This is a genomic window from Phaeovibrio sulfidiphilus (assembly GCF_014861485.1).
Taxonomy (GTDB): Bacteria; Pseudomonadota; Alphaproteobacteria; order Rhodospirillales; family Rhodospirillaceae; genus Phaeovibrio; species Phaeovibrio sulfidiphilus.
The window spans coordinates 229,829-287,499 of the sequence record NZ_JACZHT010000003.1 but is presented as its reverse complement, the minus strand read 5'-3'; the positions used below and the strand labels follow the sequence as shown (position 1 = coordinate 287,499).

General features: G+C 68.5%; 43 protein-coding genes and 1 pseudogene (1 of these 44 cut by a window edge). 27 read left to right on the top strand and 17 right to left on the bottom strand.

Translation table 11 applies throughout. The annotated features are described in order from the left end of the window. Positions 1 to 224 precede the first annotated feature (224 nt). Positions 225 to 542, top strand: a complete 318-nt coding sequence (gene sugE, locus IHV25_RS05990; RefSeq protein WP_192534194.1) for a quaternary ammonium compound efflux SMR transporter SugE — start codon at positions 225 to 227, stop codon at positions 540 to 542. A 302-nt stretch (positions 543 to 844) separates the two neighbouring features. Here sugE and IHV25_RS05985 read toward each other — a convergent pair whose 3' ends face one another. From IHV25_RS05985 to IHV25_RS05960, 6 genes are all read right to left on the bottom strand, one after another. Beyond that, entirely contained in the window at positions 845 to 1,306 is a 462-nt protein-coding gene (locus IHV25_RS05985; protein WP_192534193.1) for a 23S rRNA (pseudouridine(1915)-N(3))-methyltransferase RlmH, read from the bottom strand. After that, positions 1,303 to 1,764, bottom strand: a complete 462-nt coding sequence (rsfS, locus tag IHV25_RS05980) for a ribosome silencing factor (RefSeq protein WP_338048593.1) — start codon at positions 1,762 to 1,764, stop codon at positions 1,303 to 1,305. Before rsfS ends, IHV25_RS05985 begins: the two co-directional genes overlap by 4 nt. Positions 1,765 to 1,808: 44 nt before the next feature. Further along, positions 1,809 to 2,516, bottom strand: coding sequence for a nicotinate-nucleotide adenylyltransferase (locus IHV25_RS05975; RefSeq protein WP_338048592.1), 708 nt, complete (start codon positions 2,514 to 2,516; stop codon positions 1,809 to 1,811). Continuing rightward, positions 2,513 to 3,802 carry a glutamate-5-semialdehyde dehydrogenase gene (locus IHV25_RS05970; protein ID WP_420825416.1) on the bottom strand — a complete coding sequence of 430 codons (1,290 nt, stop codon included), beginning with the start codon at positions 3,800 to 3,802 and terminating at the stop codon, positions 2,513 to 2,515. Before IHV25_RS05970 ends, IHV25_RS05975 begins: the two co-directional genes overlap by 4 nt. A 127-nt stretch (positions 3,803 to 3,929) precedes the next feature. After that, on the bottom strand, positions 3,930 to 4,463 hold the full coding sequence (locus IHV25_RS05965; RefSeq protein WP_192534192.1) for a hypothetical protein: 534 nt from the start codon (positions 4,461 to 4,463) through the stop codon (positions 3,930 to 3,932). Positions 4,464 to 4,872: 409 nt separating this feature from the next. Then, positions 4,873 to 8,574: an AsmA family protein gene (locus IHV25_RS05960; RefSeq protein WP_192534191.1), complete on the bottom strand. Its 3,702-nt coding sequence runs from the start codon at positions 8,572 to 8,574 to the stop codon at positions 4,873 to 4,875. 420 nt (positions 8,575 to 8,994) lie between these two features. Here IHV25_RS05960 and IHV25_RS05955 point away from each other — a divergent pair, with 420 nt between their 5' ends. From IHV25_RS05955 to IHV25_RS05925, 7 genes and pseudogenes are all read left to right on the top strand, one after another. Next, positions 8,995 to 10,422: an MATE family efflux transporter gene (locus tag IHV25_RS05955; RefSeq protein WP_192534190.1), complete on the top strand. Its 1,428-nt coding sequence runs from the start codon at positions 8,995 to 8,997 to the stop codon at positions 10,420 to 10,422. A 32-nt stretch (positions 10,423 to 10,454) separates the two neighbouring features. Continuing rightward, positions 10,455 to 10,892: a hypothetical protein gene (locus IHV25_RS05950; RefSeq protein WP_192534189.1), complete on the top strand. Its 438-nt coding sequence runs from the start codon at positions 10,455 to 10,457 to the stop codon at positions 10,890 to 10,892. 143 nt (positions 10,893 to 11,035) lie between these two features. Next, positions 11,036 to 12,682, top strand: a complete 1,647-nt coding sequence (locus IHV25_RS05945; protein WP_192534188.1) for a carbon starvation CstA family protein — start codon at positions 11,036 to 11,038, stop codon at positions 12,680 to 12,682. Between the two features lie 123 nt (positions 12,683 to 12,805). Then, a complete protein-coding gene (sfsA, locus tag IHV25_RS05940; RefSeq protein ID WP_192534187.1) occupies positions 12,806 to 13,525 on the top strand; it encodes a DNA/RNA nuclease SfsA in 720 nt (239 codons plus the stop codon). Positions 13,526 to 14,130: 605 nt separating this feature from the next. After that, complete coding sequence (locus tag IHV25_RS05935; RefSeq protein WP_192534186.1) at positions 14,131 to 15,306, top strand: Re/Si-specific NAD(P)(+) transhydrogenase subunit alpha; 1,176 nt, start codon at positions 14,131 to 14,133, stop codon at positions 15,304 to 15,306. A gap of 46 nt (positions 15,307 to 15,352) precedes the next feature. Next, positions 15,353 to 15,667: pseudogene (locus tag IHV25_RS05930) on the top strand (proton-translocating transhydrogenase family protein); the annotation flags it as partial. A gap of 10 nt (positions 15,668 to 15,677) precedes the next feature. After that, positions 15,678 to 17,069: an NAD(P)(+) transhydrogenase (Re/Si-specific) subunit beta gene (locus IHV25_RS05925; RefSeq protein WP_192534184.1), complete on the top strand. Its 1,392-nt coding sequence runs from the start codon at positions 15,678 to 15,680 to the stop codon at positions 17,067 to 17,069. A gap of 561 nt (positions 17,070 to 17,630) precedes the next feature. On the opposite strand, the gene IHV25_RS05920 is transcribed toward IHV25_RS05925, so the two are convergent. Genes IHV25_RS05920 through IHV25_RS05905 form a run of 4 tightly spaced genes read right to left on the bottom strand, consistent with a single transcriptional unit; the run spans position 17,631 to position 19,805 of the window. Beyond that, positions 17,631 to 18,095: a DUF2155 domain-containing protein gene (locus tag IHV25_RS05920; protein WP_192534183.1), complete on the bottom strand. Its 465-nt coding sequence runs from the start codon at positions 18,093 to 18,095 to the stop codon at positions 17,631 to 17,633. An 11-nt stretch (positions 18,096 to 18,106) separates the two neighbouring features. Next, the gene (mlaD, locus tag IHV25_RS05915; RefSeq protein ID WP_192534182.1) at positions 18,107 to 18,556 is read right to left on the bottom strand and encodes an outer membrane lipid asymmetry maintenance protein MlaD; all 450 of its coding nucleotides are present in this window, start codon (positions 18,554 to 18,556) and stop codon (positions 18,107 to 18,109) included. 6 nt (positions 18,557 to 18,562) lie between these two features. Then, positions 18,563 to 19,441 (bottom strand): MlaD family protein, encoded by an 879-nt coding sequence (locus IHV25_RS05910; RefSeq protein ID WP_192534181.1) that lies wholly within the window; start codon positions 19,439 to 19,441, stop codon positions 18,563 to 18,565. 7 nt (positions 19,442 to 19,448) lie between these two features. Next, the gene (locus IHV25_RS05905; protein ID WP_192534180.1) at positions 19,449 to 19,805 is read right to left on the bottom strand and encodes an NADH-ubiquinone oxidoreductase subunit NDUFA12 family protein; all 357 of its coding nucleotides are present in this window, start codon (positions 19,803 to 19,805) and stop codon (positions 19,449 to 19,451) included. Positions 19,806 to 20,144: 339 nt separating this feature from the next. Here IHV25_RS05905 and dacB point away from each other — a divergent pair, with 339 nt between their 5' ends. Beyond that, complete coding sequence (gene dacB, locus IHV25_RS05900; protein WP_192534179.1) at positions 20,145 to 21,776, top strand: D-alanyl-D-alanine carboxypeptidase/D-alanyl-D-alanine endopeptidase; 1,632 nt, start codon at positions 20,145 to 20,147, stop codon at positions 21,774 to 21,776. 347 nt (positions 21,777 to 22,123) lie between these two features. On the opposite strand, the gene IHV25_RS10315 is transcribed toward dacB, so the two are convergent. After that, positions 22,124 to 24,388: an NADP-dependent malic enzyme gene (locus IHV25_RS10315; protein WP_197974965.1), complete on the bottom strand. Its 2,265-nt coding sequence runs from the start codon at positions 24,386 to 24,388 to the stop codon at positions 22,124 to 22,126. Positions 24,389 to 24,847: 459 nt separating this feature from the next. On the opposite strand from IHV25_RS10315, the gene IHV25_RS05890 reads away from it, so the two are divergent. The 7 genes from IHV25_RS05890 to IHV25_RS05860 all read left to right on the top strand — a co-directional run bounded on the left by IHV25_RS05890 (position 24,848) and on the right by IHV25_RS05860 (position 33,750). Continuing rightward, positions 24,848 to 26,335 (top strand): flagellar hook-basal body complex protein, encoded by a 1,488-nt coding sequence (locus tag IHV25_RS05890; protein WP_192534178.1) that lies wholly within the window; start codon positions 24,848 to 24,850, stop codon positions 26,333 to 26,335. Positions 26,336 to 26,898: 563 nt separating this feature from the next. Further along, positions 26,899 to 27,642 carry a phosphate signaling complex protein PhoU gene (phoU, locus tag IHV25_RS05885; protein ID WP_192534177.1) on the top strand — a complete coding sequence of 248 codons (744 nt, stop codon included), beginning with the start codon at positions 26,899 to 26,901 and terminating at the stop codon, positions 27,640 to 27,642. A 382-nt stretch (positions 27,643 to 28,024) separates the two neighbouring features. Beyond that, complete coding sequence (locus IHV25_RS05880) at positions 28,025 to 29,770, top strand: RodZ domain-containing protein (RefSeq protein ID WP_192534176.1); 1,746 nt, start codon at positions 28,025 to 28,027, stop codon at positions 29,768 to 29,770. A gap of 60 nt (positions 29,771 to 29,830) precedes the next feature. After that, positions 29,831 to 30,967 carry a flavodoxin-dependent (E)-4-hydroxy-3-methylbut-2-enyl-diphosphate synthase gene (ispG, locus tag IHV25_RS05875; RefSeq protein WP_192534175.1) on the top strand — a complete coding sequence of 379 codons (1,137 nt, stop codon included), beginning with the start codon at positions 29,831 to 29,833 and terminating at the stop codon, positions 30,965 to 30,967. Continuing rightward, a complete protein-coding gene (pyrF, locus tag IHV25_RS05870; RefSeq protein WP_192534174.1) occupies positions 30,964 to 31,692 on the top strand; it encodes an orotidine-5'-phosphate decarboxylase in 729 nt (242 codons plus the stop codon). The genes ispG and pyrF overlap by 4 nt, the downstream gene beginning before the upstream one ends. Before the next feature lie 103 nt (positions 31,693 to 31,795). Next, positions 31,796 to 32,452 (top strand): phosphoribosylanthranilate isomerase, encoded by a 657-nt coding sequence (locus IHV25_RS05865; protein WP_192534173.1) that lies wholly within the window; start codon positions 31,796 to 31,798, stop codon positions 32,450 to 32,452. Further along, entirely contained in the window at positions 32,449 to 33,750 is a 1,302-nt protein-coding gene (locus IHV25_RS05860; protein WP_192534172.1) for a DUF3422 family protein, read from the top strand. Before IHV25_RS05865 ends, IHV25_RS05860 begins: the two co-directional genes overlap by 4 nt. 129 nt (positions 33,751 to 33,879) lie before the next feature. Here the strand turns inward: IHV25_RS05860 and IHV25_RS05855 are convergent, their stop codons facing one another. After that, the gene (locus tag IHV25_RS05855) at positions 33,880 to 34,545 is read right to left on the bottom strand and encodes an MlaC/ttg2D family ABC transporter substrate-binding protein (protein ID WP_192534171.1); all 666 of its coding nucleotides are present in this window, start codon (positions 34,543 to 34,545) and stop codon (positions 33,880 to 33,882) included. A 492-nt stretch (positions 34,546 to 35,037) separates the two neighbouring features. Here IHV25_RS05855 and IHV25_RS05850 point away from each other — a divergent pair, with 492 nt between their 5' ends. The 4 genes from IHV25_RS05850 (at position 35,038) to IHV25_RS05835 (ending at position 43,518) form a co-directional block, all read left to right on the top strand. Then, positions 35,038 to 35,988, top strand: a complete 951-nt coding sequence (locus IHV25_RS05850) for an ArsR/SmtB family transcription factor (protein ID WP_192534170.1) — start codon at positions 35,038 to 35,040, stop codon at positions 35,986 to 35,988. A gap of 94 nt (positions 35,989 to 36,082) precedes the next feature. Further along, positions 36,083 to 36,982: a methylenetetrahydrofolate reductase [NAD(P)H] gene (gene metF / locus IHV25_RS05845; protein ID WP_192534169.1), complete on the top strand. Its 900-nt coding sequence runs from the start codon at positions 36,083 to 36,085 to the stop codon at positions 36,980 to 36,982. Between the two features lie 45 nt (positions 36,983 to 37,027). After that, positions 37,028 to 40,561, top strand: coding sequence for a methionine synthase (gene metH / locus IHV25_RS05840; RefSeq protein WP_192534168.1), 3,534 nt, complete (start codon positions 37,028 to 37,030; stop codon positions 40,559 to 40,561). Between the two features lie 755 nt (positions 40,562 to 41,316). After that, the gene (locus IHV25_RS05835; RefSeq protein WP_192534167.1) at positions 41,317 to 43,518 is read left to right on the top strand and encodes a tetratricopeptide repeat protein; all 2,202 of its coding nucleotides are present in this window, start codon (positions 41,317 to 41,319) and stop codon (positions 43,516 to 43,518) included. 83 nt (positions 43,519 to 43,601) lie between these two features. Here the strand turns inward: IHV25_RS05835 and IHV25_RS05830 are convergent, their stop codons facing one another. The 5 genes from IHV25_RS05830 to IHV25_RS05810 all read right to left on the bottom strand — a co-directional run bounded on the left by IHV25_RS05830 (position 43,602) and on the right by IHV25_RS05810 (position 49,984). Then, positions 43,602 to 44,531 carry a DUF1848 domain-containing protein gene (locus IHV25_RS05830; protein WP_338048596.1) on the bottom strand — a complete coding sequence of 310 codons (930 nt, stop codon included), beginning with the start codon at positions 44,529 to 44,531 and terminating at the stop codon, positions 43,602 to 43,604. A gap of 176 nt (positions 44,532 to 44,707) precedes the next feature. After that, positions 44,708 to 46,132 carry a signal recognition particle-docking protein FtsY gene (gene ftsY / locus IHV25_RS10700; protein WP_192534166.1) on the bottom strand — a complete coding sequence of 475 codons (1,425 nt, stop codon included), beginning with the start codon at positions 46,130 to 46,132 and terminating at the stop codon, positions 44,708 to 44,710. Further along, entirely contained in the window at positions 46,129 to 47,433 is a 1,305-nt protein-coding gene (gene mtaB, locus IHV25_RS05820; protein ID WP_192534165.1) for a tRNA (N(6)-L-threonylcarbamoyladenosine(37)-C(2))-methylthiotransferase MtaB, read from the bottom strand. The genes ftsY and mtaB overlap by 4 nt, the downstream gene beginning before the upstream one ends. Beyond that, a complete protein-coding gene (dapF, locus tag IHV25_RS05815; RefSeq protein WP_192534164.1) occupies positions 47,430 to 48,302 on the bottom strand; it encodes a diaminopimelate epimerase in 873 nt (290 codons plus the stop codon). The genes mtaB and dapF overlap by 4 nt, the downstream gene beginning before the upstream one ends. A 203-nt stretch (positions 48,303 to 48,505) precedes the next feature. Next, complete coding sequence (locus tag IHV25_RS05810; RefSeq protein WP_192534163.1) at positions 48,506 to 49,984, bottom strand: NAD(P)/FAD-dependent oxidoreductase; 1,479 nt, start codon at positions 49,982 to 49,984, stop codon at positions 48,506 to 48,508. 909 nt (positions 49,985 to 50,893) lie between these two features. On the opposite strand from IHV25_RS05810, the gene IHV25_RS05805 reads away from it, so the two are divergent. The 7 genes from IHV25_RS05805 to rpsD form a co-directional block, all read left to right on the top strand. Continuing rightward, entirely contained in the window at positions 50,894 to 52,711 is a 1,818-nt protein-coding gene (locus tag IHV25_RS05805) for a M3 family oligoendopeptidase (RefSeq protein ID WP_192534162.1), read from the top strand. Positions 52,712 to 52,798: 87 nt separating this feature from the next. Next, positions 52,799 to 54,193 carry an ABC1 kinase family protein gene (locus IHV25_RS05800; RefSeq protein WP_192534161.1) on the top strand — a complete coding sequence of 465 codons (1,395 nt, stop codon included), beginning with the start codon at positions 52,799 to 52,801 and terminating at the stop codon, positions 54,191 to 54,193. Continuing rightward, positions 54,190 to 55,104: a TIGR01459 family HAD-type hydrolase gene (locus IHV25_RS05795; protein ID WP_192534160.1), complete on the top strand. Its 915-nt coding sequence runs from the start codon at positions 54,190 to 54,192 to the stop codon at positions 55,102 to 55,104. The genes IHV25_RS05800 and IHV25_RS05795 overlap by 4 nt, the downstream gene beginning before the upstream one ends. Before the next feature lie 71 nt (positions 55,105 to 55,175). Then, positions 55,176 to 55,697, top strand: a complete 522-nt coding sequence (def, locus tag IHV25_RS05790) for a peptide deformylase (protein WP_192534159.1) — start codon at positions 55,176 to 55,178, stop codon at positions 55,695 to 55,697. Between the two features lie 15 nt (positions 55,698 to 55,712). Beyond that, positions 55,713 to 56,645, top strand: coding sequence for a methionyl-tRNA formyltransferase (gene fmt / locus IHV25_RS05785; protein ID WP_338048591.1), 933 nt, complete (start codon positions 55,713 to 55,715; stop codon positions 56,643 to 56,645). A 9-nt stretch (positions 56,646 to 56,654) separates the two neighbouring features. Then, positions 56,655 to 57,422: a tRNA pseudouridine(38-40) synthase TruA gene (truA, locus tag IHV25_RS05780; protein ID WP_192534158.1), complete on the top strand. Its 768-nt coding sequence runs from the start codon at positions 56,655 to 56,657 to the stop codon at positions 57,420 to 57,422. Positions 57,423 to 57,661: 239 nt separating this feature from the next. Then, positions 57,662 to 57,671, top strand: partial view of a 30S ribosomal protein S4 gene (rpsD, locus tag IHV25_RS05775; RefSeq protein ID WP_192534157.1) — the beginning only. Its footprint extends 605 nt past the window's final position; the window shows 10 of its 615 coding nt (coding positions 1-10); it begins with the start codon at positions 57,662 to 57,664; the stop codon falls past the right edge of the window.

Genomic DNA, 57,671 nt, shown 5'->3' with positions numbered 1-57,671 from the left:
GGGGTAGCGCTTTACAGGACGCTGGGACGGGCGTTCGGATTTTGCCCTTGAAACCGGGGGCCGGCGGTGCTCCAATGGGGCCGTCATACAACTGCATGACAGGGACTGCATCCTAGGGGGATGTGCCTGTCCTCATGCCGGAGCTTTTGCGCTCCGGCTTTTTTTTTGACTCGCGGGAACCGCGGGACTTTTTGGCTCGCGGGCACAGCGCGAAAGGAGCGGCAATGGCGTGGGGACTTCTTCTTGTGGCAGGCATTCTGGAAATCGGCTGGGCGGTGGGGCTTCGCTACACCGAGGGCTTCACCCGGACGGGCCCTTCTGTCGTGACTCTGGTCCTGCTTGTGGGGAGCTTCGTTTTGCTGAGCCTGGCCATGAAGAGCCTGCCCGTGGGCACGGCCTACGCGGTCTGGACGGGGATTGGCGCCGTGGGCACGGTAATCCTGGGGATCATCCTGTTCGGTGAGCCCGCCACCCTGATGCGCCTGGGCTGCATCGGCCTGATCGTCGCCGGGATCCTGGGCCTGAAGTTCTCAACAGCCTGAGGCGGCGGGTCCGCGGTCGGGGAGGGGGCAGGTCTTCGTCTGTCGGGCGGTCGTGTCCCCGGCCTGCCGCGCTTCGGGATGCGCACGTGTCGCGGCCCCAAAGCCGGCCCCGCCCCGGATCCCGACAGGGGCGTTCGCAGCCCCGAAGACCCGAGCCGTCCCGGTTCGGGCAGGGGGTGGGTGTGGACCCGGCCCGCCCCGTTTCCCGGGCTCCCGTTCCTCGCGGCCCCCGGTTCCCGTGCCGCCGGTTTCAGGGCCCTGCACGGAGGCGCACCGCGCGCCCGGTTCGGGTTCGGCCCGGTCTATTCCCGGTGATAGGGGTGGCCCGAGTGGATGCAGGCCACCCGGTAGAGCTGCTCGGCCACCAGGGCGCGGACCAGCATGTGGGGCCAGGTCATGCGCCCCATGGAGATGGTCATGTCGGCGCGCTGGAGGACGGCCTCGCCGTGTCCGTCCGCACCGCCGATGGCGAACGCCACCACCGGAAGGGCTTCCTCGGACCAGCGCTTCAGGCACCGGGCCAGGGACAGGGTGTCGATGTCCTGACCCCGTTCGTCCAGGACCACAAGCCGGGCGTTGCGCGGCAGCCGGTCAAGAAGAAGCTCCGCCTCGCGGAGCTTCCGGGTCTCGACGGGCAGGGGGCGCTTTTCCTCGACCTCAACAAGGTGGAGGCGACCCCTCAGCCGCATCTGGTAGTGATCGAACAGCGCCTGCTCCGGGCCGGGCCGGGCCTTTCCCACAGCAAGGATTGTCCAGGCGGTCATCCGACGTCTGCCGTGTTTCCGGGCTCGCGGACCGGATCGAAGTCCGCCCGGGCGGAGGCCTCGGGGGCGTCCCCGGCGCCGGTTCCGGTCTCACCGTCCCGATGGGCGGCAAGGTGGGCGATGGCCGGTCCCCACATCTTTTCCAGATTGTAGTAGGTCCGCACCTCGGGGCGGAACAGGTGGACAATGATGTCCCCCGTATCCAGAAGCACCCAGTCGCAGGAGGGGAAGCCCTCGATGGTCGGGCGCACGCCCACATCCCGCAGGCGGCTTTCCAGGTGGTCGGCAAGGGCGCCCACATGGCGCGCCGAGCGGCCGCTGGCCACGATCATCTGGCGGGCGATATCCGTTTTTCCCTCGAGGGGCAGGATCACAATCTCTTCAGCCTTGTTGTCGTCCAGGGTCTCGAGGACGAGGGCAGTCAGCTCTTCGGGCGCGGGGACCGCGCGCTTGTGCACGTGGGAAATGGTCTGTTCCTCCGGAAAGGGGGTGATGTCTGGCCCTAGGATGCGTCCATTCGGTCTGCCGCGCAAGCGGGAAGCGACGTCTGGGCATCGTGGCCCAGTTCCTGGACCCAGCCCTGGCCCAGGGTGGCCCTGAGCGCGGTCGCCGACGCCGAGTGGGTCCGGACCGACAGGAACACCCAGGCGGGCGGGGCCATTCCGGCCAGGGTTCCGGCCTTGCGCATGGGCACGCGCTCGGCCCGGTAGCGCACGGCCATGCGCCCCGACAGCGCCCGGTGTGAGTAGGGCGAGCGGTCCACCACCGCGATGGGCATGGTGCCGACGATCTGCTCCCAGCGTTCCCAGCGGGGCAGCTGGACGAGGTTGTCCGCGCCCATGATCCAGACGAACCGGGCATTCGGGAAGCGGGTGCGCAGCACCTTCAGGGTGTCGGCGGTCCGGACGGTTCCCCAGTCGGTTTCCAGGCACAGGGGCACCATCTGGGGACAGCCGCGCACCACCTTGCACGCCGCGCGGTAGCGCACGGCCTGGGGAGCCATCCCGGCGCGTGACTTGAGCGGGTTGCCCGGGCTGACCAGCCACCAGACGAAATCCAGGTTCAGGCGCTCGATGGCGACCTGGCTGATGTGGAGATGCCCTTCGTGGGCGGGATTGAAGGAGCCCCCCAGGATCCCGATGCGGGCCCTGCGGCTGTCCCCCCAGGCGGAGGGGACAGCACGGGCCACAGGGCGCCGGATACGGGTCACGGGCGGACCTGACCGTTGCCCCGGACCTTGTATTTGAAGATGGTCAGCTGCTCGACCCCGACGGGGCCGCGGGCGTGCAGCCGCCCGGTGGAGATGCCGATCTCGGCCCCCATGCCGAACTCGCCGCCGTCCGCGAACTGGGTCGAGGCGTTGTGCATGACGATGGCGCTGTCCACCTCGTTCAGGAAGCGCTCGGCCGCCTCGGCGGACTCGGTGATGATGGCCTCGGTGTGGCTGCTGGAGTGCCGGGCGATGTGCCCGATGGCCTCATCCAGGCCCTCCACCACCCGGACGGCCACGATGGCGTCCAGGTACTCGGTGCTCCAGTCCTCCTCTGTGGCCGGGACCACATCGGGGTCGATCACCTCCACCAGCTCGTCGCCGCGCACCTCGCACCCGGCGGCCCGCAGGTCGTGGATGATGGAGGGCAGAAGGCGCTCGGCAACGCTGCGGTCGATCAGGATGGTCTCGGTCGCCCCGCAGACCCCGGTGCGGCGCATCTTGGCGTTCAGGATGACGGAGCGCGCCTTGTCCGGGTCCGCATCGGCGTGCACATAGGTGTGGCAGACCCCCTCAAGGTGCTTGAAGAGGGGAATGCGGCTGTCTGCGGTGATGCGCTCGATGAGGCTGCGCCCGCCGCGCGGCACGATCACGTCGATGTCCTCGGACATGGACAGCATGATGCCCACCGCCTCCCGGTCCGTTGTGGGGACCATCTGGATGGCGTCCGCGGGCAGTCCGGCGGTCTGGAGGCCCTCCATCAGCCGGGCGCAGATGGCCCGGGAGCTGTAGAAGCTCTCGGAGCCGCCGCGCAGGATCACGGCGTTGCCCGCTTTCAGGCACAGGGCGCCGGCGTCGGCGGTCACGTTGGGGCGGCTCTCGTAGATCACGCCCACCACGCCCAGGGGGGTGCTAACCCGCTCCAGCTTCAGGCCGTTGGGGCGGTCCCATGCGGCCATGACGCGGCCCACGGGATCGGGCAGGGCGGCGATCTCCTCAAGGCCTTTCGCCATGGCCTCGATGCGCGCGGGGGTCAGCTCCAGGCGGTCCAGCATGGCGGCGGACAGGCCCTTCTCCCGCCCGGCCTCCATATCCCGGGCGTTCTCCTGCAACAGAAACGCCATGTCGCGACGAAGGGCGCTGGCGGCCTCCTGCAGGGCCCGGTCCTTTGGGGCCCGTCCCGTGGTGGCCAGCACGCGGGCGGCCTGGCGGGCCCGCTTTCCGATGGATGCCATCAGGCCGGGAAGGTCAGCGAGTGTTTTTTCGCAAAAGAGAGCGTCGCTCACGGGATCATCCTCACGAAGGAACAACAAACCGGAAAGGCCCCATGATACGGCTGGAATGAAGCCGTGACTAGGCCGTCAAGGACCGGCGGGGGAAGTTCCTGTCGTGCGGGGCTTTGGCGGGGGCGTCTCAGGGGGCTTCGTGGTAGTCGGGGTTCCATTCCCAGGGCCAGGGGTGCTCCAGAAGCTCGCGGAGCACCGCGGCCTGGGGCGAATCCGCCGTGACGGTCGTGCCCACCCAGGGCCACTCCATCCACGAGACCGGGCGTTTGCGCGACCAGGGCATGGAGCGCACGTCCAGGGGCACCGTGCGCTCCCCCGACTGGGCATGGTGAACCCGAAGGACCGTGTCCGAGAGCCGGACCAGCTCCAGCGCGGGGAACCGGTCCCAGGAAAGGCGCAGGGTCAGGCTCTGGAAATCCACAACGCCCAGGAACGGCCTCGTGACCGCGTCCGGTCCGCTGGCCCGGGCGGTGAAGGCCCCGAAGCGCCCGTCGGTGCTCTGGAGAAATGACGTGTCCGCCACCGGGCCCAGAAAGACGGCCCGGGAGCCCGGGTGGTTCACAAAGGCGCAGCACAGGGTGCCGGTTGCGGGGTCTTCCAGAAACAGGGGCGCCGGGAACATGTCCGTAGTCTCTGCTGTGGTGGGGTGGTCCGAAGTCATCAGGGAACTCCCGAGATCCTGAGCAGCCCGGACGGTATGGGCCCGGGGCAGGGGGGCAAGAAGGGCGGCGCGGGGCCGGAGGTGGTCCTGCCGCTGTGGTGTCTCGCGCAGGCCGCGCGGGGCGTCGTGTCTGCCCCGCTGCTGCTGGAGCGGGGGCAGGGGCGGTTGTGTGCGGAGCCTCTCCGGCAAGGGAGGGGCCGCGCGGGTCCGGAGGCCGGTCCGCCGATCCGGAATGGCGGGGCCGGTGTGGGGCGGTCATGGCCCCGTGTTGTGGTGTCCGGATCGCCCTCCCGCCGACCGTATCGCGGGAGGGTCTCCGGCAGGCGCCGCAGGTGCCGTCGGCCCGGTCCGGGCACCCGGGCGGATGGGCTCCCGGGCGTCGGGCGAGGTCGGGCGCTCCGGGCCGCGCCTAGCGCCCCAGGCCGCGCAGAAGCCCGCGGGCCGCGTCCTCGAGGGCCGGCCGTCCCGAGGGGCGGTCCTCCGCCCCCTGTCCGTCCCGCGGCGCAGTGGAGGCCCCCGTGTCTCCGGTTCCGTCCCCGGCGTCGCCCGTGTCCCCGTTCCCGGGGGTGGCCGGTGCGTTGTCGGGCTGCCGGCGTTCCTTGCCGCCCAGAAGCTCGTTCACGAGGCCTCCGGCGCCGGGCAGAACCTTGTCCACCTTTCGCTCGAGACGCTCGCCCACCTTGTCGCTGATCCCGGCCTTCAGCCCGTCCTCCAGCGAGCCGCCTCCCAGGCCCAGGGAGCCCAGGGAGATGTTCGGGCTGTCGAGGGAGCCGCTCACCCCCACCGTCACGCTTTCGGGGATCTTGACCGGCAGCTTGCGCGCCAGGGCTCCCAGAAAGGTGGGGCTCAGCGTGAAGTCACCCGAGGTGCTGATGGCCCAGCGGGGCAGGTCGATGGAGCCCCCCATCGCCCCCGAGTACAGGGGCGAGGTCAGGGAGACCGGAGGCTCCAGGGACACCACGCCGTTGGCGATGGAGAACACACTGGACACCGTCACCGGATTGGCCCCGGCGCCCGCGCCGCCACCCAGCCCGTTCAGGGCGCTGATGACCTCCAGCACCGAGCGCAGCACGCCGCCCTTGCCCCCCTTGCGCAGGGTCAGGTCCAGCTTGCCAAGGTCCAGCGTGCCCGCACCGTTCAGGGACTCCACAAGAGCCCGGGTGGACTCGCCGGCGGCCTTCAGGTCCAGGCGGGCGGCCATGATGCCGCCGCCCTCGGCCGTGCTCTCCAGGAACTGGGAGACCACCACGTTGGCCACGGAGGCGTTCAGGGTGGCGCTTGTCCCGGGGCGTGTCAGCACCGACAGGGCGCCGTCGATGGTGCCGCCGTGGAAGCCGCCGCGCAGGGAGGGAATGGAGAGGGCCGCATTCCGAAGGACGACCCGGGTATCAAGGTCGTTCAGGGTCATGTCCGCCACGGTCACGGAGCGGGCTTTCACCCCGATGTCCGCATCCAGTGCGCCCAGGGCCGCCTCCAGCCCCAGGGGGGCGCTGGACCAGTGCTCCGCGCCCTTGCCCCCCTTGGAGCCGGGGCCCGGGTTCGCCCCGTGCTTGCCTCCCGACGACGCGGAGGAGGCGCCGGATTTGCCGCCCGCGGGCAGCAGGGCGTCCAGGTTCAGGGAGTCGATGGCCAGGGATCCGGTGATGTCCGGACGTTCGGCAGCCAGGTTGACCACAAGGGCCGCACCCAGCGCGTTCGGCCCGAGCGTCACGTTCAGGTCCGGCAGCTCGATCCGGGCCGGGGCGCCCTTGGCCGTCATGTGGACCCGGACCTTCGAGGTGGCCTTCAGGGCCCCCGTCGGTCCGGCGGGCGTGTAGGTGCTGCCGGCCAGGCGGGCGAGGCGGGTCAGATCCTGGGCCTCCAGGCGGATGTCGAGATCATGGGTGGCCGTCTGGGACTTGTCCCCCGTGTCGAGGACGCCCGAGGCCCCCAGGCGGACCCCGCCGATGGACACCTGCGCGCCGATTCCCAGGCGGGCCAGGGTGCCTTTCAGGGTGGCTCCCACGGACACGGGGCCCTCGGGCAGGCCCTCCGGGGTCTGGAGGCTGCTGTCAAAGCGCCGGGCGATGGCGAACAGGGCGTCCGCTCCGGGGGCGGTGACCGTCAGGGCGGTGTCCTCGAAGACCGGCTCGCCGCCGAAGCCGCGAAGGCCGCCCGAAAGGCTCAGGGACGTGCCGCCGATGCCCCGGCTGTAGCCCGAGGGCTTGGCCAGGGTCAGGACGCCGTCGGACAGGGTGCCCTTCAGGGCAACGCCGGAGAAGGTGCTCTCGAGGGCCTTCAGGGTGCCCACGGACACGTCCACGTTGGCGTCCAGGCCGTTCAGCATCCCCAGACCGGCCAGAAGCGGTGCGGCCGGTGCGGACCCGGCCGTGCGGGACGCGCTGTCCTTTGGGGTGCCTGTGGCGCTAGTGGTGCTTGTGGCGCCCGTGCCCTTGGCCATCCCGGGGAGCCAGGCATCCATGTTCACCGTGTCGGCGGCGAGGCGCAGCCCCAGGGCCGGACGGGGACCGGGCCGGAAGTCAGCGGCGCCGGTTACCGTGATCTCGTCCAGGGCCAGCCGGGTGTCGCGGATCCGGATGTCGGCGGGTGTGCCGCTGACCACGGTCTGGAGGCTGAGTGTGCGCAGGCGGTCCGCCGGGATCGACGACAGGTCCACCCCCAGCCAGCCCAGAAGCGCGCGCGGGTCGCCCGAGGCGGCCCCGATCCCCAGGGCCAGCGTCGCGCCGTCCTTCGTGTTGGTGACGTTGCCCTTCGCCCGCACGCCGGTGGAGCCCGGCAGGTCCGCAGACAGGGTGCTGATGTCCAGGGTTCCAGCGGATGTGAGCCGGGCATTGATTTGGACGTTCCGGATCGGCTGGGCCCGGTAGAGGGCCTCGGCGGCGGCAAGGCTCACCGTGGCCTCAAACCCGGTGGGCAGGGCAAGGGGGCTGGCCTTCTGGGCCGGTGCCTCCGGTCCCTCCGGTCCCGGGGCGGAGCTGGCCGCGTCCGGGGTGCCGGGCCGCGCGGGAGCGCCCTTCGCGGGCGCCGTGGCCGGGAAGGCAAGAAGGGAGTCCAGGTCCACATGGGCGGCCTCGAGGGACAGGGTCAGGGCCGGGGTCTTGCCGGTGCGCAGGTTGGCCGTGCCGTCGAAACGGGTCTCTCCCAGGGTCAGTTGCAGGTCATTCAGGGCAAGGCTCCCGGGGTCCGCCTGCACGGTGGCCGAGGCCCTGAACGGGCCGTCTGTTGCCTCCGGGAGGGCGGGGGCCGGAACCTTGAGGGCCTGGAACACCTCGCGCAGGGTCTGCCCCGCATGGCGCGCCGAGATGGTCACGGAGCCGGAGACCGGCGTTTTGGGGCGGGTTCCGGTCATGGTGCCGTCCAGGACCACGAGATCCTTTTCGGACCCGAGCCCGAGGCGCGCCTTGAAGGCGCCGTTGTTGTCGCCCAGGAGCCGCTCGACCGAGGCATCCACGCTCAACGGCAGGCCGTTCCAGGTGAACGTGCCCCTCACCGAGCTGGGGGCGGAGACCAGCCAGATCGAGGCCTCCACGTTCACGTCCGAGAGCGTGTGGGATGTACCGTCTGTGCGGTCCACGTAGCGGACGGTGCCGTCTTTCAGGCGCAGGGAGGCAATGCCCAGATCCGGGACGCTGGAGGCGCTTTGCGGTTTTTCCGCTCCGGCGCTGGCCGTGTCCGCGGGCGGTTCTGTCCCCGCCGCGGGGGCGCTCGCGTTTTTCGTGGCTTCCCAGCCCATCCGGCCGTCTGCCCGTTTCTCCACCAGGATCGTGGGCCGGACCAGGTCAATGCGGGAGATGTCGACGGCGCCGCGAAGAAGGGGCAGCCAGGACAGGCGCACGGACAGGGCGTCCGCCGACGCCAGAAGAGGCTCGTCCGATCCGGGCGGGTTGGAAACCGAGATGTCCCGAAGCGTGACCGACAGGCTTGGCACAATGGAGACCGACAGGTCTCCGCCCATGACCAGGTCCAGGCCGCTGCTGTCGTGGAAGGCGTCCGCGATCTGGCTCTTGTAGCGGTTCCAGTCCACAAAGAGGGGGATCACCAGGGCCAGAACCAGGACCAGGGCCAGGAGGGCACCGGTGCCAATTCCCAGCCGAACGAGCCATGTGCGCATGAGCATGCCCTTCCTGAAGAATGCTGTTTGTCCTGGAGTGACTTTAACGTATGCTCCGGGGTCTGCGAAAGGATGTTTGTAAAAAACTCCTGATTGCGGCGGGTTTGCGGCCCCTTGTGCGGGGCCCGGTGTGCGGGATGTGGTCTTTCGGCTGGCTACCCGGGCGGGGCCGCCACTGCGGGACCGGGATGGCCGCCACTGCGGGGCCGGCTTGCGGGGCATGTCGGGCGTTGGATGCCCTGCGTTGGATGCCGGGCGTGGGGGTGGCGGATGCCTGCCCTGCACGCGCTTTGGTGCCTGGCCCTGCATGCAAGACCGGGTCTATGGCCTGCGGTCTGTCTGCCCCGCTCGCCCGTGTCCGCCCCCGTCCGCTCCTGTCGGTGCCGTGGTTTTTTCTGGTCCGTGAGGTGTCCGCTCTCCATGCAAGATCTGACTGTGGGACGCCCGATCCGCCTGATTGTGCGGTTTGCCCTTCCGCTGTTTGCGGGGAACCTCTTCCAGCAGCTGAACCTGATGACGGACACCTTGCTTGTGGGGCGTCTGATCGGGGTGGACGCGCTGGCCGGTGTGGGCGCGACCGGATCGCTGATGTTTCTGATCATCGGTTTTGTCCAGGCCATGACCGTGGGCTTTTCCATCGTGACGGCCCAGCGTTTTGGTGCCCGGGATCCCCAGGGCGTCCGGCGCAGTTTCCTGGTCAGTCTTGTGCTGGCCGCCAGCGTGAGCGTGGTTATCACCGCCGCCATGTACGGCCTTCTGGATCCGATCCTGCACGCCATGAACACCCCGGCCGAGATCCTGGACCACGCCCGGGCCTTTGCGGGGACGCTGTTCCTGGGCGTCGGGGCGGTGGTGTTCTACAACCTTCTGGCCAACACCATTCTGGCCTTTGGCGACGCCCGGCCGCCCCTGATGTTCCAGATCCTGGGCAGTGTCCTGAACATCGGGCTGGTGCTCGTGTTCATTCCCGGGCTGGGCCTGGGGGTGGAGGGCGCGGCCCTGGCCACCATCACCTCCCAGATGTTCGCCGGGTTCCTGTGTGCCCTTTACATCGTTTTCCGGCTGCCTGCGGTCCATCCGGACCGGCCCACCGCCCGGAGCCTCCGGCTCCCGGACTTCTGGCGGTCCTTCCGGCTGGGGCTGCCCATGGGGTTTCAGATGTCCATCATCGCGGTCGGGGCCATTGTTCTCCAGACTGCGCTGAACGCGCTTGGGCCGGTCTCGATTGCGGCCTATACCGCGTCCTTGCGGCTGGACGTCTTCTCCATCATGATTTTCCAGTCCCTGGGGCTCGCGGTCTCCACCTTCACGGCCCAGAACTGGGGCGCGCGCAACATCGCCCGGATCCGCCGGGGCGTGCGGGAGACGGCGCGGCTCTCCGTGTCCATCGGCCTGGTGACGGGCGCCGTGCTGGTGTTTGCCGGCCACTACATGGTCATGCTCTTCGTCGGCCCCGACCAGACAGAGGTTCTGAGGCTTGCCCGGATCTACCTGACCATCAACGGCTCGACCTATGTGTTCGTGGCGCTCCTGTTCGTCTACCGGGGCACGCTCCAGGGGCTCGGGCAGACCGCGGCCCCCACGCTGGCCGGCCTGATGGAACTGGTCATGCGCGCCGTAGCCGGGCCCGCGCTGATCGCCCCCCTGGGGTTTGCGGGGGCCTGCCTGTCCAACCCCCTGTCCTGGGTCGGGGCCCTGCTGCCGGTTCTGGTGGTGTACATGCTGTCCATCCGCCGGCTGGCGCGGGCGTTCCCCCCTCCGGCCGGGGAGGGCCAGTCCGGCCCGCCCGCCGCGGGGCAACCTCAGGATGGGCCGGAAATGTCGGGGCAACCTACACGCAGTGCTTGACATTTATTCGTCGATCCCCTCCTTTTTGGTGCATGAGTGAGGATGAGATCGAGCGCATCGGGGACCGGCTTTCCCGGCACACCGGCTTCTGGGAGCACTGGGGGTTTTCCCCCTGGGCCGAGGGGCCGTTCCGGGGCGTGGCCCGCCACCAGCGGTTTGTGAAGTCGGGAGTCCTTGGACCGGTGGCCGAGTACGGCGCGCGGGACGTGATCGTGTGGTCCTGCGGCACCGGGGCCGAGCGCGAGGCCCTGTGGCGGTCGGTGCGGCCGGTTCCGGACGTGATCACCCAGCGTTTTCTTTTTCTCCTCCCCGAGCCGTGGACCGGGCGGCGGATCCGCTCTTTTCTGCTTGGTTTCCGCGGATATGTGGAGTTTTATGCGGTTTCCCCCGGAGGCGCTCCGGCGCACCGGCGGGTCCGTGACCTGAGCGGACTGGTGGACCTGGCTTTGGGGCTGGACGCTCCCGCGTAGGCGGGCGGCGGCGGGCCTCCGGTCGTTCCACCCCGTGCAGGGCCTTGCGCGCCCCAAAGGCGCGTTCTCGAACAATCGGATAAACGGTCCCGGACCGCTGCCCCGCGGGGCACGCCCAACCGGGCCTGGCAGGAGGGTCTTCCGTGCTGGCTGTTCTGTTCATCGGAGCCGTCGTTTTCTTTCTGGCGAGCTACCGTTATTACGGGCGTTTCCTGGCCCGTACCCTCGGGATTGACGACCGGCGCAAGACGCCGTCCGAGACCCAGTACGACGGCGTCGACTACGTTCCGACGCATCCCGCCATTCTTCTGGGACACCACTTCTCGTCCATTGCCGGAGCGGGCCCCATCATCGGCCCCATCACCGCGGCCGCGTGGTTCGGCTGGGCACCGGCGTACCTGTGGTGTCTCGTGGGCTCGGCCTTCATGGGCGGCCCCCATGACACGGGCTCGCTTGTGGCCTCGATCCGCCACCAGGGGCACTCCATCGGCACCGTGGTGCGCAAGTGGATCGGGGAGCGGGGGCAGATCCTGTTCCAGACCTTCTCGATCCTGACCCTGATCCTGATCGTGGCCGTGTTCCTGCAACTGGCCGCGGACACCATGGCCAAGAGCTCCCTGGTGGCCTTCTCCGCAACCGTGTTCATGGTGGCGGCGCTGGTGTTCGGGCTTGCGGTCTACAGGCTGGGGCTTTCGTTTGTGGTCTCCACGGTGGTTCTGGTGCCGGTGGTGTTTGGCTCCTGCTACCTGGGCTACGCCTACCCCGCCATCACCGAGCCCTTCACCTTCAGCCTGGACACCTGGAAGCTGATCCTGATCGGCTACATCCTGGCGGCGTCCCTTCTGCCGGTGTGGCTGCTTCTGCAGCCGCGGGACTACCTGTCCTCGTTCTTCCTGTACTTTGCGGTCGGTATCGGAACGGTGGGCATGCTGGCGGGGTCGTTCATGGGGGTCGAGACCACGCTGCCGGCGTTCATGGATCCGGTGAGCGAGGCGCCCGACGGCTCCAAACGCTATCTCTGGCCTATGCTGTTCGTGGTGGTGGCCTGCGGGGCGATCTCGGGCTTTCACTCCATGGTGGGCTCGGGCACCAGCTCCAAGCAGTTGCGCCGGGAGTCGGACGCCCTTGTGATCGGCTACGGCTCCATGCTGCTCGAGGGCATGGTGGCGGTCATCGCCATCGGAACCGTGATGATCGCGGGCGATGTCCTGTCCAGGGGGCCCATTGCGACGTTCTCCGAGGGCTTCGGGCGCTTCGCCGGCCTGATGGGCATGAGCCCGGTTCTGGGGGCGGCCATGGGGGCTCTGGCCATCAACGTGTTCATCCTGACCACGCTCGACACGGCCACCCGCCTGACCCGCTACCAGATCCAGGAGTTCTCCGGTCACCGGATCTCGAAGTACTCCGCCACCCTGATCGCCGTGGGCGCGGCCATGCTGCTTCTCATGTCGAAGAGCGGTGACACCCCGGTCTGGGAGATCATCTGGCCCGTGTTCGGTGCGGCCAACCAGCTTGTGGCGGCCCTTGCCCTTCTGGGCGTGGGGGTCTGGGCGAAAAAGGCCCTGAAGGTGGACAACACCTTCCTGATGGTGCCCATGGGCTTCATGCTGGTCACCACCGTGACGGCCCTTGGCTTCCTGATCCGCCAGGAGCTGGTGAGCGACACGCCCAACTGGGCCCTGTTCGGGGTCTCGCTGACCCTGGTCATTCTCGCGGTTCTGATGGTCTACGAATCCCTGCGGGCGCTGGGCACCGGTGCCGCCGCCGCCGGGGAGGCCCCGCCGCGCTGATCCGTGCCGGACCGCTCCCTCGCTCAATGTGTGGGAGCGGGAGCGGTCCGGATCTGTTGCATGTCGCCCTTCCGGGTCCGGGCCGCTGAACGCGCCGGGGCGGAGGGGCAGGAAAGGTGTTTGATGGATTTTCCCGTTCCCCTGACCCGCGGCCGCCTGGTGCGCCGCTACAAGCGTTTCATGGCCGATGTGATCCTTGACGACGGCGAGACCGTCGTGACCGCCCACTGCGCCAACTCCGGCTCCATGAAAACACTTCTTGTGCCGGATGCCCCGGTCTGGCTGTCCGCCGCCGATGACCCGAAACGCAAGCTGAAGTGGACCTGGGAGATCATCCAGATCGGCTCGGCCTTCGTGGGCGTGAACACGGGCACCCCGAACAAGGTGGTCCGCGAGGCCATCCAGGCCGGGGTCATCCCCGAGCTTCGGGGCTATTCCCGGATCCGCTCCGAGGTTCCCTACGCGGGGCGCTCGCGCATCGACATCCTTCTGGAGGATGACGACCGGCCGCCGTGCTACGTGGAGATCAAGAACGTCACCATGAAGGAGGGGGACGCGCCCTCGGGCGCCGTGGCGTTTCCCGATGCGGTGACGGCCCGGGGAGCCAAGCATCTCGAGGATCTGGCGGCTATGGTCGCCCAGGGCTGCCGCTCGGTGATCTTGTATTTCGTCCAGAGAACCGACGGCGACCGGGTTTGCCTGGACGGCCAGATTGACCCGGCCTACGTGACCGCCTTCCGGGAGGCCTCGGCCGCCGGTGTCGAGGTGGTGTGCGTGGGCTGCGACGTGGATCCGGCCCGGGGCGTGAGCGTGAACCGCATGCTGCCCTTCGAGGCGCCCTGAGCGCACGCCGGGCCCGTCGGCCTGGAAAGAGGCCGGGTGTGCGGGTGCCCCCTGGGTGCCCTGCCGGCTGCCACCCGACGGGTGCCACCGGCGACCTGCTGGAAAGCTCCGGAGGCGTCCCGCGTGCGCAGTGGTGCGTGACACCCGCTTCGTGGCCCGTGCCACCCGCTCCCGCCGGATGTGCCGGGAGGAAGGCGCGCGGGGCACCCGGTCCGGGCCGTGCGCGAGGGCCGACTCTGCCTCCCGCTTTGGGGGAGTGCCGGGGGCGCGGCCGGATGCCCGTTCCCCGTTTCCCTCCGGCAGAGCTCCCCTGTCCGCTGCCATGGGTTCCGGGGGGCAGACGCTTCTGTCTTTTTTCCGGGTTTTCTGTCAAAATCCTGACAATCGGCGTTTGATGCCTTGCGTAACAGTCCACAAAAAGGCAATTTGCCGTTCCAAACCTCGAACCGGTCCGGTGGGGGCCGTGCTGTGCTGCCCGAGAACCCGGACGCACGGCACGAGACCTGTGTCGCCGGTCCGAACCCGCTTTCAGACGTATTCGCATACCCCGAGTGCCCGGGGCGGATATGGTCTCAACCCCCCAAGGAAACAAAGAAGGGTGACGTATGAAGATCGCCATTCCTAAAGAAAGACGCGCCCTTGAGTATCGCGTCGCCGCCTCGCCCGAGGTGGTCAAGAAACTCAAGGGGCTGGGCTTCGACGTGATCGTTGAGAAGGACGCCGGTCTTGCCTCCTCGATCACCGACAAGGAATTCGTCGAGGCGGGGGCCACCATCGCTCCCACCGCGAAGGACGCGCTTGCCCAGGCGGATATCGTCTGGAAAGTCCGCGCGCCCATGACCGCCAAGGAAGGAACGGACGAGGTCGCTCTTCTGAAGGAAGGCACCCTTCTGATGGCCAGCCTTGGTGCCATGACCAACCCGGAGCTGCTGGAGGCCCTGGCAAAGCGCAAGGTTGACGCCTTCGCCATGGAGCTGATGCCCCGCATCTCGCGCGCCCAGTCCATGGACGTGCTGTCCTCCCAGTCCAACCTTGCGGGATACCGGGCCGTCATCGACGGAGCGGCGGTGTTCAACCGTGCGTTCCCCATGATGATGACCGCCGCCGGAACGGTGCCTCCGGCGCGCATTCTGGTGTTCGGCGCGGGGGTGGCCGGTCTCCAGGCCATCGCAACGGCCAAGCGCCTGGGCGGTGTGGTCATGGCGACGGACGTCCGTCCCGCCACCAAGGAGCAGGTCGAGAGCCTGGGCGGCAAGTTCATCACCGTCGATGACGAGGCGATGAAGAACGCCGAGACCTCCGGCGGCTACGCCAAGGAAATGGGCGAGGAGTTCCGCAAGAAGCAGGCCGCGGCCGTTCTGAAGGAGCTTGTGCGCACCGACATCGCCATCACCACGGCCCTGATCCCGGGGCGTCCCGCTCCGGTCCTGATCACCCAGGAGATGGTCGAGCAGATGAAGCCCGGTTCCGTCATCGTTGACCTGGCGGTCGAGGCGGGCGGCAACTGCCCGCTGTCCAAGCCCGACCAGATCGTCGAGCACAAGGGCGTGAAGATCGTGGGCTACACCAACATGGCCGCCCGGGTCGCGGCGGACGCAAGCCCGCTGTTCGCCAAGAACCTCTTCAACTTCGTTGCCCCCCACGTGGACAAGGAAACGAAGGCTCTGAAGCTGAACTTTGAAGACGAGACTGTGGCGCAGACCTGTGTCACGAAGGGCGGCAAGGTGGTCCTGAAGACCGCGGCCGCGCCTGCCTCTGCCCCGGAAAAGAAGGGAGCCTGAACCCATGGCTGATACCATTACCGCCACGGAAACCCTTATGGCTGCCGCGACCGTCGCGCAGTCCGGGGGCAGCGACTTCTGGTGGCTCATGACCGTTTTCGTGCTGGCCTGCTTTGTGGGCTTCTACGTCGTGTGGTCGGTCACTCCCGCGCTGCACTCGCCGCTGATGGGCGTCACCAACGCCATTTCGTCCGTGATCATCGTCGGCGCGCTTCTTGCGGCCGGGTCGGCGTCGTTCTCGGCGGGCGGCTGGGCGATGGTCCTGGGCCTGCTGGGCGTGTTTCTCGCCAGCATCAATATCTTCGGCGGGTTCATCGTGACCCAGCGCATGCTGTCCATGTTCAAGAAAAAGACAAAGTGAGGGGCCGCTCATGATCACCGGTTTCACCATGGCGGCCTACATTGTCGCCGCCACCCTCTTCATCCTTGCGCTCCGGGGGCTGTCGCACCCGGAAACCGCGCGCCGGGGCAATATGTTCGGCATGCTGGGTATGGCGATTGCGATCGTCACGACCCTGGCCTCGCCGGTCGTTGAGTCCTTCATCTGGATCTTTATCGCCGTTGCCGCCGGTGGCTACATCGGTGCAATGATCGCCCGGAAGGTCGTCATGACCGCGCTGCCCCAGCTTGTGGCCGCGTTCCACTCGCTGGTCGGTATGGCGGCGGTCCTGGTCGCCACCACGGCGCTTCTGAACCCCGAGGCCCAGGGCATCGGGTCCGTCGGAAGCATCAAGATGTCCTCGCTGATCGAGATGTCCCTCGGTCTGGCCATCGGTGCCATCACCTTCTCCGGGTCGGTTATCGCCTTCGGAAAGCTGCAGGGCCTGATTTCGGGCAAGCCCCTGGTGTTCGCCGGGCAGCACCGCCTGAACGCCTGGCTGGGCATTGCCATGCTGGCGCTGATCATCCTGTTTGCCGCCAGCGAGAGCCACACCCTGTTCTACATCCTGATGGTGGTGGCGTTTGCCCTTGGCTTCCTGCTGATCCTGCCCATTGGTGGCGCGGACATGCCGGTGGTCATCTCCATGCTCAACTCGTACTCGGGCTGGGCGGCGGCCGGTATCGGCTTCACCCTGGGCAACCCGCTGCTGGTGGTCGCGGGTGCGCTGGTGGGCTCGTCGGGTGCGATCCTGTCCTACATCATGTGCAAGGGCATGAACCGCTCGATCTTCAACGTGATCCTGGGTGGCTTCGGCGGCGAGACCGCCGGTCCTGCCGGTGGCGCGGGCGGCGACCGCTCGGTCAAGTCCGGCTCGGCCGAGGACGCGGCCTTCATCATGAAGAACGCCTCCAAGGTCATCATCGTCCCCGGTTACGGCATGGCCGTGGCCCAGGCCCAGCACGCCCTTCGCGAGATGGCCGACGTGCTGAAGGCCGAGGGTGTGGACGTGTCCTACGCCATCCACCCGGTGGCGGGGCGCATGCCCGGGCACATGAACGTGCTTCTCGCCGAGGCCAACGTGCCCTACGACGAGGTGTTCGAGCTCGAGGAGATCAACAACGAGTTCGCCCAGGCGGACGTGGCCTATGTGATCGGCGCGAACGACGTCACCAACCCGGCGGCGAAGACCGATCCCTCCAGCCCGATCTATGGCATGCCCATCCTGGACGTGGAGAAGGCCAAGACGGTTCTGTTCGTCAAACGCTCCATGGCTTCCGGTTACGCGGGCGTGGACAACGAGCTGTTCTTCCGTGACAACACCATGATGCTCTTTGGTGACGCGAAGAAGATGACCGAGGAAATCGTTCAGGCCATGAACTGATTGCCCTCAGGCAGACGCGTATGAAGCGGCCGGCCCGGTGTCCCCGGGCCGGCTTTTTTTGTGGGCTGGCGCCGGGGGGTGTTCAGGGGGGTGTTCAGGGGGGTGTTCAGGGGGGTGTTCAGGGCAGGTGTGGGGACTGGCGTGGACGGGGAGGGGCTGCGCGGTCTGTGGAGGGGCTGCGCGGTCCGTGCGTGGGCTTTGGCGGGGCGGGCACGCGAGTGCGAACGGGGGCACTGCCAGCGGCAGGGGAGCACGGTTCCTGGTGGCACTGGAAGCGGCCACGAGAGGGGAGGGGTTTGCGTCCATAGCCGCCCCAAGGCGCGGGGAGGGGCATGCTCCCGCGCGGGCAGGGGTGTTCCGCCCCGGGGTGAGGTGCAGGTGATGTGGGGTGGCTGTAGCCCCGCGCGGGCAGGGGTGTTCCGGCCCGGGGTGAGGTACAGATGACGGGGAGGCGGCTGCAGCCCCAATCGGGCAGGGGGTGTTCAAGCCCGGGGTGAGATAACAGGTGTCAGGAAAGACCGGTGCGGTCCGGCGCGCGGGGCGCGCCGGTGCCTGCCGGGATCAGTCGAGGGGGACCGAGTCCGCGCCCTCGGGCGCGTCTGCCGGGGCGGAGCCTCCGGCCGGAGCGGCCGCGGACGGCGCCGGCTTGCCGGGCTTGTCGGTGCACTCCAGCACCCACACGTCAAACACGCCGTGGTCCATGGCCGAGAGGGAGGGGCTCGAGGCCAGCATCCAGCCCTGGAAGATCAGGTTCGGCGCCCCGGGGCCACGCTCCACAATCTGCATGTAGGAGGCGTTTTCCGGTTCGTCCGGAGCGGTGCGGCGCAGGCAGGATTTCACCGAGATGGTCAGGACGCCCAGGTCCGTGGTTTCCCCGACCGGCACATCCAGCTCGCCCACGCGGGCGGTGGTCTTGTCCAGCCATCCCAGGCGGGCAATCTTTGTGGCCACGGTGTCGGCCGCGGCCGGGCCGCCCAGAAGAACGCACCCTGCGAGAAGTCCGGAACAAAACGCAATCAGTTTCACGGTCCGGGCCCTCAGGGCTGGGTGGCGAGGAAGATGATCTCGCCCACCATGTCCTCAATGGAGGTGAAGTTCCGGGTGTTGTGCAGCGTGGCCCCGCTTTCCAGGGTCGTGCTGGAGTGTCCCGGCTCAAGGCGCACATACTGGCCCCCCAGGAACCCGTCATTGACGATGGAGGCCTGGGTGTCGTCGGGAATGTGGACATCCGGCGCGATGGACAGGGTGGTCTGGACCTCGTAGCTGGACTCGTCGAGGGCCAGGCCCGAGACCGTGCCGATCTTCACGCCGTTGAGGCGCACGTCGGCGCCCACCTCAAGGCCGCCGACCTTCTGGAAGACGGCGGTCAGCGGGTAGGCCTTCCCGGTGGGGCGGAAGTCCGCCGAGGTGTAGGCAAAGCCGAGAAAAAGGGCAGCCGTGACGAGAACCACCGCGCCCATAAGCGTTTCGACAGGGTTGCGTTTCATGAGCGGTCAGTTTCCTGGGGTCTGGTCCGGGGCGGAGCCCGGGGTCCTGGCGGGGGAGCTGTTCGGTGCGGCCCTGTCCTGTGCCTCCGGTCCCGCGGGCGGGACGCTGGAGGGGGCCGCGTCGGGTGTGCGGATCGGGTCAGGGGAGGGGCTCGCGGACGGGTTCGTGGGCGGGGGTGACACGGTGGTGGACGCGCTGCCTGCCGGGCCCCCGGATGCGGGGGCAGAGGGGGGCGCTGTCGGGGCCGCCGTGCCCACGGGCTCCGCCGTGGGGGCCGCTGGTGTCGCACCCGTGGCCGGGTGGACCCCCGGAGCCGTGCCGGGCACCAGAGCGGGTGCCGCTGCCGCAGGGGCCTTCGCGGGGAGCGCCGCCGCCGGAGCGTGCTTTCCGATCTGGTCCATGGCCGGGAGGGTCGGATCCAGGCCGCGCCGTGTTTTCGCCAGCGCGACGATCTGTTCCAGAAGATCCTCAAGGAGCAGGGAGTCCTGGGTCATGTCCAGGCTCTCCCCCGAGGGGATGGTCCCGTACATGCCGCCACCTGTGGACAGTTCGATGTACTTTCCGCCGAACAGTCCGGTGGTCAGAATGGCCGCCGCCGTATCGTCGGGCAGTTCGTGCTTCAGGTCGAGTTGCATGGTGACCACGGCCCGGTAGTGGTCGTCCAGCCTGTAGCCGACGACCTCGCCGACCCGGACTCCCGCCAGCCGGACCTCGGAGCGCAGTCCGATGCCGTCGGCCTTGTTGAAAACCGCCGACACCTCGTAGACGCCGCTGGGGCCCTTCGACGAGATGCGCGTTCCCACCATGGCTCCGACCATGCCCACAACAAGGGCAAGGACCAGCGCGCCGATCAGGGTTTTCTGGGAATCCTTGGCCGGGGTCATTGCGGTCCTAGGGCGTCCAGGGCGTGTAGTCGCCGGTTGCGGCCGGGCGCTGGCCCAGGGCACGGGGATCCCCGTCGGGGAACCATGCGCTTGCGGTCCCGGTTTCGTTGGCGGCGGGCGCCGTCTTCAGCCAGGGGCGGTTCAGCGGGGCCAGGGGCTCGTCCACCAGATACTGGAGCCAGGGGTACCACTCGGGCGCGATGGTCAGAGGATTTTCCTCGCCCTTGTAGATCACCCAGCGGCGACGGTGGTAGAGCGGCCGCGTTTTCTTGCTGCGCGCCTGATAGTAACGGTTGCCGTTTGCATCCTCACCGACGAACTCACCTTTCAGCTTTGTGAAAAGCCAGGTTCCGAAATTGGCCATGATGCATGGTTCTCCCTCATGCGTGGTCCTCAGCGGCGTGAGTTTATTCCGATCCCTTTGCAGGGGTCCAGACATTAATTGTTGTCGCCGGTTTTCGCTGGAAAGTACGGGTGGCGCCTGCGTTTTTTCGGCCCCGGGCGGGGCGCGGGCGTACCGCTTTTGCGCGGTGTCTGATACACTTCCCGGCTTTCGTGCCGGCGTGTGCGCACGACCGGAGCGGGGCGACAACAGCGACACCAGGAAGGGGGCGCCGGTGCAAGGTCAGGGCCAGGGTCAGGGAGACAGGGGCATGAGGGTATGAGGGGCACGCGGGCAGGACATTCGGTTTTCCGGTCGCTGGTGGCCGTTCTGTGTCTGGGTCTTCTGGTCTGCGGGGGCCCGGACAGTCCCTGGGCGGGACCTGCGCCCGCCGCCGCCCACGGGGGGCAGGGGGCCCGGACCGCGACCCCTCCGCCCGAGGACATGGGCGCGGGGCGTCCGGCGGCCCGTGCCCGCGCCACCGATCCCAGACCGCTTCGGGCCAAGCCGGCGGCGCCCGCCCTGGATCCCCAGGCGCTCGGGGCCCGCTACCGGTTCTCGCCCTCGGACTTCGGCTTCGTCCTTTATGATCCGGCCACCGGGGAGTGGCTCGAGGCGTGGCAGGACACCGGCGCCTTCATCCCGGCCTCGGTGGCCAAGGTTCCGGCGACGGTGGCGGCGCTTCAGGTTCTGGGGCCGGCGTACCGATTCGAGACCACCTTCCGGTCCGAGGGGACCGTGTCCGGGGGCGTGCTGCACGGTGACCTGTATCTGGTGGGGGGCGGGGACTCCACCATGGACGAGGAGCGCATGGCCCTGCTGGTGGACCGGCTGGCGGCCGCCGGCATTTCCGCTGTCGAGGGGCGCTTTCTTTATGACGACACGGCCCTGACCCCGGCCCCCGAGATCGAGCCCACCCAGCCCGGGTACCTGGGCTACAACGTGGGTGTTGGCGCGCTCGCCATGAACTTCAACCGGGTCGAGCTCTTCTGGAACCCGGCGGACGGCCCGGCCATCCGCAGCGCGCTCCGGCGGGACTACCCGGCGGCCCATGCGGTGCGCATCGCCCATGAGAGCGAGCCGGTGGACCCGCAAAACCGCTACTCCCCCCGGTTCGAGAGCGTCCTTCTGCTTCCGTCGCGTCGCGAGACCGGTATGGAGGTGGCCCCGGAATCCTGGGTTCTGCCGTCCCGCTGGAAGGGGACCGGCTCGATCTGGCTTCCCGTCAAGGTTCCCGGCGCCTATGCGGCCATGGTGTGCCGCGACATTGCCAAACGCCGGGGCCTGGCCCTGCCGTCGCCCCGGTTTTCTCCGGTGCCCGAGACGGCGCGGGTTCTGGCAGCGGTGTCCGGGGGCACCCTCGAGCAGGTCGCGCGCGGGGTTCTGGAAAGTTCCAACAACCTGACGGCGGAGATGCTGGGCCTTGCAGCGGCAGCGGCGCTTACGGGGGCGCCGGCGGACATCGGATCCAGCGCCTTCGTGGTGCAGAGCCTTCTGACCTCCGCCATTCCCGACCAGGACTGGACCGGCTTCCATCTGGCCAACTCCTCGGGGCTCAGCACCGCCAGCCGGGTGAGCCCGCGCCAGATTGTCGGGATCCTGAACTACGCCCTGTCCGAGGACGGGCTGCCCGGCGTGGACTACGCGGCGCTGCTGCCCAAACTGTCCTGGACCCTGGAGAACGGGAAGTCCGGTGGCGCGGCTCGGGTGGTGACGGTCCGGGCCAAGACCGGGACCATCTATTACGGCCGGGGCCTTGCGGGCCTTGTGGAAACCCACTCGGGGCGGCGGCTTCTGTTCGGGATTTTCGTGACCGACGCAGCCGCGCGCGAGGCGTTCGACAGCACCAACGCCCACGAGGACGGGGCCCAGGTCTCGAAGGCGCGGGGCTGGCTGGGGCGGGCCCGGGCCATGGAGCGCGATCTTCTGTGGAACTGGACCAGCCGCTACTAGCGGGGCGCTGCCCGCATAGCTGATGGTCGGGCCAGTGCCCGGTCGGTGGGTGCTTTGTCGGTGGGCGCTGTGTCCGGATCCGGACGGGCGAGCCTGATGCCTGCCCGGTCGGGGAGGCTGCGGGCCAATGCGCCCGGGGCGGGTGCGGGCCCGCTCAAACAAGCCCGCCGTCACGAAAAGTCGCGATCAAGCCCGCTCAGTCGTGGTCCCCATCCCGCGCTGTCGTGTGCGGCGCTGTCGTGTGCGGTCGGGGTGCCCGCTACCGGGCGGGGGCAGCGCCGGGGCCGGGGCCGGAGCCGGGATGCCCGCGTGGCGGGGCCCCGGTCCGGCCGGTCCGGCGTGTGTGATCAGGACACCTCGCTGGCCGCGACGGTGGCCATGTGCAGGATGTCCGAGACGGTGGCGCCCATGGGCACGATCTGGCACGGCTTTGAAAGGCCGATCAGAAGCGGTCCGATCATGGTGGCGCCCCCCATCTTGCTCATGAGGCTGGCGCTGATGCTGGCGGACTGCAGTCCGGGCATGATCAGCACGTTGGCCGGAGCCGACAGGCGGCAGAACGGATAGTGGGCCAGCAGGTCCGCATCCAGAGCCACATGGGCGGCAATCTCGCCGTCGAACTCGAAGTTGGGGTTGCGCCGCTCCAGGATCTGGACGGCCTGGCGGGACCGGTCCGGCGTCAGGCCGCGGGGCGCCCCGAACGTGGAGTACGACAGCATGGCAACCCGGGGCTCGTGCCCCATGCGGCGGGCGAGGGCGGCCGTCTGGATGGCAATATCCGCCAGCTGCTCGGACGTGGGGGCCTCCAGGACGTTGGTGTCCGCAAGGAACACCGTCCGCCGCCGCGAGATCATCAGGGTGACCGAGAAGACCAGCTCGTTGGGCGTGGGCTCGATCACGCTCTGGATGTCCTCCAGGCAGGCATGGAAGTGCCGGGTCGTTCCGGCCACCAGGGCGTCCGCGTCCTCGAGGGCCACCATGCAGGCGGCGAACACAACCCGGTCCCGGTTCACCAGGCGGGTCACGTCGCGTTGCAGGAAGCCCCGGCGCTGGAGCCGCCGGTAGAGGAACTCCGCGTAGTGGCGGGTGTGCGGGGACAGAAACGCGTTCTGGATTTCGATTCCATCGACCTTGCCCCGGATGCCCAGCTCCCGCATCTTCTCGCGGATCAGCTCCTCGCGGCCCACCAGGATGGGGGTGCCGTAGCCCGCGTTGCGGAAGGCGAGCGCGGCGCGGATGACCTTCTCCTCCTCGCCCTCGGCGAAGACAACCCGCCGCGGGTTGGCGGCGACCTTGGCCGCGAAGGCCTGCATGGACACGGCGGACGGGTCCAGCCGGGCCGACAGCTCGCGCTTGTAGGTCTGGAGATCGAAGATGGGCTTGCGCGCCACGCCCGAGTCCATGGCGGCCTTGGCCACCGCCGGGGGAATGGCGGCGATCAGGCGCGGATCGAAGGGCACGGGAATGATGTACTCGGGCCCGAAGCGCAGGGTGCGTCCGGCGTAGGCGGCGGCGACCTCGTCGGGCACGTCCTCCTTCGCGAGGGAGGCAATGGCCCGGGCGGCGGCAATCTTCATCTCGTCGTTGATGGTGCGGGCCCGCACATCGAGCGCGCCGCGGAAGATGTAGGGGAAGCCCAGCACGTTGTTGATCTGGTTCGGATAGTCCGAGCGCCCCGTGGCCATGATGGCGTCATCGCGCACGGCGCGGACCTCCTCCGGGGTGATCTCGGGATCCGGGTTGGCCATGGCGAAGACAATCGGGTTCCTGGCCATGGTGGCGATCATGTCCGGCGTGACCGCGCCTTTTGCCGACAGGCCGTAGAAGGCGTCCGCACCCTCCAGGGCCTGGGCCAGGGTGCGCAGCGGCGTGTCGACCGCGTGGGCGCTCTTCCACTGGTTCAGGTCCTTGCGCCCCGTGTGGATCACACCCTTGGTGTCACACATGATGACGTTTTCCGGGGGCACGCCCGCGGCCTTCACCAGCTCCACGCAGGCGATGGCCGCCGCTCCGGCGCCGTTGACCACAAGGCGGACGTCGCGGATGTCCCGGCCCGTGAGCTCAAGGGCGTTGAGCATGCCGGCGGTGGCGATAATGGCGGTGCCGTGCTGGTCGTCGTGGAAGACGGGAATGTCCATGATCTCGCGCAGGCGGCTTTCGATCACGAAGCACTCGGGGGCCTTGATGTCCTCGAGGTTGATTCCCCCGAACGAGGGGCCCAGGTAGCGCACGCAGTTCACGAAGGCGTCCACGTCGGTGGTGTCGACCTCGAGGTCGATGGCGTCCACGTCGGCGAAGGTCTTGAACAGGACGGCCTTGCCCTCCATGACCGGCTTTCCGGCGAGGGCGCCCAGGTCTCCGAGACCCAGGACGGCGGTTCCGTTGGAGATGACCGCAACGATATTGCCCTTGGCGGTGTAGTCATAGGCCGCGTCCGGGTTCCGCTGGATCTCGAGGCACGGAAAGGCAACTCCCGGAGAGTAGGCCAGGGACAGGTCCCGCTGGGTGGCAAGGGGCTTGGTTGCGTGGATTTCGACCTTGCCGGGACGGCCCTTGGAGTGAAACAGGAGCGCCTCGCGCTCCAGGCTGTTGTTCTCTTTTTTATTCGACATCGGATAAAGTGCCCAAACAGTGTGCAGGGGGACGCGGCTGTCCTTCCGGCAAGGCCGTGCTGATTCTGCGGGAGAGCCCATACAATCTTTGATTCCCGGTCCGAAAGCAAGCGGTGAACCGGGGTCGGCGGGGGTGCGGGTCCGGGGTGCGGGGCGTTTCAGGCGCCCGGAAGCACCCGAGGGGAACCCGGCAGGAGTTGCCGTCCCCACGCGTTTTCTTCCGCTCCGATCCCGGTGTTCTGCGGACGGAGCCCGGCCCCGGGGGGCGCTTTTCGGGAGAAACCGCCCTGCGCCCGGGTGCCCATGCATGTGGCCCGCTTCTTGCATAAACTTTCAGACCTGTGCTTTTTTGGCACATGAAATTTGCGTAAGGGCACGCCCGGTCAGGTGTGCCGGTCAGATCCTGCCCTCCCGGCGTGCGGGATGCGGGGCGGGGCGGTCCAGTGGGGAGCGGTGACGATGAGCATTCAGGGCGCCATGAACAACAGCTCGCTTGCAATGCAGGCGCAGTCCATTGCCATGGAACAGATTTCGACGAACGTCGCCAACGTTCGGACCGTGGGCTACAAGCACGAGGTCGTGAACTTCCGGACCCTGGTCTCGGGCACGTCGTCCAGCCTCTTCCGCTCGTTCTCGGCGGCGCCTGCCAGCTACCGGGTCATGGAGCAGCAGGGCTCGATCCAGGTCACCAGCATTCGCACCGACGTGGCCATCAACGGCCCCGGCATGTTCATGGTGAGCCGGACCCCCGCCGGTGATTCCGACACCTACTACACCCGGGACGGGGCCTTCCAGAAGCGCCTGGTGATGGAGGACGGCAAGGAGGTCGCCTATCTGACCACCGGGGCCGGCTACTTTGTCCAGGGCTGGCGCGCGGACCCCACCCGCACACCGCCCTTCAACACCGCCGACGCGCCGGAGGCCATCCGCTTCGACCCGAACTCCTGGCTGGAGGGGAAGGCAAGCTCCCACCTGAAGCTGACGGGCAACGTCAACGCCGAGACCAGGAACAACTTTGTGGCGGCCAATTTTTCCTACATCGGCACGCCGGTGAAAAACGACGACGGAACCGAGACCTGGCCGGTCCGGGGCGTGCGCCTGATGTTCCGCAAGTCGATCCCGGACCCCGAGGCCACCAAGGCGGCCCGGGACGAGGCGGTCAAGGCCGCCCAGGAGGCCAAGGGCAGCCCCCTGACGGATGACGAGATCAAGGCCGTCACGGAGAAGATCAACCTCGAGAAGTCCGCCGGGCAGAACAAGTGGTTCATCTCCCTCGAGGACTCCTCCGGAAAGGCGGTCGGCACGTTCGAGGGCATGGGCGAGAACCCGATCGTCGAGTTCAACAGCAAGGGCCGCCTCGTGAAGCCGGAAAGCGGCGCGCTGACCGCGGACATCACCTACACCCAGGCCAAGCTGGACGCGGACGGCAAGCCCGTTCTCGACGACAAGGGCAACCCGGTCCTGGAGGACATCGCGGCGCCCCAGACCCTGACCATCGATATCGGCGACATCACCCAGTACGGCAGCAACAGCACGGCGTTCGGATCCAGCTTCACCGCCACTGCGGATGACGGCTACGCGGATGGTCTGCTCACCGACATCTCGTTCGAGGCGGACGGCACCCTTCTGGCCAACTACACGAACCGCAAGTCCCTGGCGCTCTACAAGCTGGCCCTTGCGGACTTCCCGGCGCCGCAGAAACTCCAGCTTCTGTCGGAGAACCTGTTCATGGCCTCCGACGAGGCCGGAGAGCGCCGGATCATGGAGCTGGGCACCAAAAGCGGCGGCAAGACAAAGATCAATCCGGAGGCTCTGGAGGCGTCCACCGCGGACATCGCCGAGGAATTCACCCGCATGATCATGACCCAGACCGCCTACAGCCAGGCGGCAACCGTCTTCCGGACGTCGGACGAGATGTCCCAGGTGGCCTCGGCCCTGAAGCGCTAGGCGCGGCGGGTCCGGTCCCGGGCCCGATTTCTTCCCAAGGGCGGGTGAGGCTCCGGCGCCCCGGTCCCCGGGTCAGACGCACGCCTTGGCCGGACTCACGTCCTGCCCGGACGCGCGCGGATCCGGCGTGGTCCGTCTCCGCTGTGGGATCCTCTCCGGTCACGCGCCCGTGTCGCATGGCCGTGCCGCGTGGCCGCCCCGGCCTCTGGCGCGTGGCCGTCCCGGCCTCTGGCGCGTGGCCGTCCCGGCCTCTGGTGTGGGGCCGTCCCGGCCTCTGGCGCGGGGCCATCCCCGCCTCTGGGATGCGCGGCTGCTCCATGGTTGCTTCCAGGGCCGCTTCCCGGGTGCGTCCGGGCCGCCTCAGAAGCCGCTCTTCCGTTCTCCAGTTCCGGTCCTCACCGGCGCCCGCCGGCACGCCATTTTCCGGGGCGCGGTCCGGACGCGTGCCGTGTCCATGTTTTCCGCCGGGAGTGGCCCGGTCCGTGGCGCTTGCTCTTGCAGCGGGTTCGCCTATAGCCTATAGAGGAAAACCGCTGGATCGCCCTCGTTGTCTGGAGACGCTCATGACCGGAAATGCGCTGAGAGAGCATATCGTTCGCTCTTATGACAACGAGCTGCGCCGTCTGGATGAACGCATCGCCCGCATGGGCGAGATCGCCATCAACCAGACCCGCGACGCCATCGCCCTGATGGTGCACGGCGACGAGCAGACCATCCGCCGGGTTTTCCGCTACGAAGAGGAAATGAACGAGCTGGAGTATGCGATCAATCTCCATGCGGTGCGTCTGATTGCCCTGCGCCAGCCCATGGCCGGCGACCTGCGCCTGGTGGTGACCAGCCTGAAAATCGCGGGCATGCTGGAGCGGGTGGGGGACTACACGGCCAACGCGGCCCGGCGCGCGCCCCACGTTCTGGACCACCTGCCCGAGCTTCCGGTGGCCGCCCCCATTGAGCGGATTGGCGAGAAGATCATCTCCATGCTCGAGCAGGTCATGACAGCCCTGCGGGACCGGGACGCCAGCCGCCTTGAGCGTGTGCGCGAGGAGGACGTGGAGGTCGATACCCTTCACACCGGTCTTTTCCGCACGCTTCTGGAGATCATGGCCTCGGACCCGTCGAAAATTCCGGCCTGCTCGAACCTGATGTTTGTCTCGAAGAGCCTCGAGCGGATCGGGGACCAGGCCACCAACATCGCGGAGGCCGCGTTCTACCGCATTACCGGACGCGAGCTTCCGGCCGAGAGAGCCAAGAAGGACACCTCGTCCAGCGACATGATCGAGTTTGTGGCCCAGCTTGCCCGGTCCTGACCGGGGCAGGGCCTTTTCCCATCGCCAGGCCCCGGCGCTCCCCGAGTGCCAGCCGGGTCTCCTGCACTCGCCCGGTGCCGGTCCCGGCGCTGATCCGGGGGCGGCGGTCCCGGGCAGATCGGCCCGGCGCGGGGTGGTCTGGCCCGGCGCGGGGCGCCCTGAAATCCGGGTTGTTCGGGAGCGCTCTTTTCGCTAGAGTCTCGAAGAGTTCCGGGTGCGCCGCAGCCCGTGTGTCCTGACAGGGCGCTGCCGGTTCATCCGTCCGGGTCTTCCCGCTGGCGGCAGCGCGCCCGGCGACCGGAACAGCAGGGCATGATGTGAGCCCCGTGCTCCTCGCGGGGTGGCCAAAGACAGTTTTTCACGATTGTACCGGAAAACAGCAGTGGGATCCTCTCCGTTCGAAGCTGACCGTACCCGTCCCGGCTCCCATGTGGGGGAGCTGTTGCGCTCGACCCGCGAACGGCTGGGCGAACCCCTGGAATCCGTGGCCTCGGCCCTGCGCATCCGCCCGGGGTATCTGGAGGATATCGAGGCCGGGCGCTTTGAGTCCCTTCCGAACGGCGCCTACGCCGTCGGCTTCATCCGCGCCTATGCGGATCACCTGGGCCTCCACTCCGAGGAGGTCGTGCGCCGGTTCCGGAACGAGAACCAGAAGGTTGCCCCCTCCACATCCCGGTCGCTTCCGGCGCCCCCCAGCGACGGCCCCATGCCGCGGGGTGTTCTGATCCTGAGTGCGCTGGTGCTGGCCGCCTGCGCCTATGGCGGCTGGTACTGGATGTCCATGTCCGAGCGGACCGTCTCCGAACGGGTTCCCGATCTGCCCGAGCGGCTCAAGCCCCTTGTGGACGATACCGATGGTGCAGCCGGGGGCGCGGGAGCGCCGGGAGTTTTGGGCGCGGGAGCGCCCGGGGACGCGGTGTCCCCTGTCGCCGAGGCTCTGGCGTTCGACGCTGCGGATGGCACGCACGGGGCCGGGCAGGATGCGGCCCTGGAGGGCGGGGCTTCGGGCACGTCCGAACCCGCGCAGGACGGGGTTGGCTGGAGCAGCGAGGCCGGCACCGCAGATGACGTGACGGCTGCGGACGAGACGGGGGGCGGGGGGCTGCCCTCCGACGGCACGCCTGCAGACGCCTTGCCTTCAGGCGCCCGGGACGTGTCTCCCGAGGCCGATGGTGACGGGGCCCCCGCCGTGGGGCCGGACACCTCCGCCGGGAGCGGTTCCGACGCCGGGTCCGTGCGTGCCGGGGCGGCTACTATCGGGGCGGCCAATATTGGGGCAGCCAATGGCGGGGCAGGCAGCATCGGGGGCGGTTCCCGGTCCGCAACGCAGCCGAATGCGACCTCCGCCCCTGTGTCCGGGCCCTCGGCAACGGACGGCAGCCCGGCCCAGGCGGCCGGTGCCCTTGCGGGCGCCATTTCGGGCGCACCCGTGGTGCGGGCGGAGGGCTCCACCGGCTCCCGGGCGGGCTCCGGTGCGTCTTCGGATCGCCCCGCTGCGGCGCCGGTGTCGTCGTCTGCGCCGTCGTCTTCATCTTTGTCTTCGTCGGCTGCGGCGCCCGCGGCGGCAGTTGAGCCCCCCTCCGCCCGGGCCGGGTCGGATCCGGTCCGTTCCCGTGCGGAGGCTCCGTCCGCGCCTGTCGCGGCCCCGGCCAGTGCCGCGTCCCCCGGCGCCGGGGCTTTGGCAGCCTCTTCCGCTTCTGCGCCCTCCGCTTCCGCTCCTGCTGCCGATGCCCGGCCCGCCGCGCCCGACCCATCGCCGGCTGCCACGGCCGGAGCGCCGGAAACCGCAGCCCCTCTGGCCGGAGCGCCGGAGACCGCAGCCCCGCAGGGCGGGGTCGATGCGACCGCGTCCGCCGCGCCGCCCGCCGAGCCGCGCATTGTTCTGCGGGCGTCCCGGGACTCGTGGATCGAGCTGCGGCGCGACAGCGTCCTTCTCACCCGCAAGTTCATGCGGACCGGAGATGTCTATATTGTGCCGGAAGGCGACAGCCTCACGCTCAGCGCGTCCAACTCGGGCGGGCTCGAGGTCTACGTGGACGGTTTGCGGGTTCCGGCTCTGGGGCCCCCCGGTGTTGCCCGAGAGGCCATCCCGATGATCCCGGACCGCCTCAGGCGCCTTCAGCCCTGAGGTCCGGTTTCTGTCCCCCACCCGACTCACGTGGCCCCGCAGGGGCCGGTAAGGAAGATTATGTCTGCTCAGCGCAGTTATCGTGAAATCAAGCGGCGCGTCTCGCGTCAGATCCGTGTGGGCTCCGTGCTGGTGGGAGGCGACGCCCCCATCTCGGTGCAGACCATGACCAACACGCTGACCCCGGATATCCAGGGCACCATCGCCCAGATCCAGAGCGCCGAGGAGGCCGGGGCAGACCTGGTGCGGGTTTCCTGCCCGGACACGGACAGCACGGCAGCGCTGGCCACCATCGTCAAGAATGTGAACCTGCCCATCATTGCGGACATCCACTTCCACTACATGCGCGGGATCGAGGCGGCCGAGGCGGGCGCGGCCTGCCTGCGCATCAACCCGGGCAACATCGGATCCATCGACAAGGTTCAGGAGGTGGTCAAGGCCGCCCGGGACAACGGCTGCTCCATGCGCATTGGCGTGAACGCAGCGTCCCTGCCCCGGAACCTTCTGGAGAAGTACGGCGAGCCCTGTCCCGAGGCCATGGTGGAAAGCGCCCTCGAGCACGCCAAAATCCTCGAGGATCTGGACTTCCGCGAGTTCAAGATCAGCGTCAAGGCCTCCGACACCTTCCTGGCCGTGGCGTCGTACCGGGCCCTGGCGGCGGCGTGTGACTACCCGCTGCACCTGGGCATCACCGAGGCGGGCGGCATCCGCGGCGGTACCGTCAAGTCCGCCATCGGCATCGGCGCCCTTCTTTGGGACGGTATCGGCGACACCTTGCGGGTGTCCCTGTCGGCCGCCCCGGCGGAGGAGGTCAAGGTCGGCTTCGAGATCCTCAAGGCCCTGGACCTGCGCCACCGCGGTGTGCGGATCATTTCCTGCCCGTCGTGCGCCCGCCAGGGCTTTGACGTGGTGAAAACCGTCGAGATCCTGGAGGAGCGCCTGTCCCACGTGCGCGAGCCCGTCTCCCTGTCCGTCATGGGCTGCGTGGTCAACGGCCCCGGTGAGGCCCGCGAGACCGATATCGGCCTGACCGGCGCCGGCAACCTTGCAAAAGCTGCGGCCAAGAACCAGGTCTACATTGCAGGCGAGGCGGATCACCACGTGGACAACCAGTCCATCGTCGACCACCTTGTGAAGCTGGTTGAGGAGAAGGCGGCCGAGTTGCAGGCCCGCAAGGCGGCGGAGAAAAAAGGATGACGACGTTCGTCAACCCGGTTTACGTGGCTCTTGATACGGCGGACACGGCCGAGGCGGTGCGCCTTGCCACCGCGGTTCAGGATTCGGTCGGCGGGCTCAAGCTGGGGCTCGAGTACTTCTGCCGCAACGGCGCCGACGGCATCCGCGCGGTCCGCGAGGCCAACCCGCTGCCCGTGTTCCTGGACCTGAAGTTCCACGACATTTCCAACACGGTGGCGGGCGCGGTCCGCTCGGTCCTGCCCCTTGCCCCCCGGTTCCTGAACGTCCACGCAAGCGGCGGCCTGAACATGATGCGCCGGGCCTGCGAGACCGCCCGCGAGGAGGCCGCCCGCCTTGGGGTGGAGCCGCCCCTGATGCTGGCGGTCACCATTCTCACGAGCCTGGAGGCCGCGGACGTGGCCGAGGCCGGGTTCACTCCTCCGGTCGAGGATCTGGTGCGCCGCCTGGCCGCCCTGTCCCGGAAGGCGGGCATGGACGGTGTCGTGTGCTCCCCCCAGGAGGCCGCCCTGCTTCGTCAGGACAACGGCCCCGGGTTCCTGCTGGTGACCCCCGGGGTGCGCCCCGCGGGCAGCGCCATGGGAGACCAGCGCCGCACGATGACGCCCCGCGAGGCTCTGGACGCCGGTGCCGATGTCCTGGTGATCGGCCGTCCCATCACGGAGGCGCCCGATCCCGCAGCCGCGGCCCGCGCGATCTGCGAGACCATCCGACCGGCCGCGGCTTAGGCGACTGCGGCGGGCCACAGCACAAGACAGGCACAACAATGCCCGGACCGGGCCTCCCCCGACAGGCCGGGGCGGGGCCCTCCGGCGGCAGGGAGAGAGTACGATGACCGGCGTGAAAATCTGCGGTCTGACCGAAGAGGATGGCCTGGTGGCTGCGGTGAACGCCGGAGCGGACTGGATCGGCCTGGTGTTTTTCGAGCGCTCCCCGCGCGCGATCACGCCCGATGAGGCCGCGCTGCTTCTGGACGGGCTGCCCCCGTCCTGGGAGGGCGGGCCCGAGCGTGTGGGGCTGTTTGTCGATCCGGATGATGCGCTTCTGGATGCGGCCGTCGGCTCGGTGCGCCTGGACATGATCCAGTTGCACGGCTCCGAGACGCCGGACCGGGTGGACGAGATCCGCGACCGGTTCGCCCTGCCGGTCATGAAGGCCCTGCCCATCGCGACCCGCGAGGATCTGGCCGCCGCCGACGCCTATGCGGACGTGGCGGACTGGCTGCTTCTGGATGCCCGGGCTCCGGCGGATGCGGGGCGTCCGGGAGGCAACGCGGTCGCCTTTGACTGGTCCATTCTCGACGGCTGGGAGGCACCCCTTCCCTGGATGCTTGCGGGCGGACTGACGGTGGACAACGTCCGCGAGGCCCTGCTGCGGACCCGGGCTTACGCTGTCGATGTCTCCAGCGGGGTGGAGCGGGAGAGGGGCATCAAGGACCCGGAGCTGATCGAGCAGTTCGTCCGGGCGGTCAGGGAGGTGTTGCCGTGAGTGTCTTTCGTGAGCATCCCCAGCGCGAGGCCCTGGTCCGGGAGCTTCACACCCGCCTTGCGGACGAACTCGAGGCGCCGGCCCAGATCAGCAGTTTCGCCATCCTGACGGGCGCCCGCACCAGCGGGGCGGTCAGCCACATCGTCAACCTGTGTGAGCGGATGTCGCTGCCGCTTCCGTCCCTGAACTCCAACCACTTCACCATGGATCTGGCCGGGGTGACGCTGCGCTTCGAGCAGCACACCGAGTTCTGCTGCTACACCCTGGTGCGGCGGTCCCGGACCGGTCAGTTGCCGTTCTCCTCCATGCCGCTCGCGGCCCTGCCGGTGGACTGGCTGGCCTCCCTTCCGGGGGAGCTGGTGTCCGGGGTTCATATCGTGCTGGAGGACCGGAACGATCCGGACTACCCCATGGCCGAGGCCAGCTTGCGCCACTTCGACGGCAACCCGATCATCGGGGCCCTTGTGGGCGGCGATGTGGCGCTGGTCTACACGGATCTCCAGCTTCACGACGACCGATTCCACCGCATTCTGGTGCGCGACATCGACCAGAAGCCGGCCCAGGCCGGGCGCCTTGTGCAGCGCCTGATCGAGATCACCCATTACCGGGCCCTGTCCCTTCTGGCCCTGCCGCTGGCGCGCCATGCGTCTCCGATCCTGCGGGAGATTGACTACCAGCTGGCGGACATCGCCAAGCGCATGGCCGAGACCGAGGCCAGCGAGGACGATGCCCTTCTGTTGTCACAGCTTTCGGACGTCACCGCCCAGGTGGAGGCCATTGCCACGGCCAACTCGTACCGGTTCGGGGCCTCCAAGGCCTACTACCAGATCGTTCTGGACCGGCTGGAGACCCTGCGGGAGAAGCGCATCGGGGAGATGGTCTCCCTTTCGGTCTTTCTGGACCGCCGCCTGACCCCGGCCATGGCCACCTGCGCCTCCATCGAGCGGCGGACCCGGGAGCTCTCCAATCGCGGGGCCCGGGTGGCGAGCCTTCTGCGGGCCCGGGTCGAGGTGGACCTCCAGGCCCAGAACAAACATCTGCTGGAAAGCATGGACCGGCGCGCCATGCTGCAGCTGCGGCTCCAGCAGGCGGTCGAGGGCCTGTCGGTGGTCGCGATCTCCTATTATATGATCGGCCTGCTCCAGTACGTGCTCAAGGCCATGCAGAAGGCCGGACTGCTGGGCCCCGTGTCCGACACGGTTGCCACCGGCATCCTGGTCCCCCTGGTGTTCATCCTGGTCTTCCTGGGGCTCAAGCGCGCCAAACGGGCCCTGGGGCTGCACAAGGAAAAAAGCTGATCGGGCTGATCGGACGCCGAGACAGAAAACCGCCGCATCGGGCAGAACCGGTGCGGCGGTTTTGGTATGGGGTCCGGAGCTCCGCGGTGCGGTGTCCGGTTTGCGCGGTCCGGAGGCCGGTATCTGCCCCTACTGGGCCGGCTGGGGGGCCGGCAGGGGGGCGGTGCCGTCCTTCAGGGCCGCGACCTTCTCGCGGAGCACCGCGTTCAGGCCGTCCATGGATCCGGTGTTCTTCAGAACCGCCTGGTAGTCCGAACGGAAGGTCTGGAGCATGGAGACGCCCTCGACCTTGATGTCGATCAGGCCCAGGCCTCCGGTTCCCGTGGCGGGCTGGAGAGCCACCCAGTTCACGATAATCGGCTTGCCCTTGCCCGTGCTGACGGTGGAGGTCACCTCGTGGATGGTGCCGCCCCGGGTCTCCTGGGACTTGACGCCCGTGACCTCGATCGTCTGGTTGTCGTACTCGTTGAAGCGCTGGCCCCAGGTGTAGATGTTCATCTCGCGGAACAGGGACGAGAACTCGGCGCGCTGTGCGTCGGTGGCCTGCCTCCAGGCGGCTCCGGTGACGAAGCGGGAGATGTAGTCCATGTTGAAGGCCGTGTCGACCAGCTTGGCAAAGCGGGCCATCTGCTCGTCCTTCGTGAGGGACGGGGTCAGGATGTCGTCGATGGCGTAGTGGGTGACGCCGTCAACGAAGGCTTTCGGATCCGAGGAAAATTGCTGTGCAGAAGCGGGGGCGCTCAGTCCGACCATCAGAAAGACAGCCATCATCGGCGCAAGTGCTCGACGAAACATTCGATCAACCTCTTTGTGTCAGACAGAGCGCTCGGGGTCCGGTCCGGTGTGGTCCGGCGCTCCGGATGTGCAGGTCCGAACTCCCGCCGGAGCCGGAACAGGGAAAAGGTGGAGATCGGGTGGACAGGGGGTACACCCGGTCCGGTCCCGCAAGAAATCTCTTCAGGCGATGAAAAGAACTAGCACGGAAAATGGCTGGAAACCAGACGTTTCCGGGCTCGTGCGCGGGGCGGGTGCCGGATTTTTGCCGGAGCGTCCGCTTCCCGGGCTCGCGATGTCAGCTCATCCCCTGATTGTGCTTTATTTTCAGGCTCCGCCGTGCGCGAGTTGATAGGGGTTGCGTCAAATATAATGATATGTGTATATCCTTATGGTCTGGCGCCGGTGCGCCAGCGCATTCCGTTGTGGCGATCCGAATCCGGCCACCGGGATGGGGTTCGGCACGTGGTCAGGATCCGGCCTGCGGGCGGTTCAGTCAGGGAGTGGCCCTTTATGGATGGTGTTCTCTCCGCCTTGCGGGCGGTTGCCGAGGTCACACGTCTGCGCATCCTCGCCCTGTGCGCCGGGGGGGAGCTGAGCGTGTCCGACCTGGTGGACATCCTGGGCATTTCCCAGCCCCGGGTGTCCCGGCATCTCAAGGTCATGGTGGACGCCCGTCTTCTGGAGCGCCGCCCCGAGGGCGCCTGGGTGTTCTACCGGTTTGCGGGCTCCGGCGTGGGGCGTGACATCGCCCGGGGGTTGCTCGACATCCTGGAGCGCAAGGGCGACGCCCTGACCAGCGAGACCCTGCGGGCCGATCACGGGCGGCTTCTGGCCCTGCGCACTGAGCGGGCCGAGGCGGCCATGCGGTACTTTGGCGAGATCGCCACCCGCTGGGATGACCTGCGCCGGGTGTCCGGGGTGGAGGAGGCCGCCGAGACCGCCCTTGTGGAGCGGGTTGCCCGCGCGGGCGCCACCGATCTTCTGGACATTGCCACCGGCACGGGCAGCGTGCTTGTGCGTGTTGCGCCCCACGTGGGTCACGTGGTGGGCATCGACCGCTCCCGCGAGATGCTGGCCCTGGCGAGGGCCGGTCTGGACCGGGCGGGCGTGCGCAATGCCGAGGTGCGCTATGGCGACATGTACAGTCTGCCCTTCCAGCCCGACAGTTTTGATCTGGCGCTGCTCTACCAGGTCCTGCACTTTGCCGAGGATCCGGCCCGGGTCATTGCCAATGCGGCCGGTGTCCTGCGCCCGTCCGGACGCCTTCTCATCGCGGACCTGGCGCCGCACGGGATCGAGGACTACCGGGTGCGGCACAATCATCGCCGCCTGGGCTTCTCCCACGGCGAGATGGAGGCCTGGTGCACCCGCGCCGGGCTGACAGTCCAGGAGACCTTCGATCTTCCGGGACCGGAGCTGACCGTCCGGTTCTGGGTTGCCGGAGGACCGCCCGGATCCTGAGGCCCCGCCTTGCTGACGAGAATCCGCCGACTTGAACCCGCCGAACCGAAACCACAGTGTCCAACGCAGTGACATCAGACCGGAGATACCCAGAGTGACCACCTCTTTCCTGCCCCGCATTGCTCCGCCCGAGAGCGCCCCGGACGTCCGCGTCTCCTTCGAGTTCTTTCCTCCGAAGACCGACGAGCTCAACGCCCAGCTCTGGGACTGCATTACGGCTCTGGAGCCCCTGGCGCCGGATTTCGTCTCGGTCACCTATGGCGCCGGCGGGTCCACCCGGGACCGGACCCACGACATCGTGGCCCGGATCGCGTCGCACACCGGCCTGACCCCCGCCGCCCACCTGACCTGCGTGGGCGCCACCCGCGAGGAGGTCGACGAGGTCGCCCGGGGCTACTGGGACGCCGGCGTGCGTCACATCGTGGCCCTGCGCGGTGATCCGCCGGACGGTGTCAGCGAGTACGCCCCCCACCCGGGCGGCTACGCCTATGCGGCCGATCTGGTGGCGGGTCTCAGAAAGATCGCCGATTTCGAGATCTTCGTTGCCGCCTACCCGGAGGGTCACCCCGCCGCCCGGAGCCTGGACGACGACATCGACAACCTGAAGCGCAAGCTGGACGCGGGCGCCACCACGGCCATCAGCCAGTTCTTCTTTGACGTGGACCATTTCCGGCGCTTCATGGACCGGGTCGCGGCGGCGGGCATTACAGCGCCCGTGATCCCGGGTATTCTTCCGGTGATGAGCTTCGCCACCGTCCAGCGGTTTGCCTCGGTCTGCGGGACGGCCATCCCTGCCTGGATGCCCCGGCTCTTTGACGGGCTGGATGAAAGCGTGGAGACCCGGAAAATGATTGCGGCCGCCCTCGCGTTCGAGCAGTGTCGCGCCCTTCAGGATGACGGCCACACCCGTTTCCACTTCTACACCCTGAACCGGCCGGACCTGACCCGCGCCATCTGTCACATTCTGGGCCTGCGGACCGCTCCCGCGGCCTGACGTCCCTGCGTTTTTGTTGTTTTTCCTGTCCGGAGCATTCCCCTCATGAGCACCTTTCTCGAACACCTGAGCCAGCGCGTCCTTTTGTGTGACGGCGGCATGGGCAGCCTGATCCAGGCCATGGACCTGTCCGTGGAGGAGGACTTCATGGGGAGGGAGAACTGCACCGAGGCCCTGAGCCTCACCCGCCCGGACGTGATCCGGTCCCTGCACGAGCGCTACTTCGAGGCGGGGGCGGACTGCGTCGAGACCAACACCTTCGGGGGCTCGCGCCTCACGCTGGAGGAGTTCGATCTGGGCGACCGGGTCCGGGAGATCAACCGCCGGGGCGCTGAACTGGCCCGGGAGGCGGCGGAGCGCTTCTCCGACGACCGCAGGCGCTTTGTCCTGGGCTCCATCGGGCCGGGGACGCGCCTGCCCAGCCTGGGGCACGTGTCCTATGACCGCCTGAAGGACAGCTACGTCGAGCAGGCCATGGGGCTGATCGAGGGCGGGGTGGATGCGGTGCTGATCGAGACCTGTCAGGATCCCCTCCAGTTCAAGGCCGCCATCAATGGCGTGAAGCAGGCGCGGGCCGTTCAGGGCGCGGTCCTGCCGATCCTTCTCCAGGTGACCATGGAGACCACCGGCTCGCTTCTGGTGGGGACGGACCTCTCGGCGGTGATTGCCATTGCCGCGTCCCTCGAGGTGGACTCGCTCGGCTTCAACTGCGCCACCGGCCCCCGGGAGATGAGCGACCACCTGCGCCAGCTGTCGGAAAGCTGGCCCGGCTTCCTGTCGGTCCAGCCCAATGCGGGCCTGCCCGAGCTGCTGGACGGCAAGGCCCACTACCCCCTGGGCGCGGACGAGTTCGCCGACTGGCACCGCCGCTTTGTCACCGAGGACGGCCTCAACCTGGTGGGGGGCTGCTGCGGCACCACCCCCGCCCACATCGGGGCCACCAACGCCATGCTGACGGACCTTGCGGGCGGCGCGGTCCGTCCCGCCCCGGTCCGCCGCTCGGTGCATTTCGTGCCGTCGGTGGCGTCGCTGTATCACGGCGTTCCCCTGCGCCAGGAAAACTCGTTCCTGTCCATCGGCGAGCGCCTGAACGCCAACGGCTCGAAGAAGTTCCGCACGCTCCAGGAGTCCCAGGACTGGGATGGCATCGTGGCCATGGGCCGGGAGCAGGTCCGGGAGGGTTCCAACACCCTCGACGTCTGCACCGCCTTCGTGGGGCGCAACGAGGTGGCGGACATGACCGAGGTGGTCAGCCGCCTGCGGGGCTCCGTGCCCACGCCGCTCGTGTTCGACTCCACCGAGACCCCGGTTCTGGAGGCGGCCCTGAAGCTCTACGGCGGCAAGGCCATTGTGAACTCCATCAACTTCGAGGACGGGGAGGGCGAGGCCGAAAAGCGCCTTGGTCTGGCCCGGGAGTTCGGAGCCTCGGTCATTGCCCTGACCATCGACGAGGAGGGCATGGCCAAGAGCGCCGATGACAAGCTGCGCATTGCCCGGCGTCTGTATGAATTCGCGGTCGGCCGTCACCACCTTCCGGCGTCGGATCTGCTGTTCGATCCCCTGACCTTCACCATCTGCACCGGCGTGGAGGAGGACCGCACGCTGGGGGTCGAGACCCTGGAGGCCATCCGCCGCATCCGAGACGAGATGCCCGAGGTCCAGATCATTCTGGGGCTGTCCAACATTTCCTTCGGCCTGAAGCCCGCGGCCCGGGCGGTCCTGAACTCGGTGTTCCTGGACGAGGCCATCAAGGTGGGCCTGACGGGGGCGATCGTTCACGTCTCCAAGATCCTGCCCCTGCACACCCTGGCCCCGGAGGAGGTGGAGACCGCGCTTGATCTCATTTATGACCGCCGCCGGGAGGGCTACGACCCGCTGCACGCCTTCATCGCCCTGTTCGAGGGGCGCACTGAGGTCCGCACGGTCGATCGCACCGACCAGACGGTGGAGGAACGCCTCAAGGATCGCATCATCGAGGGCAACCGCCTGGGCATCGAGGAGGATCTGGAGGAGGCGCTGAAGACCCACGCGCCCCTGGACATCGTCAACGAGATCCTGCTCGACGGTATGAAGGTCGTGGGCGAGCTGTTCGGCTCCGGCAAGATGCAGCTGCCGTTTGTTCTCCAGTCGGCCGAGACCATGAAGGCCGCGGTGGCGGCTCTCGAGCCCCACATGGAAAAGAAGGATGCCATGGACACCCGCGGCACCATGGTGCTGGCCACGGTCAAGGGCGACGTTCACGACATCGGCAAGAACCTGGTGGACATCATCCTGTCCAATAACGGCTACCGGGTGATCAACCTGGGCATCAAGCAGCCCCTCCCGGCCATCCTGGAGGCCGCGCGCGCGCACAACGCCGACGCCATCGGGCTTTCGGGCCTGCTGGTGAAGTCCACCATCATCATGAAGGAAAATCTCGAGGAGATGGCCCGCGAGGGCTGGAACACTCCGGTGATCCTGGGGGGCGCGGCCCTGACCCGGCGCTTCGTGGAGGACGACTGCACCCGGGCCTACGGCAACCACGGGCGCGTCGCCTACGCCCGGGATGCCTTCGACGGCCTGGACCTGATGGGCAAGGTGGTCGCCGGCGAGTTCGATGCCTACCTGGCAGCCATCACGGCCCGCAAGGCCGAGCAGGCGGCCGCACCGGCCCTTGTGCCGGGCGCCCAGGCCCCCCTGAGCGCCCAGGAGGCCCGGACCCAGGCCCGCGGCGTTCTGGAACGTCCGGTGGGCCACGATGACTCGGACCTGCACCGGGAGGATCTGAAGCGGGCAACCGATGTGCGCGTGCCGCCGTTCTGGGGTGCCCGGGTGCTGGAAAACGTGTCCATCAAGTCGGTGGTCCCGTTCGTCAACGAGAAGACCCTGTTCGGCTTCCAGTGGCGCTACCGGCGCGGCGACCGGCCCGCCGACGAGTGGAACGCCTGGATCGACGCCAACGTCCGGCCCATCTACCACGACTGGCTGAAGAAGGCCGCGACCGAGGAGCTGATCGTCCCCAAGGCCGTGTACGGCTTCTGGAAGGCGGCCAGCGACGGCAATGACTTGATCCTGTTCGCGCCCGACGGTGTGCGGGAGGTGGGGCGCTTCAGTCTGCCGCGTCAGGGGAAGTCCGGCGGCCTGTGCATTTCCGACTTCGTTCTGGATGTGGCCCTGGGCCCCGAGTGCCGGGACGTGATCGGTCTTCAGGCTGTGACTGTGGGGGCTGCGGCCTCGCGGGAATCCGCCCGCCTGTTCGAGTCCAACGCCTATCGGGACTACCTCTATTTCCACGGCCTGTCCGTGGAGGTGGCCGAGGCCATGGCCGAGTACGTGCACAAGCGCATCCGCGCGGATCTGGGATACTCGGGGGAGGACGCCCGGGAGACCGGCGATCTGCTGCGCCAGAAGTACCGCGGCGCCCGCTACTCGTTCGGCTACCCCGCCTGCCCGAACCTGGAGGACCAGGCCCAGATCCTGGAGCTTCTGGGAGCCGACCGGATTGGCCTCTCCCTGACCGAGGAGTGGGAGCTGGTGCCGGAGCAGTCCACCTCGGCGCTGGTGATCTTGCATCCCCAGGCGCGCTACTTCAGCGTCTGAGGCTGCGCACGGGCCGCAGGAGGTCCGCCGCCAGGGGCACGCCGGAAACGGTGTGCCGCGGGCGGATCCCGGACCGTTGCGGGTCTTCGGTGCAGGGAACCGGTCGGGCGCTCAAAAGGCTTGTCCTGTCCCCGTGTCCGGACACCGGGGGCACGCGCCCCCTGACCCGGGCACCCCCGGGCCGCGTTCCTGATTCCTGAGCCCAAGGGCTCGCCCCCCAGGGACCGGAACACCGGGGGATTTGCCGCGGGTCCGTATCGGTTGAACAGAACAAAGACGGTTTCCAGCTTTGGGTGTCTTCACGGCGGCGCCTCACCCCCGGGTGTGATCCGGCGTATCCGCCAGCCGCCGCTCTCGGGGAGGGCCAGGGCGGTTTCCGTTTGAGTGTTCTCGCGGGCCTGCCCTTCGTCCGTGATTCGGAAGATCAGGCGTGCGGAATGCAGACACCGGCCGGATTTCCGGAAAACACGCGGTCCGCGAACGCATCAACAACAAAATAACGCAAGGGTATCTCCGTACCGGACTCGAGGGGTGTGAAATCGCGCCCGAAGACGCCTGGGGGCGGGGACTCGCCGGATTTTCGGGGCCCGGGCGGTGTGCTCCTTTGGCGGTTTTCCGGGAAAATCCGCCCTTCCGGCGGGTGCGCAGTATGCTGGAATATGGATCCTTCAACAACTCTTCCGGTTGGGCGTTGCACTGCGGGGCATAATCTACCATAACTTGGTGGTAATTTCTTTCCCGGATGAGGCAGCCCCATGTTCGAAGCGATCCCGGATCTGGCAACGGTCTGGACAAACGCCTCCGGTCTTGTGCGCGCAGGAATTGTGGTTACGCTTGTTTGCATCTCAGGCGTTATCGGTATCCTGGTCCGCAGCGCCTGGGACCGTCGGCACGCCCCCGACATTTTGGACGCGTGTGACGGAATGGCCCGGGAGGCTCGGGATCTGGCGCTCCAGGGAGCCTTGCAGGAGGCCCTGGACCTGCTGACGAAAGCCATCCGCAAGGCGTCCAGGGTTTCCGGGGCCGACGCCATCGGATTTCGGATCCAGTACGCCGATGTTCTTCTCTCTCATGGGTTGCAGCACGAGGACGGGGAGTCCCTGTGCGCCGCAGCCCAGGGGTACCGGGCCCTTCTGGCCTCGCCGGATGTGGCGGACCAGGCCCAGGTCATGGACTGGTGCCGGGTCAGTCTTGCGGACAGCCTGAGGACGCTGGGGATGCTTCACGGCGACTCGCAACTTCTCGGCGAGTCGGCTTCGCTCTACCAGCTGTGCCTGGAGGCTCCGGTTCCCCGGGAGATCCACGACCAGGGCTCCCTGTACAACAGCCTGGGGGTGACCCTGACGGCGCTGGGGGAACTGGAAAATGCGGCCGGGCGCTACGCCCTGGCCGTGACGGCCCTGCGATCCGCTCTCAACTGCTTTGGCCAGCAGGAGGTGCGCTCCGAGTACGCGGGAATCCAGGCCAATATCGGAAACGCCTTCCTGCGCTGGGGCGAGACAACGGGCGAGATGTCCTGCCTCGAGGAGGCCGAGCGCGCCTGCCGCGACGGTCTGGCCGCTGTGACCGAACACGAGACCCCGGCGGTTCTGGCCAAGCTCCAGACCACCCTGGGGATGGCTCTGGTCCAGCGGGGGCTCGAGGGCGGCTTGGTCGATCTGATGGAGCAGGGGCTTGTGGCCCTGCGGGCGGCGGCGCACCAGGAGGTGCCGCCGGACATGGTGTTCCAGCGGATTTTGCGCCAGCTGGATTTGGGGCTGGCCCTGCGCCAGGTTGCCGAGCGGGTGCCGGGCACCGCCCACCTGGAGGAGGCGCTTGCGGTCTACGAGGCGGCCTGTGCCGGGCTGTCCCGGGACGCCATGCCCGTGCAGTGGGCCATTGTGACCTCGCGCATCGGCATGACCCTGTGGCTGATGGCCAGCCGCACCGGGGCGCCGGAGCTGTTCGACCGGGCGGCCGGGGCCTTTCGGGGCGCTCTTGCGGTTCCCGAGTTCCGCAGCGCCCCCGAGGATCTCTTTCCCGCTCTGGCTGCCTTTGGTGCGCTTCTCGCCACCCGCAACACGTCGGACGCGCGCCGGGAGGCCATGACCATCATCCGCGAGGCCCTGGAAGCCCCGGAGAGCAGCTTTTCGTCGGACATTCGGGCGGGCCTGCTGGCCGACCTGGCCCGGCTTCACGAGATGGTGGCCCTGCAGCGGGGCAGCGGCGAAAGCCTGGAGACGGCCGCCGGTCTGTACCGCAAGGCCCTTGAGCTTCTGGACCGCAGCAAGGATCCGGCCCAGTGGGGCTCGCTGCAGCGCTCCCTTGCGAATGCGCTGTTGCTTCTGGGCCAGCGTGAGACCCGGGTGGATCTGCTTGAGGCATCGGTGGCCGCCTCCCGGGCCTCTCTCGAGGTGTTCACCCGGGAACAGTCCCCCGCCGACCACGGTGCCTGCCTCAACAACCTGTCGTCGGCCCTCGCCTTGATCGGACATTTCAGCGGCAAGGCGGACCTGTTGCGGGAGGCGGTCGCCGGGTTCGAGGACATCCTGCGCCAGAGGGGCGACACGGCCGATTCCTGGCAGTACGCCACCATCCAGCACAATCTGGGGAGTGCCCTGGCCAACCTGGGGCTGATGGAAAAGGATCCCGCAGCCCTGGAAAAGGCGGTCCAGTCGTTTCGCAGTGCGGGGGAGGCGACCTCCGGCCGCGGGGCCCGGGAGTGGGCCATGTCCCAGATCAATCTGGGCGCCAGTTTGCGCCAGCTGGGGCAGATGAGGGGGGATCAGGCGGTCCTCGAGGAGGCCCTGGAGGCGTACGGGAATGCCGTCGAGGCGTTCCCCGGCGCCGAGGGGCACTCTCTCGTGGAGATGGCCCGTGCCGGGCAGAAACAGGTTGGCGAGGCCCTGAAGCGCCTGGATCCGGCGCGGAGCAAGGACGGGGACGGGGACCGGACTTTGGATCCGGATCCCGGCTGAGGCGTCGACCGCCGCCGTGACCGCATCCGCCTCCGCGTCCGGATGGGCTCCGGCGCCCGGGCAGGGGTGCCACGGGCCCGTCATCAGTCCTGGAAAAGGTGCCCCTGTCCCGGGGAGGCGCGGCGGGGGCGCGGTTGCGTCACCCGGTCGTCCGGCCCGGGGGCGTCGCACAGCATCGGGGCCCCGGGGTCGTAACGGCCGAGCCGCTCAAGCACCCGCCCGCGGGACGGATTGGCATAGCAATACAGGCAGCCGTGCGGGCAGGTTCCATAGTGCCCGATATCCACGCTCCGGTCGCAGGCACAGGCGGGGCGCTGTCCCGGATCCCTGCGCGCGGCCGGCGGTGCCTCTCCCGGGCGGGCCAGCTGGCTGGCGTCAATGCAGCGGGCCGGAGGCAGTCCCGCGGCCCGGAAGGCGGGCTCGCAGCAGGCACTCACGGTGATCTCGTGCGCGGCCCCGAGCGTGTGCAGGGCCCGCGCCAGGTCCGCAGCCTCGCCTTCGGACGGCGCCCGGACCCCGAGGGCCAGCATGGGCCGGCGGATTTTCGCATACAGATCCAGAACGCTGATGACGCAGCGGGTGGTGCTGCCCGCCAGCTCCCGGCACAGGGCTTCAAAGGTCTCCAGATGAAAGGCCACGGGCCAGGCGGGGCTCAGGATTATGGGGTCGTAGCGCCAGGTCACGCGATCCGGTCCGATCCGGGCGGCGAGTGCCCGGAAGGTGTCCAGACGGCGGGCGCGGTCCGGAACCCGGGGCTCCAGGTCGGGCCCGTAGCCGGTCAGGGTGAACTGGACGTAGAACGGCCAGCCGTCCAGGGCGCCAATGTGCTCCAGAAGGGGGGCGGGGTTTTTCGTCCAGAAGACGATGCCGTCCACAGCCTCGCGCGACAGGTCAACCCGGGTGATGGAGCGGGGATTGACCGGATTGCGCACCAGGGCATGGCCCTCGCGCAGCCGGTTCAGGAGCCAGTCCATATGGAAGGCGGGGATGTCGGTCCGGCGGCTGGCGCTGATGATCAGGGCAGGGATCTCCGGAAAACGGTGTTCGGACCCGTCCGGTGGGAGGCCGGGCCTGGTGTCCTGTCGGAGGGGCGTTTGTTGCCGGTTGGTCGCGCCGGGGATCCCCCTCCGGTCCGGGAACCCCCGGATCAGGCCGGAGGGGCCGCCATCGGCCCGCTCCGGGTGTCGTGTCAGTGGAGGCGTTCCAGGTCCATCAGCGAGCGGGCGAAATCCTGGGCCGCGAAGGGACGCAGATCCTCGGCGCCCTCGCCGACGCCCACGTAGTGGACCGGCAGGCCGAACTTCTCGGCGAGCGAGACCACGACGCCGCCCTTGGCCGTGCCGTCCAGCTTGGTCATGACCAGGCCGTTCACGTCGACCATCTCGCTGAAAATCTTCACCTGCTGGTGGGCGTTCTGGCCCACGGTGGCGTCCAGAACCTGAAGGACGGTGTGGGGCACGACGGGATCGATCTTGCGAAGCACCCGGACGACCTTCTTCAGTTCCTCCATCAGCTCGGACTTGTTGTGCAGGCGCCCGGCGGTGTCGATCAGGAGGACGTCCACACCCTCGGCCCGGGCCTTTTCCAGGGCCTCGTAGGCCAGGCCGGCGGCGTCCGCGCCCGTGTCGCGGGCCACCACGGGGGAGTTGGTGCGCTCGCCCCAGATCTTCAGTTGCTCGACGGCGGCGGCGCGGAAGGTGTCTCCGGCGGCCAGCATGACGCTGCGGCCTTCCTGCACCAGCTGGTGGGCGATCTTGCCGATGGTGGTGGTCTTGCCCGAGCCGTTCACCCCCACCACCAGGATCACGTGGGGACGCAGGGACGGATTGATCTCGAGGGGGCGGGCCACCGGCTCCAGCACCCGGGCGATGCCGTCCGCGAAAAACTCCCGGACCTCGCGGGCGGAGACTTCCTTGCCGAAGCGGCTGCGCGACAGATCCTCGACCAGCTTCGAGGCGGTCTCCGTGCCCAGGTCTCCGGTGATCAGCAGGTCTTCCAGATCCTCGAGGGTTTCCGCGTCCAGCTTGCGCTCGGTCAGGAGGCTGTTGATGCCTCCGGCCAGGCGCCCGGCGGTGCGGCCCAGGCCCTCGCGCAGGCGCACGAAGAAGCTGACGGGCTCGGCGGCGGGAGCAAGGGTGTCCTCGGGTTGGGCAGCGGGCGGCGGTGCGGCTGGCGCAAGGGGCGCAGGCGCGGGGCCCGCGGCCGGGGGTGCTGCGGCCGGGGTGACGCTGGGGCCGGCCGGTGCCGGAACCGTCAGGCTGGGGGCGGCGGGGGCCGTCCCGACGGACGGGGGCACCAGGACCGGGGGAAGCTCGAAGGTTCCTGCCGGTCCAGCGAGCGGGGCCGTGGCCGCCGGGGCCGCGATCCGGGCGGGAGGCTGGAAGGCCACCGGTCCCAGGATGTTCCCCAGAAGCCCCCGGGAGGAATCCCAGCGTTTCGGGCGCTCGGTCGAGTAGGCGAACGCGCTGGCGCCGGCCGTTGCCGGGTCCACCGGGTCGCCGGACAGGAGAGCCGGAACGATGACGGCGGCAGCGCCTGCGGCAGGGGCCGGATCAAAGGAGCGCGGCCCGAAAAGTCGGGAGAGAAAGCCCTGGCGTTGTGCTGTATCGTTCATCGCTTTGAAATCACCTTTCCGAACAGGGATGCCCCGTCCCGCTCATCGGGTTCGAGGCACACCCGGACAATATCGCCGGGGAGGGCGGCGTCTTCCTCCAGGCGGACGGGAAAATATTCCTCTGCATGCCCGAAGCCGGGCTTTTCCACAAGAACGTTTGTCTCCGAGCCGATCCGCGCGTGCAGGAAATCCCGGAATGCCTGGTCCGCCCGCTCGCGCAGGAGCCGGGCGCGGTCCTTCACAAGACCCGGATCCAGTCCCGGGATGAGCGCCGCCTTTGTTCCGGGCCGGGGACTGTACGGAAAAATGTGGAGATGGGAAAGCCCCGCGTCCCCGATCAGCTCCAGGGTCTGGCGGAAGTCATCCTCGCTTTCCGTGGGGAAGCCCGCAATCAGGTCGGCCCCCAGGGCCAGGTCGGGGCGGGCGTCGCGCAGGCGCCGGGCGGTGTCCACCACCAGGGCGCGCCGGTGGCGCCGTCGCATGCGCTTGAGGATCAGGTCCGAGCCGGACTGTACGGACAGGTGCAGGTGCCCCATGATGCGGGGCTCGCGGGTCAGAAGGTCGAAGAGCGTGGAATCCGTGGCCAGGATGACCGGATCCAGGCTGGAGAGGCGCAGGCGCTCCAGGTCCGGCAGGTCGTCCAGCAGGTGGCGCACCAGATCCCCCAGCGTGCCCGAGGCACCCGCCTCCCGTCCCCAGGAGGCCACGTCCACCCCCGAGAGCACGATTTCCCGGACCCCGTCCGCCACCAGAAGGCGGATCTGCTCGAGAATGTGGTCCTTGGGCAGGGAGTAGCCCGGACCCCGGGCAAGGGGCACCACGCAGAAGGTGCACGCGTGGTCGCAGCCCTGCTGGATGTGCACGAAGGCGCGGAAGCGGCCATCGCGCTCCCGGATGAAGGGGGGCATGTCCTCGGGGATTTCGGCGATGGAGGCGACCTGGACCCTCTGGCTGCGGGCGTCCAGGGCCTCGCGGTAGAAGTGGGCGTGGAGCTTCTCCCGGTTGCCCAGAACCCGGTCCACCTCGGGCATGGACTCCCAGCGCGAGGGGTCGATCTGGGGCGCGCACCCGGTCACGATCATCAGCGCATCCGGGTTCTCGCGCCGCAGACGGCGGATGGTCTGGCGCGCCTGGCGCTCGGCCTCCCGGGTGACCGCACACGTGTTGATCACCACGGCGTTGTGGGCACCGGCCAGGGTGCACTGCTCCCGGATCATGCGGGATTCACTTGCGTTCAGGCGGCAGCCGAAGCCCACAACCAGAGGGGTCGGGGCGTCGTCGCGCCGGGAGGTGTCGGTCACTGGCCTGCGTCCGGGTCCGGCTCCTCCGGACGGCCCGCATTGAGGGTCACGCCGGAGAAGGCTGTGGTGGCGGCGCCGGTCATCAGGATATGACCGTCGGTGGGCCGCTCCTCGAGCATCAGGGTGCCGCCGTCCAGGATGACGGGCGTCGGTCCGGACCGGCTGACCAGCCCCCGCATGCAGGCCGCGACGTAGGCCGCGCACGCTCCGGTGCCGCAGGCCCGGGTGATGCCGGTTCCCCGCTCCCAGACCCGCATGCGCAGGGCGCCGTTCTCCTGGACCGTGACCACCTCGACGTTGGTGCGGTTGGGAAACAGGGGGTCGTGCTCGATCAGGGGGCCCACCGCCGCAAGATCGATGGCGTGGACGTCGGGGACGAAAAACACCGCGTGGGGGTTGCCCATGGACACGGCCACCGGGCCATCAAGCGGGCCGACGCTGATGGGCAGCTCCAGGACGTCGGCCTCCCGGGACAGGGGGATTTCTCGCCAGTCCAGACGGGGCAGGCCCATGTCCACCCGCACCTGGCCCTCCGCGGCCCGCTCCACCTGGAGGAGGCCGTTGATGATTTCCAGGGTCAGGGACTCGGTGCGGGTCTCGGCCAGCAGCAGCTTGCCCACGCACCGGGCCGCGTTGCCGCAGTTCTCCACAAGCGAGCCGTCGGCGTTGCGGATCCCCATGTGGGCGACGCCGCCCTTCCGGGGGGGCTCGATGGTGACCAGCTGGTCAAAGCCGATGCCGGTGTTCCTGTTTGCAAGGGCGCGGACCTGTCCGGGGGTCGGGCGAAAAGGATGCTTGCGGGCGTCAACAACCATGAAGTCGTTGCCCAGCCCGTGCATTTTGAAAAAGGGTGTTCCTGCAATACTCATTATCGAACTCGGGGTTGCGCGACACCGCATGCGACGGAAAAACTGCGAGGCAGGACGGGGCGTCGTTCATCGTTCAGGGTGGGTCCGCAGGCGGGTCCGGAAAGTGGGGACGCTCCGGGCTGCCTGGGAGGAGGGGCGGGCCCGCCGGTCGGGCCGGTGGCTGGGGTTCAGCCCTCCGGCCGGTGACGGCCCGTCCCGGGTGTTCAGCCTCCGGCTTTCGGGTCCGGCGTGGCACCGCCGGAGGCCGCGTCCGCCTGGCGGGCGGCCTTCTCGGCCTGGCGGGTCTCCCACCAGAAGCGCAGGTCCGCGGACCGGTCGTTCAGGCGCAGGGACGCAAGGGCCACCAGAAGGGAGGGCGTGCGCAGGATCCGGGCTTTCGGCCAGGAGGTGTGCGGGATGGCGGCCAGGGAGTCAAAGCGCTCCTCGGTCTGCCGGATGGCTCTGGCCATGACCTGGCCGGCAAGGCACGCCATGGGAAGCCCGTGACCGCTGAAGCCGTGGGCGAACAGCACGTTGCTGCCGTCGCGCCCGAAGTGGGGCAGGCGGTTGCGGGTCGCGGAAATGGAGCCGCCCCAGGTGTGGGTGACCTTGATTTCCTTGGGGATCTGGGGGAACAGCTCCCGCATCTGGTCCATCAGCGCATAGCGCATGTTGAAGGGGTCGACGGTGGCGCCGGTGTAGATCCCGTTGATCAGAAGGCGGTGGTCGCCGGTCAGGTGCAGCCGGTTCGGGGCGATGTTCATGTCGATGGCCGCGTGGTTGCGCGGGAAAATCGAGCGCGCCAGGTCCGGGCCCAGGGGCTCGGTCACGGCACAGAACGTGGCCACGGGCAGGGCGGTGGAGGCGGGAACCTGGTCGCGCTCCCACAGGCCCGCGTTTCCGGCGATGATCAGCCAGCGGGCCCGCAGCCGGGACCAGGGCGTCCGGACGCTCACCGTGCCGTCTTTCTCCCGGGAGTGGGCGAGCCAGGGCGTGTTCTCGTGGATGATGACGCCGCGTTCGGTTGCCACCCGGGCAAGCCCGGCCACCAGCTTCAGCGGGTTCAGGTGTCCTCCCATGGGATCGACAAGGGCCGCCGGGAAACGGCCCGAGCCCACCACGGCCTCGACCTCGCCGCTCTCGTACCAGCCCAGGTCCGTGTGGCCGCAGGCCTCCATCAGGCGGGCAAGGAGCTTGAGCTCGTCGATGTGGCGGGGCCTGGTGGCCAGGCGGACGTGTCCGGTGGGCTGGTAGTCGCACTCGATCCCCGTGTCCGCAATCAGGGTGCGCAGGGTCTCGAGGGCGTCGGTTCCGGCCTTCCAGGCGGTGAGCATGTGGGTCGAGGGCTCGGTCAGGGTCTCCGCCTCGGATTCGGGCAGGAAGCCCCGGGCCGTGTCCACCATGTCCTGGAGGCGCCGGAAGGGCAGGCGCAGCGGAGGCGCGTTCCCCTTGCGCGGGAAAAAGGGCAGGGCGCAGCCGGGCATGAGCATGCCGCCCGCGTTCCCCGAGGCGCCGAAGCCCACCGTGCGTGCCTCCAGCACCCGGACCGAGAGCCCCGCGGCCGCAAGCTCGAGGGCGGCACTCAGGCCGGTCAGGCCGGCGCCGACAATGCAGACGTCCGTGCTCTGCTCCCCTTCCAGGGTCGGAAAGGAGGGCAGCTGGGGGGCAGTGGATGAATACCAGCAGGCGGGATGGAAGCTCATGGGTGTGTTCCCTCATGGTTCGCTAGGGCGTCGACTCTCCGCACACTCTTATCACATTGAAAAGCGCTTCGTCATGGCCGAATAGACGCGGGCGGCGGGTCGTGCGCAGGCAGGGCAGGCCCGTGTGCTCGGGGCGGACGCGTTGGGGCGGCGTGTTGGGGGACGGTGTGTTGGGGCTGCTCGCGGTGGCGGGGTTGTGGGGGATGGGTGCGCGGTCCGCTGACCCGGGAGTGTTGAGGGGCGGGGGGTGGCCTGCTCACCCGGGAGTATTGAGGGGCGGGGTGCACAGGCATGTCGGGTGGTGGGCCGGGGCCTGGGGTGCGGGTCGTGTGGGCCGGGGCCTGGGGTGCGCGGGTCGTGCGCAGGCGGGGCGGGCCCGTGTGCGCGGGGGGCTGCCCGCCGGGGCCACCTGGTGGGGGACGGTGTGTTGGGGCTGCTCGCGGTGGCGGGGTTGTGGGGGATGGGTGCGCAGCCTGCTCACCCGGGAGTATTGAGGGGCGGGGTGCACAGGCATGTTGGGTGGCGGGCCGGGGTCTGGGGTGCGGGTCGTGTGGGCCGGGGTCTGGGGTGCGGGTCGTGCGGGCCGGGGGCAGCGGCACACCCCCACCGTCCCGGCGCGTGCGGATCCGAAGTCCCCTGTGATGGTGCGGCGGATGGCGCCGGCGCGGACCGTGGGTGCCGGATGCGGACCCGGGTGCGCAATGCGGGGCCCGGGCCGGGGCGTAGGGGCGCGGCGGGAGCGGGAAAAGGGCTTTTGGCCCGTCTTTGCTCTTTGCCCGGGGGCAAACACGCGCCATATTGACGGTCCACCTTTCCGGTGTGCAACCGGGCCGGTTTCCGTGCTCGGTTTTCGCCCCGAAGGGTCCGGTTTTTCGGCCGCATCCGCTCCGCCATCATCCAGAGGGTTCCATGAGCATCCGTTTCTTTGAGACCGCAGCCCCGGGTTCGTCCGGGAACCGTCCGTCCGGTGACCTTCCCCGGTGGGATCTCTCCGATCTCTACGAGTCTCCGGAATCCGAGCGGCTGAAAGCCGACATGGCCGCCATCGAGGCGGACGTGGGCACCTTCCGCAGCGCCTACCTGGGGCGGGTGACCGGCCTGGACGGGGCCGGGCTGGGCCTGGCCGTTGCCGCCTACGAGAGCATTTCCGAGCGGTTCGGCAAGATCGCCAGCTACGCCCAGCTTCTGTATGCGACGGATGTGACCGATCCGGCGGTGGCCGCGTTCCAGCAGGGGATCCTGGAAAAGAGTGCGGCCCTGTCGAGCCAGCTGGTGTTCTTCACCCTGGAGCTCAACCAGATCGACGACACCACCATGAAAGAGCGTCTCGAGGCGCCCGAGTTCGCCCGCTATGCGCCCTGGATCCGGGATCTGGCCCTGATGCGCGACCACCAGCTGTCGGACGAACTGGAGCGTCTTTTCAATGAGAAGGACATCTCCGGGCGCGCGGCCTGGGTGCGCCTGTATGACGAGACCCTTGCGCGGCTGCGCTTCCAGGTGGGCAACGAGACCCTGACCCTGACCGAGACCCAGAACCGCCTGTCCGATGCGGATCCGGCCCGCCGCCGGGAGGCCGCCCGGTCCCTGGGAGAGCGCTTCGGGGCCGAGCTCCCCCTGTTTGCCCACATCACCAACACTCTGGCCGTGGACAAGCGGGTGGACGATGCCTGGCGCAGCTTTCCCACGCCCCTGAGCTCCCGGAACCTGTCAAACCGGCTCGAGGACAACGTGGTCGAGGCGCTGGTCGACACGGTCCGCGGCGCCTATCCCCGGATCTCGCACCGCTATTATGCGCTGAAGGCGAAATGGTTCGGGGTGGATCAGCTGAACTACTGGGACCGCAACGCGCCCTTGCCGGAGTCGGACGAGACCCTCTGGTCCTGGGACGAGGCCTGCTCCCTGGTGCGCGAGGCCTACGAGGCCTTCTCCCCGGACATGGCCCGGGTCGCGGACAATTTCTTCACCAGGGCCTGGATCGACGTGCCCCCCAGCCCGGGCAAGGCCTCCGGCGCGTTTGCCCATCCGGTGGTGCCCTCGGCCCACCCGTACCTTCTTCTGAACTTCATGGGCCGGACCCGGGACGTGATGACCCTGGCCCACGAGCTGGGGCACGGCGTCCACCAGGTGCTGGCGGCCCGGCAAGGCGCGCTCCTGTCCGAGACGCCCCTCACGCTGGCCGAGACCGCCTCGGTCTTCGGTGAGATGCTGACCTTCCGCCGGCTTCTGGACCGCACGACGGATCCGGCGCGCAAGCGGGTGCTTCTCGCGGGCAAGGTCGAGGACATGATCAACACGGTGGTGCGCCAGATCGCGTTCCACACGTTCGAGCTGGCGGTCCACACCGAGCGCCAGAACGGCGAGATCCCGGCCGACCGCCTGTGCGCCATCTGGATGGACGTCCAGCGCGAGAGCCTGGGGCCTGCGTTCCGGTTCGACGAGGAGTACCGGGCCTACTGGACCTCCATCCCGCACTTCATTCATGCGCCGTTCTATGTTTACGCGTATGCGTTTGGTGATTGCCTTGTAAACGCCCTTTTTGCCACTTATCAAAGTGGGAGGCTTGATGATTTTCAGGGCCGCTACCTGGAGATGCTCGCTGCCGGAGGATCCTTGCACCACCGCGAGCTTCTGGCTCCCTTCGGGCTGGACGCATCGGATCCGGAGTTCTGGAGCCGGGGCCTCTCCGTCCTGGAGGGCTTTGTCGACGAACTCGAGGCGGTATCCTGAGCGGACACCCCGGCCCCGCGCCGGGACAGGGCGGACACAACAGACACATCGGGCAGACCGGACACAACGAAGCAGGTTGGTGAGCAAATGAGTGAAGGCAATACGTTTGGCGGGCGTGTGAAGCGCTACGCCCGGGTTTCCACCTCTGTGGGCGGACTGGCGGTGCGCGCTGCCGGAACCCGCTATCTGGGCCTGAAAAAGGATGAGGCCCGGTTTGCCCAGGACATGCGCCAGGTGCTGGGGAACCTCAAGGGCCCCCTGATGAAGGTCGCCCAGATTCTCTCCACGATCCCGGACGCCCTGCCGTCCGAGTACGTGTCGGAACTGGCGCACCTCCAGTCGGACGCGCCCCACATGGGCTGGCCGTTCGTCAAGCGGCGCATGGCCGCCGAGCTGGGGCCGGACTGGGAAAGCCGCTTCGGCAGCTTCGAGCGTGAGGCCGCCGCCGCCGCCTCCCTGGGCCAGGTGCACCGCGCCACCCACAAGGACGGCCGCCAGCTGGCGTGCAAGCTCCAGTACCCGGACATGTCCTCGGTGGTGGAGGCGGACCTGCGCCAGCTGAAGGTCATCATCAGCCTGTACCGGAAATACGACGGCACGCTGGATCCGTCGCTGCTCCATGCGGAGCTGGCGGACCGCCTGCGCGAGGAGCTGGACTACGCCCGCGAGGCGAAGAACATGCGCCTCTATACGATGATCCTCGAGAACGAGAAGGATGTTCACATCCCCGAGCCGGTGGACGACCTGTGCACCGACCGCCTGCTGACCATGACCTGGCTGGACGGCAACAAGCTGCTCAGCTTCAAGGACCACGACCTGGAAACCCGAAACCGCATTGCCTACAACATGTTCCGGGCCTGGTACGTGCCGTTCTACGAGTACGGTGTCATCCACGGCGACCCGCACCTGGGGAACTACACGGTTCGTGACGACCTGTCCCTCAACCTGCTGGACTTCGGCGCCATCCGGGTCTTCCGCCCCACCTTCGTGAAGGGCGTGATCGACCTCTATATTGCCCTGCGGGACAACGACCGGGACCGGGCGGTCCACGCCTACGAGAGCTGGGGCTTCGGCAACCTGGACATGGAGATGATCGATGTCCTGAACCAGTGGGCCAGCTTCGTTTACGGACCGCTTCTGGAAAACCGCATGCGCGCCATCCGCGACGACCTGCCCCAGGGCGGCCAGGTGGGGCGCAAGGTTGCCGAGAAGGTTCACGAGAACCTGAAGAAGATCGGCTCCGTCACCCCGCCGCGGGAATTCGTCCTGATGGACCGGGCCGCCATCGGTCTGGGCAGCGTGTTCTGGCATCTGGACGCGCGCATCAACTGGTACGAGATGTTCCACGAGCTGATCAACGACTTTGACGTGGATCGCCTGGCCCGCAAGCAGGCCGAGGTGGTCCGGGCCGCGGACCTCGAGGGGGTTCTGGAGATGGACCGCCACGAGATCGCCGCTCCGGGAGCGAAGAAGTCCTCATGACCGCTCTGTCTGCGGGGCTTCCGCTGTTTCCCCGGGGGCTTGCCGAGATCGCCGGGGACTACGACGCCATCCTCCTGGACCTCTGGGGGGTGGTGCACGACGGCGAGCGTCCCTATCCCGGTGCCGTGGACACGCTGGAGGCTCTGGCGCGGCTTTCCAAGCCTGTGTGCCTGCTCTCCAACGCGCCCCGGCTTGGCGGGGTGGTGGTCGAGGCCATGGAGCGCATGGGCATTGCCCGCAGCCTCTATACGGCCATCCTGACCTCGGGGGACGTGGTCAACCATGCCCTCGTGGCCCGCTCGGAGCCCGAGTTCCGCGCGCTGGGGGACCGGTGCTTTTTCATCGGGCCCGAGCGCGACTGGAACCTGCTGGACGGGACGGGCATTGCCCCCGTGACCCGCGAGCAGGACGCGGACTTCGTCCTGTGCACCGGCCCCGTGGACCTGACCGAGACCGAGGAGGACTACCGCCCGGTTCTGGAGGCCTGCGCCCGGCGCCGGCTCCCCATGGTCTGTGCCAACCCGGACAAGGCTGTTGTGCGGGCGGGAAAGCGCGTCATGTGCGCCGGAGCCCTGGCGTCGGTCTACGAGTCGCTCGGGTGTCCCGTGATCTGGCGGGGCAAGCCCGAGGTCCACATCTTCCACGAGGCGGTGCGCCTTCTTCTGGGGGACACCGGCTCGGGCCGCGTGCTGATGGTGGGCGACGGGCTCCATACGGACATCCCCGGGGCCCGGGATGCGGGCATTGATGCGGCGTTTGTCGCGGGTGGACTGAACGCGGCGGACCTGGGAACCCGGCACGGGGACCGGCCGGATCCGGCCCGGGTTCTTGCGCTTCTGGATGCCCATGGACTGTCCCCGCGTGTGGTTTTGCCGGCGCTGGTGTGGCAGGATACCTGCGGGTTTTATTGAACGTGCGCGGTTTCGCGCCCATTTTTAAGGTTGGCTGACACCTCCGTGTCGTCCTTTTCAGGAGGCTCCCCATGGCCATACTCCCCATTCTCGTTGCTCCGGATCCGCGGCTGAAGCAGGTCGCCCGTCCTGTGGAACGGGTGGATGACGAGTTGCTGTCGTTTCTCGACGACATGCTCGATACCATGTACGCCGCAAAGGGGCTGGGTCTTGCCGCCCCCCAGGTCGGTGTGCTGAAGCGCGTGGTCGTTCTGGATCCCGCCCGGGACGAGGAGGAGCCCTGTCCCCTGCGGCTCATCAATCCCGAGATCCTGTGGTCGTCCGAGGATCTGACGTCCTATCGGGAGGGCTGCCTCTCGGTGCCCGAGCAGTTTGACGACGTGGTCCGCCCCGCCCGCGTGGCCGTGCGCTACACGGACGAGACCAACAGTGTCTGCGAGATCGAGGCCGAGGGACTTCTGGCCGTGATCCTCCAGCACGAGATCGATCACCTGAACGGAGTCCTCTTTGTGGACTACCTGTCGGCGCTGAAGCGCGGCATCATGCTGCGCCGCGTGCGCAAGGCCCGTCGCCAGACGGGTGATGCGGCTTAGGAAGGAACCTCCGGCGTGAGCCTTCGTGTTGTTTTTATGGGAACTCCCGACTTTTCCGTGCCGGCTCTGCGGGCGCTGGACCGGGAGTTCCAGGTTGTTTGCGTGTATTCGCGCCCGCCCCGGATTGCCGGGCGGGGGCAGACCCTGCGCAAGAGTGCGGTCCATACCGTTGCCGAGGAGCTGGGGATTGCGGTGCGGACCCCCACCACCCTGAGGGACGCCGCCGAGCAGGAGTCCCTGCGGGCGCTCGAGGCGGATGTGGCCGTGGTGGCCGCCTACGGGCTTTTGCTGCCGTCCGAGGTGTTGCAGGCCCCGCGTCACGGCTGCATCAATATCCATGCCTCGCTTCTTCCGCGCTGGCGCGGTGCGGCGCCCCTTCAGCGCTCCATCCTGGCCGGTGACGAGGAAACGGGCATCTGCCTCATGGCCATGGACGAGGGCTTGGACACGGGGGACGTGATCGCCACCGGGCGGGTTCCCATCACTGCGGAGACCACGGGCGGCTCCCTGCACGACGAGCTGGCCGAGCTGGGCGCCTCCATGATCGTGGACGGCGTGCGCTGCTGGTGCTCGGGCACGTGCGGGGCGGTTCCCCAGGCCCACGAGGGCGTCACCTACGCGGCCAAGATCGACAAGAAGGAATCCCGGATCCTGTGGGAGATTCCGGCCCGGTCGGTGGATCTCCAGATCCGGGCCTTCTCGCCCTATCCCGGCGCCTGGTTCGAGTGGAACGGCGAGCGGATCCGCGTGCTGAGAAGCCGGTTCGAGGACCGGCGGTTTGCCGCGCCCGGACAGCCGGGGGAGGTGCTCGACGACGCGCTGCTGGTCAACTGCGGTGACGGCCGCTGTGTGCGGCTTCTGGAACTTCAAAGGGCGGGCAAGTCCCCCCTGGACGCGGACGCCTTCCTGCGGGGCCTTCCGGTTCCGGTCGGCAGCGTGTTCGGCTAGCGCCCGTCCATGCCCCGCTACCGGCTTTTGCTCGAATACGACGGCCGGCCGTTCTGCGGCTGGCAGCGTCAGGACAACGGCCCCTCGGTCCAGCAGACCCTTGAGGAGGCGGTCTATCGCCTGTGCGGCGAGACGGTCCGGGTCCAGGGCAGCGGGCGGACGGATTCCGGCGTCCACGCCCTGGGGCAGGTGGCCCATGTGGACCTGTCGCGCCCGCTGGAGCCGAGAGCCGTGCTGGGCGCCCTGAACGCCCACAGCCGTCCGGCGCCGGTGGTGGTCCTGGCCTGCTGCCAGGTGGACGAGACCTTCCACGCCCGGTTCTCGGCCCTGGAGCGCTCGTACCTGTATCGCATCTTGAACCGCCCCGTGCGCCCGACCCTGGACGAGGGCCGGGTCTGGTGGCACCCCAAGCCCCTGAACGCGGCGGCCATGGATGCGGCCGCCCGGGTGCTCGAGGGCTGTCACGACTTCTCCAGTTTCCGGGCCGCCGAGTGCCAGGCGGAAAGCCCGGTGAAGACGCTGTCCTGCCTGCGGGTCTTCCGCCAGGGGGATGAGGTGATTGTCCTGGCCCGCGCCCGCTCGTTCCTGCACCATCAGGTGCGCAACATGGTGGGCACCCTGGCCCTGGTGGGGCAGGGCAAGTGGACGGCGGCCGATCTCGAGGCCGCGCTCCAGGCCCGGGACCGGGCCCGCGGCGGGCCGACGGCTCCGGCCCAGGGGCTCTATTTCCGCTCCGTGCGCTATGAGGGGGAGCCGCCCCTGTCGGATACCCTGTAGCGGCACGCCCCAATCCGGGCGCTTGACACTTGACTTTACCCGTCGCGCGGTCATACTCGCGGCCTCGCTTTCCGGGAACGTGGGTGCACGAAATTAACGGCGTCACCCCGCCTGCTCCCAGTCCCCTGTTTTTTCAGGGACTGTCGGTTCCTCACGGGGCCCCTGGCAGGACTACCGGGTCACGAACAACACTCCCGGGTGCCCGTTCCAGGGTGCCCCGATAAAGAGGATGTCCCGATATGGGCAAGA

Excerpts from the sequence above, each read along its gene's own strand:
- IHV25_RS05960 (WP_192534191.1), bottom strand. The coding sequence starts at position 8,574 with ATGCGCACATGGCTCGTTCGGCTGGGAATTGGCACCGGTGCCCTCCTG.
- IHV25_RS05905 (WP_192534180.1), bottom strand. The coding sequence starts at position 19,805 with ATGGCCAATTTCGGAACCTGGCTTTTCACAAAGCTGAAAGGTGAGTTC.
- IHV25_RS05965 (WP_192534192.1), bottom strand. The coding sequence starts at position 4,463 with ATGACTTCGGACCACCCCACCACAGCAGAGACTACGGACATGTTCCCG.
- def (WP_192534159.1), top strand. The coding sequence starts at position 55,176 with ATGGCCATACTCCCCATTCTCGTTGCTCCGGATCCGCGGCTGAAGCAG.
- ftsY (WP_192534166.1), bottom strand. The coding sequence starts at position 46,132 with ATGAACGATACAGCACAACGCCAGGGCTTTCTCTCCCGACTTTTCGGG.
- truA (WP_192534158.1), top strand. The coding sequence starts at position 56,655 with ATGCCCCGCTACCGGCTTTTGCTCGAATACGACGGCCGGCCGTTCTGC.
- pyrF (WP_192534174.1), top strand. The coding sequence starts at position 30,964 with ATGACGACGTTCGTCAACCCGGTTTACGTGGCTCTTGATACGGCGGAC.
- sugE (WP_192534194.1), top strand. The coding sequence starts at position 225 with ATGGCGTGGGGACTTCTTCTTGTGGCAGGCATTCTGGAAATCGGCTGG.
- IHV25_RS05850 (WP_192534170.1), top strand. The coding sequence starts at position 35,038 with ATGGATGGTGTTCTCTCCGCCTTGCGGGCGGTTGCCGAGGTCACACGT.
- IHV25_RS05890 (WP_192534178.1), top strand. The coding sequence starts at position 24,848 with ATGAGCATTCAGGGCGCCATGAACAACAGCTCGCTTGCAATGCAGGCG.
- IHV25_RS05810 (WP_192534163.1), bottom strand. The coding sequence starts at position 49,984 with ATGAGCTTCCATCCCGCCTGCTGGTATTCATCCACTGCCCCCCAGCTG.
- IHV25_RS05795 (WP_192534160.1), top strand. The coding sequence starts at position 54,190 with ATGACCGCTCTGTCTGCGGGGCTTCCGCTGTTTCCCCGGGGGCTTGCC.
- IHV25_RS10315 (WP_197974965.1), bottom strand. The coding sequence starts at position 24,388 with ATGTCGAATAAAAAAGAGAACAACAGCCTGGAGCGCGAGGCGCTCCTG.
- phoU (WP_192534177.1), top strand. The coding sequence starts at position 26,899 with ATGACCGGAAATGCGCTGAGAGAGCATATCGTTCGCTCTTATGACAAC.
- IHV25_RS05910 (WP_192534181.1), bottom strand. The coding sequence starts at position 19,441 with ATGACCCCGGCCAAGGATTCCCAGAAAACCCTGATCGGCGCGCTGGTC.
- IHV25_RS05935 (WP_192534186.1), top strand. The coding sequence starts at position 14,131 with ATGAAGATCGCCATTCCTAAAGAAAGACGCGCCCTTGAGTATCGCGTC.
- IHV25_RS05835 (WP_192534167.1), top strand. The coding sequence starts at position 41,317 with ATGTTCGAAGCGATCCCGGATCTGGCAACGGTCTGGACAAACGCCTCC.
- IHV25_RS05855 (WP_192534171.1), bottom strand. The coding sequence starts at position 34,545 with ATGTTTCGTCGAGCACTTGCGCCGATGATGGCTGTCTTTCTGATGGTC.
- IHV25_RS05865 (WP_192534173.1), top strand. The coding sequence starts at position 31,796 with ATGACCGGCGTGAAAATCTGCGGTCTGACCGAAGAGGATGGCCTGGTG.
- IHV25_RS05805 (WP_192534162.1), top strand. The coding sequence starts at position 50,894 with ATGAGCATCCGTTTCTTTGAGACCGCAGCCCCGGGTTCGTCCGGGAAC.
- IHV25_RS05955 (WP_192534190.1), top strand. The coding sequence starts at position 8,995 with ATGCAAGATCTGACTGTGGGACGCCCGATCCGCCTGATTGTGCGGTTT.
- metH (WP_192534168.1), top strand. The coding sequence starts at position 37,028 with ATGAGCACCTTTCTCGAACACCTGAGCCAGCGCGTCCTTTTGTGTGAC.
- IHV25_RS05925 (WP_192534184.1), top strand. The coding sequence starts at position 15,678 with ATGATCACCGGTTTCACCATGGCGGCCTACATTGTCGCCGCCACCCTC.
- IHV25_RS05985 (WP_192534193.1), bottom strand. The coding sequence starts at position 1,306 with ATGACCGCCTGGACAATCCTTGCTGTGGGAAAGGCCCGGCCCGGCCCG.
- dapF (WP_192534164.1), bottom strand. The coding sequence starts at position 48,302 with ATGAGTATTGCAGGAACACCCTTTTTCAAAATGCACGGGCTGGGCAAC.
- IHV25_RS05800 (WP_192534161.1), top strand. The coding sequence starts at position 52,799 with ATGAGTGAAGGCAATACGTTTGGCGGGCGTGTGAAGCGCTACGCCCGG.
- ispG (WP_192534175.1), top strand. The coding sequence starts at position 29,831 with ATGTCTGCTCAGCGCAGTTATCGTGAAATCAAGCGGCGCGTCTCGCGT.
- sfsA (WP_192534187.1), top strand. The coding sequence starts at position 12,806 with ATGGATTTTCCCGTTCCCCTGACCCGCGGCCGCCTGGTGCGCCGCTAC.
- mlaD (WP_192534182.1), bottom strand. The coding sequence starts at position 18,556 with ATGAAACGCAACCCTGTCGAAACGCTTATGGGCGCGGTGGTTCTCGTC.
- IHV25_RS05950 (WP_192534189.1), top strand. The coding sequence starts at position 10,455 with ATGAGTGAGGATGAGATCGAGCGCATCGGGGACCGGCTTTCCCGGCAC.